Annotated in this window: 48 protein-coding genes and 1 pseudogene (1 of these 49 running past the window's edge); 17 read left to right on the top strand and 32 right to left on the bottom strand. The window is 66.2% G+C overall.

What is annotated here, in order from left to right; genetic code table 11:
- Positions 1–675, bottom strand: the 5' portion of a protein-coding gene (locus N5C88_RS16320) for a LysR family transcriptional regulator (RefSeq protein ID WP_251879154.1). Its footprint begins 222 nt before the window's first position; 675 of the gene's 897 nt are visible here — the first part of the coding sequence; its start codon is at positions 673–675; its stop codon lies off the left edge, out of view.
- A gap of 138 nt (positions 676–813) precedes the next feature.
- On the opposite strand from N5C88_RS16320, the gene N5C88_RS16315 reads away from it, so the two are divergent.
- From N5C88_RS16315 to N5C88_RS16270, 10 genes are all read left to right on the top strand, one after another.
- Positions 814–1431, top strand: coding sequence for a nitroreductase family protein (locus tag N5C88_RS16315; RefSeq protein ID WP_187523952.1), 618 nt, complete (start codon positions 814–816; stop codon positions 1429–1431).
- Positions 1432–1445: 14 nt separating this feature from the next.
- Positions 1446–2330 (top strand): EamA family transporter, encoded by an 885-nt coding sequence (locus tag N5C88_RS16310; RefSeq protein WP_280015788.1) that lies wholly within the window; start codon positions 1446–1448, stop codon positions 2328–2330.
- An 87-nt stretch (positions 2331–2417) separates the two neighbouring features.
- Positions 2418–3113 (top strand): alpha/beta hydrolase, encoded by a 696-nt coding sequence (locus N5C88_RS16305; RefSeq protein ID WP_059371283.1) that lies wholly within the window; start codon positions 2418–2420, stop codon positions 3111–3113.
- A gap of 300 nt (positions 3114–3413) precedes the next feature.
- The gene (locus N5C88_RS16300; protein WP_054452023.1) at positions 3414–4850 is read left to right on the top strand and encodes a cytochrome ubiquinol oxidase subunit I; all 1437 of its coding nucleotides are present in this window, start codon (positions 3414–3416) and stop codon (positions 4848–4850) included.
- Between the two features lie 4 nt (positions 4851–4854).
- Positions 4855–5862, top strand: a complete 1008-nt coding sequence (gene cydB, locus N5C88_RS16295; protein WP_059371281.1) for a cytochrome d ubiquinol oxidase subunit II — start codon at positions 4855–4857, stop codon at positions 5860–5862.
- The gene (locus tag N5C88_RS16290) at positions 5862–6005 is read left to right on the top strand and encodes a DUF2474 domain-containing protein (RefSeq protein WP_280015787.1); all 144 of its coding nucleotides are present in this window, start codon (positions 5862–5864) and stop codon (positions 6003–6005) included. Before cydB ends, N5C88_RS16290 begins: the two co-directional genes overlap by 1 nt.
- A gap of 27 nt (positions 6006–6032) precedes the next feature.
- The gene (locus tag N5C88_RS16285) at positions 6033–7442 is read left to right on the top strand and encodes a PLP-dependent aminotransferase family protein (protein ID WP_251879145.1); all 1410 of its coding nucleotides are present in this window, start codon (positions 6033–6035) and stop codon (positions 7440–7442) included.
- 77 nt (positions 7443–7519) lie between these two features.
- Entirely contained in the window at positions 7520–8032 is a 513-nt protein-coding gene (locus N5C88_RS16280) for a sigma-70 family RNA polymerase sigma factor (RefSeq protein WP_059371279.1), read from the top strand.
- Positions 8029–9006 carry a DUF4880 domain-containing protein gene (locus tag N5C88_RS16275; protein ID WP_280015786.1) on the top strand — a complete coding sequence of 326 codons (978 nt, stop codon included), beginning with the start codon at positions 8029–8031 and terminating at the stop codon, positions 9004–9006. Before N5C88_RS16280 ends, N5C88_RS16275 begins: the two co-directional genes overlap by 4 nt.
- Positions 9007–9110: 104 nt before the next feature.
- A complete protein-coding gene (locus tag N5C88_RS16270; RefSeq protein ID WP_280015785.1) occupies positions 9111–11555 on the top strand; it encodes a TonB-dependent siderophore receptor in 2445 nt (814 codons plus the stop codon).
- Here N5C88_RS16270 and N5C88_RS16265 read toward each other — a convergent pair.
- From N5C88_RS16265 to N5C88_RS16170, 20 genes are all read right to left on the bottom strand, one after another.
- Complete coding sequence (locus tag N5C88_RS16265; protein WP_280015784.1) at positions 11552–12529, bottom strand: tripartite tricarboxylate transporter substrate binding protein; 978 nt, start codon at positions 12527–12529, stop codon at positions 11552–11554. The two genes, N5C88_RS16270 and N5C88_RS16265, sit on opposite strands and share 4 nt — an antisense overlap.
- Positions 12530–12602: 73 nt before the next feature.
- Complete coding sequence (tcuB, locus tag N5C88_RS16260; RefSeq protein ID WP_280015783.1) at positions 12603–13832, bottom strand: tricarballylate utilization 4Fe-4S protein TcuB; 1230 nt, start codon at positions 13830–13832, stop codon at positions 12603–12605.
- Positions 13819–15234: an FAD-dependent tricarballylate dehydrogenase TcuA gene (gene tcuA / locus N5C88_RS16255; RefSeq protein WP_280015782.1), complete on the bottom strand. Its 1416-nt coding sequence runs from the start codon at positions 15232–15234 to the stop codon at positions 13819–13821. The genes tcuB and tcuA overlap by 14 nt, the downstream gene beginning before the upstream one ends.
- 77 nt (positions 15235–15311) lie before the next feature.
- A complete protein-coding gene (locus N5C88_RS16250; protein WP_280015781.1) occupies positions 15312–16238 on the bottom strand; it encodes a LysR family transcriptional regulator in 927 nt (308 codons plus the stop codon).
- Positions 16239–16300: 62 nt separating this feature from the next.
- Positions 16301–17209: a c-type cytochrome gene (locus N5C88_RS16245; protein ID WP_251879136.1), complete on the bottom strand. Its 909-nt coding sequence runs from the start codon at positions 17207–17209 to the stop codon at positions 16301–16303.
- Entirely contained in the window at positions 17202–18548 is a 1347-nt protein-coding gene (locus N5C88_RS16240; RefSeq protein ID WP_280015780.1) for a cytochrome c, read from the bottom strand. The genes N5C88_RS16245 and N5C88_RS16240 overlap by 8 nt, the downstream gene beginning before the upstream one ends.
- A gap of 210 nt (positions 18549–18758) precedes the next feature.
- On the bottom strand, positions 18759–19457 hold the full coding sequence (locus tag N5C88_RS16235) for a glutathione S-transferase N-terminal domain-containing protein (protein WP_118931408.1): 699 nt from the start codon (positions 19455–19457) through the stop codon (positions 18759–18761).
- A gap of 83 nt (positions 19458–19540) precedes the next feature.
- A complete protein-coding gene (locus tag N5C88_RS16230; RefSeq protein WP_280015779.1) occupies positions 19541–20467 on the bottom strand; it encodes a DUF6708 domain-containing protein in 927 nt (308 codons plus the stop codon).
- Positions 20468–20558: 91 nt separating this feature from the next.
- The gene (locus N5C88_RS16225) at positions 20559–21293 is read right to left on the bottom strand and encodes a putative type VI secretion system effector (RefSeq protein ID WP_124260332.1); all 735 of its coding nucleotides are present in this window, start codon (positions 21291–21293) and stop codon (positions 20559–20561) included.
- An 18-nt stretch (positions 21294–21311) separates the two neighbouring features.
- Complete coding sequence (locus tag N5C88_RS16220) at positions 21312–24167, bottom strand: T6SS effector BTH_I2691 family protein (RefSeq protein WP_251879127.1); 2856 nt, start codon at positions 24165–24167, stop codon at positions 21312–21314.
- The gene (locus N5C88_RS16215) at positions 24164–25054 is read right to left on the bottom strand and encodes a DUF4123 domain-containing protein (protein WP_280015778.1); all 891 of its coding nucleotides are present in this window, start codon (positions 25052–25054) and stop codon (positions 24164–24166) included. Before N5C88_RS16215 ends, N5C88_RS16220 begins: the two co-directional genes overlap by 4 nt.
- Positions 25055–25154: 100 nt before the next feature.
- A complete protein-coding gene (locus N5C88_RS16210) occupies positions 25155–27857 on the bottom strand; it encodes a type VI secretion system Vgr family protein (protein ID WP_280015776.1) in 2703 nt (900 codons plus the stop codon).
- 14 nt (positions 27858–27871) lie between these two features.
- Positions 27872–30571, bottom strand: a complete 2700-nt coding sequence (gene tssH, locus N5C88_RS16205) for a type VI secretion system ATPase TssH (RefSeq protein ID WP_280015775.1) — start codon at positions 30569–30571, stop codon at positions 27872–27874.
- Positions 30572–30589: 18 nt separating this feature from the next.
- On the bottom strand, positions 30590–31681 hold the full coding sequence (gene tssG, locus N5C88_RS16200; RefSeq protein WP_165867759.1) for a type VI secretion system baseplate subunit TssG: 1092 nt from the start codon (positions 31679–31681) through the stop codon (positions 30590–30592).
- Entirely contained in the window at positions 31645–33483 is a 1839-nt protein-coding gene (gene tssF, locus N5C88_RS16195) for a type VI secretion system baseplate subunit TssF (RefSeq protein WP_280015773.1), read from the bottom strand. The genes tssG and tssF overlap by 37 nt, the downstream gene beginning before the upstream one ends.
- Before the next feature lie 54 nt (positions 33484–33537).
- The gene (gene tssE, locus N5C88_RS16190) at positions 33538–34023 is read right to left on the bottom strand and encodes a type VI secretion system baseplate subunit TssE (protein WP_054452040.1); all 486 of its coding nucleotides are present in this window, start codon (positions 34021–34023) and stop codon (positions 33538–33540) included.
- 63 nt (positions 34024–34086) lie between these two features.
- Positions 34087–34590, bottom strand: coding sequence for a type VI secretion system tube protein Hcp (locus tag N5C88_RS16185; RefSeq protein ID WP_006395404.1), 504 nt, complete (start codon positions 34588–34590; stop codon positions 34087–34089).
- A gap of 41 nt (positions 34591–34631) precedes the next feature.
- Positions 34632–36125 carry a type VI secretion system contractile sheath large subunit gene (tssC, locus tag N5C88_RS16180; RefSeq protein ID WP_059371264.1) on the bottom strand — a complete coding sequence of 498 codons (1494 nt, stop codon included), beginning with the start codon at positions 36123–36125 and terminating at the stop codon, positions 34632–34634.
- Entirely contained in the window at positions 36118–36642 is a 525-nt protein-coding gene (gene tssB, locus N5C88_RS16175) for a type VI secretion system contractile sheath small subunit (RefSeq protein WP_013396290.1), read from the bottom strand. The genes tssC and tssB overlap by 8 nt, the downstream gene beginning before the upstream one ends.
- A gap of 44 nt (positions 36643–36686) precedes the next feature.
- Positions 36687–37358 carry a hypothetical protein gene (locus N5C88_RS16170; RefSeq protein ID WP_059371263.1) on the bottom strand — a complete coding sequence of 224 codons (672 nt, stop codon included), beginning with the start codon at positions 37356–37358 and terminating at the stop codon, positions 36687–36689.
- Between the two features lie 189 nt (positions 37359–37547).
- Here N5C88_RS16170 and tssJ point away from each other — a divergent pair, with 189 nt between their 5' ends.
- The 5 genes from tssJ (at position 37548) to N5C88_RS16145 (ending at position 46115) form a co-directional block, all read left to right on the top strand.
- The gene (gene tssJ / locus N5C88_RS16165) at positions 37548–38165 is read left to right on the top strand and encodes a type VI secretion system lipoprotein TssJ (RefSeq protein ID WP_280015772.1); all 618 of its coding nucleotides are present in this window, start codon (positions 37548–37550) and stop codon (positions 38163–38165) included.
- 97 nt (positions 38166–38262) lie between these two features.
- Complete coding sequence (gene tssK, locus N5C88_RS16160) at positions 38263–39609, top strand: type VI secretion system baseplate subunit TssK (RefSeq protein WP_059371262.1); 1347 nt, start codon at positions 38263–38265, stop codon at positions 39607–39609.
- Positions 39610–39642: 33 nt separating this feature from the next.
- On the top strand, positions 39643–40398 hold the full coding sequence (icmH, locus tag N5C88_RS16155) for a type IVB secretion system protein IcmH/DotU (RefSeq protein WP_223283522.1): 756 nt from the start codon (positions 39643–39645) through the stop codon (positions 40396–40398).
- Between the two features lie 25 nt (positions 40399–40423).
- Positions 40424–45508 carry a type VI secretion system tip protein TssI/VgrG gene (tssI, locus tag N5C88_RS16150; protein ID WP_280015771.1) on the top strand — a complete coding sequence of 1695 codons (5085 nt, stop codon included), beginning with the start codon at positions 40424–40426 and terminating at the stop codon, positions 45506–45508.
- The gene (locus N5C88_RS16145) at positions 45489–46115 is read left to right on the top strand and encodes a hypothetical protein (RefSeq protein WP_187774080.1); all 627 of its coding nucleotides are present in this window, start codon (positions 45489–45491) and stop codon (positions 46113–46115) included. The genes tssI and N5C88_RS16145 overlap by 20 nt, the downstream gene beginning before the upstream one ends.
- Before the next feature lie 23 nt (positions 46116–46138).
- Here the strand turns inward: N5C88_RS16145 and N5C88_RS16140 are convergent, their stop codons facing one another.
- The 11 genes from N5C88_RS16140 to N5C88_RS16090 form a co-directional block, all read right to left on the bottom strand.
- Positions 46139–46480, bottom strand: a complete 342-nt coding sequence (locus N5C88_RS16140) for a hypothetical protein (RefSeq protein ID WP_280015770.1) — start codon at positions 46478–46480, stop codon at positions 46139–46141.
- A gap of 19 nt (positions 46481–46499) precedes the next feature.
- Positions 46500–46862, bottom strand: coding sequence for a hypothetical protein (locus N5C88_RS16135; RefSeq protein WP_118935048.1), 363 nt, complete (start codon positions 46860–46862; stop codon positions 46500–46502).
- 20 nt (positions 46863–46882) lie between these two features.
- Positions 46883–47236, bottom strand: coding sequence for a hypothetical protein (locus N5C88_RS16130; RefSeq protein WP_124260422.1), 354 nt, complete (start codon positions 47234–47236; stop codon positions 46883–46885).
- Positions 47237–47311: 75 nt separating this feature from the next.
- Positions 47312–47851 (bottom strand): hypothetical protein, encoded by a 540-nt coding sequence (locus N5C88_RS16125; protein WP_280015769.1) that lies wholly within the window; start codon positions 47849–47851, stop codon positions 47312–47314.
- Positions 47852–48080: 229 nt separating this feature from the next.
- Positions 48081–48611 (bottom strand): hypothetical protein, encoded by a 531-nt coding sequence (locus tag N5C88_RS16120; protein ID WP_280015768.1) that lies wholly within the window; start codon positions 48609–48611, stop codon positions 48081–48083.
- A 47-nt stretch (positions 48612–48658) separates the two neighbouring features.
- On the bottom strand, positions 48659–50443 hold the full coding sequence (locus N5C88_RS16115) for a hypothetical protein (RefSeq protein ID WP_280015767.1): 1785 nt from the start codon (positions 50441–50443) through the stop codon (positions 48659–48661).
- Positions 50444–50544: 101 nt separating this feature from the next.
- Complete coding sequence (locus N5C88_RS16110) at positions 50545–51084, bottom strand: hypothetical protein (protein ID WP_280015766.1); 540 nt, start codon at positions 51082–51084, stop codon at positions 50545–50547.
- An 18-nt stretch (positions 51085–51102) separates the two neighbouring features.
- Positions 51103–51597 carry a hypothetical protein gene (locus N5C88_RS16105; RefSeq protein ID WP_059371254.1) on the bottom strand — a complete coding sequence of 165 codons (495 nt, stop codon included), beginning with the start codon at positions 51595–51597 and terminating at the stop codon, positions 51103–51105.
- Positions 51594–52643, bottom strand: a complete 1050-nt coding sequence (locus N5C88_RS16100; RefSeq protein ID WP_280015765.1) for a DUF4123 domain-containing protein — start codon at positions 52641–52643, stop codon at positions 51594–51596. The genes N5C88_RS16105 and N5C88_RS16100 overlap by 4 nt, the downstream gene beginning before the upstream one ends.
- On the bottom strand, positions 52592–55471 hold the full coding sequence (locus N5C88_RS16095; protein WP_280015764.1) for a type VI secretion system Vgr family protein: 2880 nt from the start codon (positions 55469–55471) through the stop codon (positions 52592–52594). The genes N5C88_RS16100 and N5C88_RS16095 overlap by 52 nt, the downstream gene beginning before the upstream one ends.
- Positions 55472–55497: 26 nt before the next feature.
- Positions 55498–56247, bottom strand: a complete 750-nt coding sequence (locus tag N5C88_RS16090) for a hypothetical protein (RefSeq protein WP_280015763.1) — start codon at positions 56245–56247, stop codon at positions 55498–55500.
- 310 nt (positions 56248–56557) lie between these two features.
- Here N5C88_RS16090 and N5C88_RS16085 point away from each other — a divergent pair, with 310 nt between their 5' ends.
- Both N5C88_RS16085 and N5C88_RS16080 read left to right on the top strand, forming a co-directional pair.
- The gene (locus N5C88_RS16085; RefSeq protein WP_280015762.1) at positions 56558–57409 is read left to right on the top strand and encodes a M15 family metallopeptidase; all 852 of its coding nucleotides are present in this window, start codon (positions 56558–56560) and stop codon (positions 57407–57409) included.
- Positions 57410–57437: 28 nt separating this feature from the next.
- Positions 57438–57671, top strand: a pseudogene (locus N5C88_RS16080) (hypothetical protein); the annotation flags it as partial.

Raw genomic sequence — 57671 nt, 5'->3', positions numbered from 1 at the left:
CAGGCTGGAGCTCACCCTGTAGCGCCCCCGCACCGGCACGCGTTCGGTCTCCCCCGCGCGCTTGAAGGTCCATTCGTCCGCGTGGCCAGACAACGTGAACTGCACTCGCTCCATGTTGCGCAGCGCCAGCGGCGAGGCCGGCACGCCATGGCGCTGGAAGTAGGCCGGCGCGCCGCAAAGCACGTGGTCCAGCGTCATCAGCTTGCGCGCCACCAGGCTGGAATCCTCCAGCCGGTCGGTGCCGCGGATCGCCAGGTCGTAGCCTTCCTTGACGATGTCGATGCGCCGGTCCTCCAGGTTGAGGTCCAGCGATACCTGCGGATAACGCTGCAGGAAGCGCGGCATGGCGGCCGACAGCCGGACCAGGCTCAGCGACATGGGCGCGCTGACCCGCAAGGTGCCCGACGGCGCCTGCTGCAAGGGTCCCAGCGATTGCTCGGCTTCGCTCAGGTCGTCCAGGATGCGCGCCACCTGTTCGTAGTAGCGCGCACCGGCTTCGGTCAGGCTCATGCGGCGGGTGGTGCGGTTGAGCAGGCGCGCCGCCAGGTGGGCTTCCAGTTCGGCGATGTTCTTGCTGACGGCGGCGGGCGACAGGCCCATCTGCCGCGACGCCGCGGCGAAGCCGCCCCGCTCCACCACTTGCCGGAAGACCCTGAGCGCGGTCAGATGATCCATAGATTATTCACTATTGGTGAATGATATTGCCATTGAATTGGATATTATCGCCAAACGAGGATTCAATTAGCCTGTGGACATGGAGACGGCGCGCGTGTGACGAGCCGGCAATCTCAGCAAATCCCAAGGATGGCAGCCATGAACCACGCCCTGACCGACGCAATCGCGCAACGCATTTCCGCCAACTTCTTCGACCCCGCCCGCGGCGTGGACGACGACAACATCCATACCCTGATTGCCTGGGCCACGCGCGCCCCCACCGCCTTCAATCTGCAGAACTGGCGCTTCATCGCCGTGCGCAGCCAGGAGGGCAAGCGCCGGCTGCGCGAACTGGCGTGGAACCAGCCCAAGGTGAGCGAATCGGCGGTGACGTTCATCGTGCTGGGCGTGCTGCCCCAGGCCGCCTGGATGGCGGACCGCCTGCAACCGTCGGTGGACGCGGGCTTCATGCCGGCGGCCATGGTGCCGTCCTGGGAAGCCGCGGCCAGCCGCCTCTACGCCGACTCGCCGCAGACCCGGCGCGACGAGGCCGTGCGCAGCGCCACCTTCGGCGCCTCCACCCTGATGCTGGCGGGACAGGCCCAAGGCCTGGCCGCCAGCCCGATGACCGGCTTTGACGCCGCCGGCGTGGCCCGGGCCTTCGGCTTACGCCAGGAGGAGGTGCCGGTCATGCTGGTCGCCATGGGCTACGCGCAGGAAGGCAATTGGCCGCAGAAGCCGCGCCGCCCCGTCCGCGACGTGCTCGAACTTGCCTGAACCCTTGCCGGAGCATGACCATGAACCGCGGTTCCGATCTGCTGCTGACTGCCCTGGCGCCCGCCATCTGGGGCAGCACCTATGTCGTCACCACCCTGATGCTGCCGCAGGACTACCCGCTGACGGTCGCCATGCTGCGCGCGCTGCCGGCCGGCTTCCTGCTGCTGCTGATCGTGCGCCAGCTGCCGCAAGGCATCTGGTGGCTGCGCGCCTTCATCCTGGGCGCGCTGAACTTCTCCGTCTTCTGGGCCCTGCTGTTCGTGGCGGCCTACCGCCTGCCTGGCGGCGTGGCCGCCACGCTGGGCGCGATCCAGCCGCTGGTGGTGATCCTGCTGGCGCGCAGCCTGCTGGGCACGCCCGTGCGCGGCCTGTCGGTGCTGGCGGCGCTGGGCGGCCTGGGCGGGGTGGCGCTGCTGGTGCTGACGCCCAAGGCCGCGCTGGACCCGGTGGGCATTGCGGCCGGGCTGATCAGCGCCGCCTCGATGGCGTTGGGCACGGTGCTCAGCCGCCGCTGGCAGCCGCCGGTGTCCGCGCTCACCTTCACGTCCTGGCAACTGACGGCGGGCGGCATCCTGCTGGCGCCGCTGGCTTTCGCCGCCGAGCCCGCCCTGCCGCCGCTCACCGCACTGAACGTGGCCGGCATCGCCTATCTGGGCTTGATCGGCGCGGCCCTGACCTATGTGCTTTGGTTCCGGGGCGTGGCGCGGCTGGAACCCGCCGTGGTGTCGTCGCTGGGTTTTCTCAGCCCCATTACCGCCGTGCTGCTGGGCTGGGGCATCCTGGGGCAGCAACTGAGCGCCGCGCAGATCGCCGGCATGATGATCGTGGTCGCCAGCGTGTGGCTGAGCCAGCGCGCCCAGCGCCCGGCCGCCATCGCGCCCGCCCCGCGTCCGCTGTAACCGCGCCGGAAACGCTGCAAAAAAATGTGGCGGCGGCGGCTGGGCCGGCGCATGATCGTTGCTCCATCCCGAGGAAGGAGCCGCATCATGAGCAGCAAACCCAGCATCATTCTTGTGCACGGTTTCTGGGGCGGCGCCGCCCACTGGAGCCGCGTCATCCTGGAACTGGCGCGCAAGGGCTATCAAGACCTGCACGCCGTCGACATGCCGCTGGCCTCCCTGGCCGGCGACGCCGAACGCACGCGCAAGATGATCGCGCAGCAGAAAGGCCCCGTGCTGCTGGTGGGCCATTCGTACGGCGGCGCTGTCATCACGGAAGCCGGCAACCAGCCCAACGTGGCCGGCCTGGTGTACATCGCCGCCTTCGCCCCGGACGCGGGAGAAAGCCCCGGCGGCATCACGCAGGAAATGCTGCCCGCGGCCGCGCCCAACCTGGCGCCCGACAGCGACGGCTATCTCTGGCTGCGCGCCGACAAGTTCCATGAGAGCTTCTGCCAGGACCTGTCCGCCGACGAGGGCCTGGTCATGGCCGTCACGCAAAAGGCGCCGCTGGCCAGCGCCTTCGGCGAAACGGTGTCCGTCCCCGCATGGCGCAGCAAGCCGTCCTGGTACCAGATATCCAGCCAGGACCGGATGATCGCCCCCGAAAACCAGACGCGCATGGCCGCGCGCCTGAACACTCGCAAGACCATCACGCTGGACGCCAGCCATGCCTCGCTCGCGTCGCGCGCCGGCGAAGTGGCCGGCCTGATCGACGAAGCGGCGCGCGCCTGCGCGTCCTAGGCGCCGGCCTGGCGGGCTGCGTACTCGGAACGAGCGTATCAGGGGACGCACCCGCCTTTGCTGTGCTGCTTTTTTTGTAACTTCACGGCCTTCGCATGACTTGCAGCACAGTTGTTTTCCCTATGAAAAGCGGGTTTTTTGCCTGCAAGCCACCCAAACTGATCCGCTTTTTTCTTCACTCTCTGAATCTGTACTGATCCAGGCTGCGGCTCTAACTTCACGGTGTAGGTCAAACACCCGTCAGCGCACGCCGTCTTGTGGCGGTTGAGGCGCGCTGGCGAAGAAGTCAGGAATACCGCCATGGATAGCGACGCGCTATTGCTTGCCCGAATACAGTTCGGCTTCACCATCTCGTTTCACATCATCTTCCCCGCCATCACCATCGGCCTGGCCAGCTACCTCGCCGTGCTGGAAGGCCTGTGGCTGCGCACGCGCAATACCGTCTACCGCGACCTCTACCATTTCTGGACCAAGATCTTCGCCGTCAACTTCGGCATGGGCGTGGTGTCCGGCCTGGTGATGGCGTATCAGTTCGGCACCAACTGGAGCTTCTTCTCCGATTTCGCCGGCAGCGTCACCGGGCCCCTGCTGGCCTACGAAGTGCTGACCGCCTTCTTCCTGGAAGCCGGCTTCCTGGGCGTGATGCTGTTCGGCTGGTCGCGCGTGGGGCCGGGCCTGCACTTTTTCTCGACCGTGATGGTGGCGCTGGGCACGCTGGTGTCGGCCACCTGGATCCTGGCGTCCAACAGCTGGATGCAGACGCCCGCCGGCTACGAAATCCTGGACGGCCGCGTGGTGCCCACGGACTGGCTGGCCGTGATCTTCAATCCGTCCTTCCCCTACCGCCTGGCGCACATGGGCATCGCCGCCTTCCTGGCGACCGCGCTGATGGTGGGCGCCTCCGGCGCCTGGCACATGCTGCGCGGCGATCGCAGCCCCGCCGTGAAGAAGATGTTCGCGATGGCGATGGGCATGCTGCTGCTGGTGGCCCCGCTGCAAGCCGTGGTGGGCGACTTCCACGGCCTGAACACGCTCAAGCACCAGCCCGCCAAGATCGCGGCCATCGAAGGCCATTGGGAAAACGAGCCCGGCGCGGGCGTGCCGCTGACGCTGTTCGGCATCCCCGACATGGAGCGCGAGGAAACGCGCTACGCGGTCAATATCCCGCGCCTGGGCAGCCTGATCCTCACGCACAGCTGGGACGGCCAGTTCCCCGGCCTGAAGTCCTATCCGCCCGAAGACCGGCCCAACGCCACGGCCGTGTTCTGGTCGTTCCGCGTAATGGCGGGCCTGGGCATGCTGATGATCGCGCTGGCCCTCTGGGCGGCCTGGTCGCGCTGGCGCGGCCGGCTGTACGAATCGCGCTGGCTGCACCGCTTCGCGTTGTGGATGGGACCGTCCGGGCTGATCGCCATCCTGGCTGGCTGGTACGTGACGGAAATCGGCCGCCAGCCCTGGGTGGTGTATGGCGTCATGCGCACCGCCGACGCCGCCACCCCGCACGGCCTGGGCGAACTGACGCTGACGCTGGCGCTGTTCGTGGTGGTGTACCTGCTGGTGTTCGGCGCCGGCGTCTCGTACATGCTGCGCCTGATCCGCATGGGCCCCAGCCCCGCCCCCGGCCACGCGCCGCTGTCGGGCGGCCCGGGCGAACCGCGCCAACCGTCGCGGCCGCTGTCGGCCGCCTCCACCCTGGCGGGCATCGAGCCCGCGCAACGCAAGCATTCGGGAGTCTGAGGCCATGGGCATCGACCTTGCACTGGTATGGGCCGTCATCATCCTGTTCGGCGTGATGATGTACGTGATCATGGATGGCTTCGATCTGGGCATCGGCATCCTCTTTCCGCTGATCTCCGACCGCGAGGAACGCGACGTCATGGTCAACACCGTGGCGCCCGTGTGGGACGGCAACGAAACCTGGCTGGTGCTGGGCGGCGCAGGCCTGATGGCGGCGTTCCCGCTGGCCTATTCGGTGATCCTGAGCGCGCTGCACCTGCCGCTGGTGTTCATGCTGCTGGGCCTGATCTTCCGCGGCGTGGCCTTCGAATTCCGCTTCAAGGCGGACGAGCATCACCGCCCGCTGTGGGACCGCGCCTTCGTGCTCGGCTCCGTGTGCGCCACGTTCTTCCAGGGCGTGACGCTGGGCGCCTACATCGAAGGCATCCCGGTGGTGGACCGCGCTTACCAGGGTGGCGCCTGGGACTGGATCAGCCCCTTCTCGCTCTTCACCGGCGCGGGACTGGTCGTGGCCTACGCGCTGCTGGGCTGCACCTGGCTCATCATGAAGACCGAGGGCCGCCTGCACCGCCACATGTGCGACATCGCCCGTCCGCTCACGCTGCTGCTGCTGGCCGTGATCGCGGCGCTCAGCGTCTGGACGCCCTTGGCGCAACCGCAGATCGCGCAGCGCTGGTTCAGCCTGCCCAATATGTTCTGGTTCCTGCCGGTGCCGCTGCTGGTCGCCGTGGCCGGCTTCGATCTCATCCGCCGCGTCAAGGGCATGCCCAATGCCGGCCCCTTCGTGCTGTCGCTGGCGCTGCTGTTCCTGGGCTACAGCGGCCTGGGCATCAGCATCTGGCCCGCCATCATCCCGCCTGACGTATCCATCTGGACCGCGTCCGCGCCGCCACAAAGCCTGGGCTTCGCGCTGGTGGGAGCGCTGGCGATCATTCCGATTATTCTCATGTACACCGCCTGGTCGTACTACGTGTTCCGGGGCAAGGTGCGTCTCGGCGAGGAGTTCCACTGATGAACGGCTCCCAACCCTCCCTGCCCACGTGGCGCAGCCGGCTGCTCTGGCTGGCGATGATCTGGGCATGCAGTGTCGCGGCCCTGGGCGTTGCGGCCTACACGCTGCGCCTGGTGATGAGATCCATCGGCATGTCGACCTGAAACGACCCACGCAAACGGACCCGCCCCATGAAGCGCTATGAACGGCTGACAGAAGAAATCACCGCCTCGATCCGATCGGGCCTGCTGCAGGCGGGCGACCGCCTGCCCTCGGTACGGCAGACCAGCGCCAGCCGCGGGGTCAGCCCGTCGACGGTGTTCAAGGCCTATTACCTGCTGGAAGCGCGCGGCCTGATCCGCGCGCGCGACCGCTCCGGCTACTACGTGCTGCGCGCGCCGCACGCCACGCTGCCGGAGCTGGACGGCCTGTCCAGCGCCAGCGCAGGACGCCATCCAGTGGACGTCAGCGACAACGTGCTGCAGGTGCTTAACGCCACCCTGCGCCGCGACATGCTGCCCTTCGGCTCGGCCTTTCCCAACCCCTCGCTACTGCCCTACGGACGCCTGGCGAAGTTCATGGCAGCCACGGTGCAGCGCCTGGATCCCTGGGGCTCGATCGACGACCTCAGTCCGGGCGATGCCGCCCTGCGCCGCGCCATCGCCCTGCGCTACCTGGCCGATGGCATGTCGGTGCCGGTGGACGACATCATCATCACCAACGGCGCGCTGGACGCGCTGAACCTCAGCCTGGCGGCAGTCACCGAGCCCGGCGACGCGGTCATCGTGGAATCTCCCACCTTCTACGCCGCGCTGCAATCGCTGGAACGCAATCACCTGCACGCCATCGAAGTGGCCACGCATCCGCGCGAAGGCATAGACCTGCAAGCGCTGGAGCAGGCCATCCTGCGCCACCGCCCCAAAGCCTGCTGGCTCATGACCACGTTCCAGAACCCGCTGGGCAGCCTCATGCCCGACGACAAGAAGGAAGCCCTGGTGCGGCTGCTGGCCAGCCACGACGTGGCGCTGATCGAAGACGATGTCTACGGCGAGCTGTATTTCGGCGAACAACGCCCGCGGCCGGCCAAGGCCTACGACCGCGACGGCATCGTGATGCATTGCTCTTCGTTCTCCAAGACCCTGGCGCCGGGCTACCGGGTGGGCTGGGTGGCCGCCGGCCGCTACACGCGCCGCATCATGCGCAACAAGCTCACCACCAGCCTGGCGACCGCCGCGCCGACCCAGGCGGCCATTGCCGCCTATCTGGAAAAAGGCGGCTTCGACCGCCACCTGCGGCAATTCCGCCAGGCGCTGGCCCAGCAGCAAGGAGAACTGCTGCAAGCCATCGCCCGCTACTTCCCCAAGGGCACGCGCGCCACGCGGCCGCTGGGCGGCTACTTTGTGTGGGTGGAGCTGCCCGCGCACATCGACACGCTCAAGGTCCATCGCGCCGCGCTGGGACACGGCATCAGCATCGCGCCGGGCCCGCTGTTCTCGGCATCCGGCGGCTTCGGCAATTTTCTGCGTCTGAACGCCGGGCATCCCTGGAATCCGGAGATGGAGCAAGGCATGGCGACGCTGGGCAAGCTGCTGGCGGGCTAGTCCCGTTGTCCTGGGCGGCGATTCACGTTATAAATGAGTGTTATTCTTATTAACATCCATTTACCGCCTCGCCATCCATGGACTCCCTCGCGTACCAGAACGTCCACCGGCTTTACGCGGAACATCATGATTGGCTGCTAGGCTGGTTGAACCGGCGCGTCAACAACCGCGCAGACGCCGCCGACCTCACGCAAGACACGTTCTTCCGCGTCCTCGTCTCGCCCAACGCCGTCGTCCCTTCCGAACCGCGCGCCTACCTGCTGACCCTGGCCCGCCGGCTCACCATCGACCTATGGCGCACGCGCGATGTCGAAGCCCGCTACCTGCAGGCGCTGTCGCAGGAGCCGGAGCCGGTCATGGCATCCCCCGAGACGCTGCTGATGCTGAAGCAGGCGGTCATGGAGATCGATCGCCTGCTGGACGGCCTTCCCGTGCCGGTCAAGCATGCCTTCCTGCTGAACCGGCTGGACGGAATGACGCACCCAGCCATTGCCCAGGCCTTGGGCCTGTCGCTGGCGACGGTGGAGCGCCATGTAAAGCGCGCCTTTCTGCACTGCATCGCCTCGCGCCGCGCAGCCGATCTGGCATGAGCGGTGTCTCCGCGCCCCCCGCCGCCCGCGACGCGCTGATGGAACGCGCCGTTGACTGGATCGTGCTGCTGACATCCGGCAAGGCCACGGACCACGACCGCCAGCGCTTCGAGCGCTGGCTCGCCAGCCATCCGGAAAACGCGCGCGCCTGGGCCGAGGTGGACGGCATCATGCGCCAGCCCCTGGCCCAGTTGCGAGGAGCGGCAGAAGCGGCGCCCGGTCCCGCCCGCGCCGCGCGGGCCGCCCTGCTGCAAAGCAGCGGGTTGGACAGACGCCGCGTGCTGAAGCTGGCGATGCTGTTCTCCGGCGTGTCTGCCGGCGCCTTGATGGCCGACCGCTACATTCCGCTTGCCGGACTGTCCGCCACCTATTCCACCCGCACCGGCGAACGGCAGACCTACGCGCTGGAAGACGGTTCCACGCTGACGCTGAACGCGCGTTCGGCCGTCGATGTCCGCTATGACGACTTGCGACGCACCGTCTTGCTGCGCCAGGGCGGACTCTATGCCGAGGCCCGCTCCGACATACGGCCCTTCGTGGTCCAAACCCGGTACGGCGCCGTGACCGGCGGCCAATCGCATCTGGCTGTGAACCAGTTCGATACCTACGCCGTCGCCAGCGCCCTTGAGAACATGCTTACGCTGCAGCCCGACCATGGCGCCGCCCTGACGCTGCCGCAAGCCGGCACGGCGGCCTTCGACCACAATCGCGCGTGGCAACGGGACGGCGCCGCGCAGGCCAGCTGGCGCAGCGGCATCCTCAGTGTGCGCGACGCCCGCCTGGCAGAAGTGATAGAGCAGTTGCGCGCCTATCAGCCCGGCGTGATCCGCCTGTCGCCGCAAGCCGCCGAGCTGCGCGTATTCGGCGTATTCCCGCTGGACGTCCCGCGCCAGACCCTGCTGGCCCTGAGCGAAACCCTGCCGATACAGGTCCGTCGCTACGGTCCATGGCTGACGCTGGTGGACGCCGCATAACAAAAACAATCGCGTGGCCCGCGCGGCGATGAGGGGATTGAGGTCCGGTATCCGTCATTACCTGTGACGCAACCGAAATCTCCTTTTGCCGGACATCTTGAATCATGAATTTCCCCTTGAGCCGCAGCGCAGCGCTAGTCGCCGTCGCCCTCAGCGCTTGCGCGCTGCCGCAGTCCGCCATTGCGCAGGACGCCGCCCCCGCGCATCAGGCCGCACAGTCCTACGACCTGCCAGCCGCGCCCCTGGCGGACACGCTGAGCCGGATTTCGCTGCATAGCGGCCGCACCATCTCGGCGAACGCCGAACTTGTCGCAGGCAAGCAAGCCGCGCCGGTGCGCGGCTCGCTGAGCGCCGAAGCCGCGGCCCGGCAGGCCTTGGCGGGCACAGGCCTGGAACTCGTCGTCACCCCTGCGGGGGTGCTGAGCGTGCGTCTGCAGCCTCCAGCTGGCGCCGTGACCTCCCTGGAACCGGTCATGGTCACGGCCAGCAGCCTCATCCCGCCCAGCGAAGGCACGGGTTCCTATACCGTACCCGAATCCAACTCCGCCACGCGCATGCGCTTGTCATTGCGCGAAACGCCGCAGTCCGTCACGGTCATCACGCGCCAACAGATGGAAGACCAGGGCATCGTCACCGTTGCCGGCGCGCTGGAGCAAGCGCCAGGCGTCGTCGTCAGCCGCAGCAACTCCGAAGGCTACGCCTTCTATTCCCGCGGCTTCCAGCTGCAGAATTTCCAGTTCGACGGCCTGCCCAGCCTGTCCAGCGACGGCGGTAACGTACGCGACAACTACAGCATCAGCAGTTCGGTCATCTACGACCGCGTCGAGATCCTCAAGGGCGCCACGGGCCTGGTCAATGGCGCCGGCTATCCTTCGGGCGTCATCAACCTGATCCGCAAGCGGCCCACCCGCGAATTCCAGGGCAGCGTCACCGCCGGCGCCGGGTCCTGGGATCAGTACCGGGGCGAACTGGATCTGGGCGGCTCGCTGGCCGAGAACGGCAGGATCCGCGGCCGGATGATCGCCGCGGTGAACGACAGCGCCAGCTTCATCGAGTACACGAAAACCCGCGAGGACGTGCTCTACGGCATAGTCGAAGCCGACATCACGCCGCGCACCACGGCAACGCTGGGTATCGAATATCAAAAAAACAAGAACGACGCCTCATCCAACATCCACCTGCCCGCGTTCTACTCGGACGGCCGGCAGGCGAGCTTCTCGCGTTCGACCAATCCCGCCGACAAGTGGACTTGGCGCAATCACGAGACCACCCGCTACTTCGCCGACGTCACGCATACCTTCGACAACGACTGGCAACTGAAGCTGGCCGCGGGGCATCGGAATTATTCCTCCAGCGAGCTGATCGCCGGGATGGGCAGTTCATTCATCGACGCGAAGACGCACAGCATCAGCCACAGCCTGGGCCAGGCCAGCCTGTTCGATACGGATTCGCGCGAGAACAGCGTGGACGTGCAGGCCTCCGGCACGTACTCGCTGCTGGGCCGCCGCCATGACCTGGTGTTCGGCTACAACGCCGCGCGCACGCACTCAACGTCGCGGCGCGACGACGGCCTGAGCGACACGATCATCAAAGACGCCTTCAACTGGAACAACAACAGCTTCAAGCCCACGGTCTACAAACGTCTGCTCGACCACGATATCGAGGTATCGCAGAAGATCCTCTACGGCGCCACCGTCCTACACCCCACCGACCGATTCGCGCTGATCCTGGGCGGACGGCTGACCGACTACCGCTGGGAACAGAATTCCGTCTTCAGCAGCGGCTTTCGCGGCAACTATGGCACCGATGTGAAGAACAAGTTCATTCCGTATGCCGGCGTCACATTCGATGTGGACGCTTACCACACCGTCTACGCCAGCTACACCGACGTGTTCAAGCCGCAGGCCTTCAACTTCGACGCATCCAATCGCCAGCTGGATCCCATGACGGGCAAGAGCGTGGAAGTGGGAGCCAAGGGCGAATACCTGGACGGCCGCCTGAACGCCAGCGTCGCGTTGTTCCAGCTCAAGCAGGACAACGTCGCCGAACTGGATCCCAGCGGCGCCATGACGCCCACTGGCGGCACCGCCTATATCGCCGTACCCGGCGTAACTACCCGGGGCATCGAACTGGAGGTATCCGGCGAGTTGCTGCCCGGCTGGCAACTGCATGCCGGCTACACCTATAGCCGGTCGCGCGACCGTGCCGGCGAACGCGTCAGCACGACCCAGCCCGAGCAGTTGTTCAAGCTTGCCACCACTTATCGCCTGCCGGGAAGCTGGCACCGCCTGACGGTGGGCGGCAACATGCTCTGGCAGGGAAGCACCTATTTCTCGCAGACCGTCAATGGCGCCAACCGCCGCTTCACGCAGGACAGCTACGGCGTGTTCGGCCTGATGGCGGCCTATGACTTCAACAAGGACCTGCGCGTGACGGTGAACCTGAACAACGTGCTGGACAAGACCTACTACTCCGGCATCGGCAACTACAACTCCGTCTACTACGGCGCGCCGCGCAACGTGCTGGCGCAGCTGCGCTACAAGTTCTAGTTGGCCGTGGCGCCCGAATCCTTGACCGCCTTGGCCCAGGCCGCGATCTCGCTCTGGATGAAGGCGCCGAACGCCGCCGTGTTCAGGCTGGAGGCCTGCGCGCCCTCTTCCATCAGACGTTGCTTGACGGCCGGAGCGGCCAGCGCCCCGCTCAGCGCCTGGTTCAGCGTGGCGACCACCGCGTCCGGCGTGCCGGCCGGCGCAACGATGCCGTGCCAGGACACGGCCTGAAAGCCGGGCAGGCCCGATTCCGCCATGGTGGGAATATCCGGCATGGCGGGCGAACGCTGCGGCGAGGTGACCGCCAGCGCGCGCAGCGTGCCGGCCTTCACGTGCGGCAGCACGCCGGGAATGGTGGTGAACATGAAGTCGATCTGCCCGCCGATCAGGTCTGTGATGGCGGGGCTGCCGCCCTTGTAGGGGATGTGCGTGAACTGGAGCTTGGCGGCGCTCTTGAACATCTCGCCGGCCAGATGGCCGGGGGTGCCCGCGCCGGCCGAGCCCATGTTGATCTTGTCGCCCTGCGACTGGATGTAGGACACCAGCTCCTGCACATTGGCGGCTTGCACCTGCTTGCCCACCACCAGTACGTTGGGCACCGTGGCCAGCAGCGTCACGGGCGTGAAGTCCTTCACCGCGTCATAGGAAATCCGCGAATACAAGGACGGATTGATGCCGTGCGTGCTGGCGGTGGCCAAGAGCAGCGTGTAGCCGTCCGGCGCGGACGTGGCCACCTGCTTGGCGGCGATGGTGCCGTTGGCGCCGCCCTTGTTGTCGATGACGATAGTCTGGCCCAAGGTCTTGGCGGCCTCGGCCGCAACGGTGCGCGCCAGGATGTCCGAAGTGCCGCCCGCGGAGTGCGGCACCACCAACGTGATCGGCTTCGAGGGGAAAGACTGGGCGTGCGCCGCCGGCAAGGCCGGCAGCAGACAGGCGGCCAGCGCGGCGCGCGCCAGCAAGGAAGTGCGGAACATTGAAGTCTCCTGGATGTTGTCGGTCGCGGCGCCGTCGACGGGCGCCGTCATGGCCGCGCGGCTGCGCGGTGCTTCAATCCGAGCCCAGCTGCAGTTTGTTGGGCTGGCGTTTCTCGATGGCCCATTTCAGCAGCGCGGCCGAACGGTAGATGCCGTGAGCGAACTTGCCGTAAGGCAGCGTCAGGAACAGCGCCATCACCACGCCCAGGTGGATGGCCAGCAGCAGCGCCATCGCGCCGCCGTCGCGGCCGGCCAGCAAGGCCAGGCCCGTTGCGCTGGTCAGGAACAGCAGCGCGATGAAGCCGCGGTCCATGGGCTTTTGCGCCGCGTCGCCCTGCTGCGGATGGCGCTTGAGATTCAGCCACAGCAAGCCCGCCGGTCCGATCAGCAGGCCGATGCCGCCCGCCGTGCCCAGCAGCACCGGCGCGCTCCAGAACGGATACGGCGCCTGCAGGCCCAACGCATAGTGGTACAGCGTGGCCACGCTGGTGGCGGCAAAACACAGCATGAAGCCGTAGAAGGTGAAGTGATGGAAGCGCCGGCGCCACAAGGTGAAGGCGTCGTCCGCGTTGTTGCAGCCCTTGCCATGCCCGCCATCCAGATAGCGCAGCCGCAGGGCGTCATGCGCCGCCTCCGCCACCGCAGCGCCTGTGGCCGCTCCCGGGCTGACATTGCGCCAGAAGCGCGTCACGCCCACGCCCAGCGCCAGCATCGCGAAGCCGAACACCACGCCAAACATCAGCGCCAGCGTGTTGTGCGGGAACACCGCGTAGAAGTTGCCGGCCATGGGCTCATGGAACAGGCCGCCCGCCATCAGCACGGCCAGCGTCAGAAACAGCGCCAGGCCCGCAGCGGCAGCCAGCGACACGGTCAGGCCATTGCGCTTATACAGGGCGCCCAGCGCCGCGGGCCAGGCGTAATCGGTGTACGTCTGCATCCGGACGCGGGCCATGGCCTGCGGCACGTTCACCGCGAACTCATGCGGCGGCGCGTACTGGCAGGCGTGCAGACAGGCGCCGCAGTTGTGGCACAGGTTGGCCAGGTAGTTCAGGTCGGCCTTGCCGAATTCCAGGCGGCGGGTCATGGCGGGAAACACCGCGCAGAATCCTTCGCAATAGCGGCAGGCGTTGCAGATCTGCATGACGCGGGCGACTTCGGTTTCATCGCCCGTCAGCAGATCCGTCTGGAGTTCGGCCTGTTTGGCATGCCAGCGCACCGGCTGCTCTGCCATGACGGATGCTGCCTCGCCATGCGGCGTGGAAAAGGACTGGGCCTCGCGGGCCAGGGCTTCAAGCTGCTTCATGTCGTGCTTCCGCGTTGTGCCGGGCGCGCGCGGCTGCCGCGGCCCGGGTGCCGGCGATGCGGCCGAAGGCCGTGCCGATGGACATGCCCACCCCGGCCGTATAGCCTTTGCCCAGCACGTTGCCGGCCATCATTTCGCCCGCGACGAACAGGTTGTCGCTAGGCACGTCGTTGAACCGGACCGCGGCGGTGTCGTCCACCTTCAGGCCCAGGTAGGTAAAGGTGATGCCGGGCCGCAAGGCATAGCCATAGAACGGCGCAGTGTCGATGGGCCTCGCCCAGTGTGTCTTGGCGGGTTCCAGATTCTCGGTATGGCAGTCATCCAGCGCGGTGTGGTCGAACTTGCCGACGCAGCAGGCCGCGTTGTAGTCGCTCAGGGTCTGCTCGAAGACCGCCGGATCCAGGCCCAGCTTCACGGCCAGTTCCGGCAAGGTGTCGGCCTGCACGCCAGGGAACACCGGCGGCATGAAGCGGCCGACGGCCTTGGCGTCGATGATGGAATAGGCGATCTGGCCCGGCTGCATGGCCGTCAGGCGGCCCCAGATGGCATAGCGCTTGGGCCAGAAGTCCTCGCCCTCGTCGTAGAAGCGCCGCGCCTCGCGGTTGACCACCACGCCCAGGGACACGCAATCGATGCGCGTGCAGATGCCGCCGTCGTACAGCGGCGCGCGCGCGTCGATGGCCACGCAATGCGACTGCGACGGATCGCCGATGCTGTCCGCGCCGGCGTCCAGCATGAACTTCAGCAGCACACCCATGTTGTAGCGCGTGCCGCGGATCAGGAAATTGTCGGCCGGCCATTCGCCGCGCTCGTTCTGGCCCCAGGCCTCGCGCAGCCACTCGCGGTTGGACTCGAAGCCGCCGGCCGCCAGCACACAGGCGCGCGCCTCGATGCGCTCATCGCCGATGCGCGCCGCCACGAAACGCCCGCCATCCAGCTCCAGCGAGTCGACCGGCGCGTCGTAGCGGATCCGCACGCCCAGCGCCTCGGCGCTGCGGTAGTAGGCGTTGACCAGGGCCTTGCCGCCGCCCATGAAGAACGCGTTGGTGCGCGCCACGTGCAGCGCGCCCGACAGCGGCGGCTGGAAGTTCACGCCATGGCGGCGCATCCAGTCGCGACAGGTGGAGGACTCGCGGATGACCAGCCGCGCCAGATGCTCGTTGGTCAGCCCGCCCGTCACCTTGAGCAGGTCCTGCCAGTATTCTTCCTCGGGATAGGCCTCGACCAGCACGTCCTGCGGCGCATCGTGCATGCAGCGCAGATTGCGCGTGTGCTGCGAATTGCCGCCGCGCCATTCGCGCGGCGCCGCTTCCAGCAGCAGCACGCTGGCGCCGGCCTCGCGCGCCATCAGGGCCGCGCACAGCGCCGCGTTACCCCCTCCCACCACCAAGACGTCGACCATGCCATCGTTCCTCTTCCAAGGAACGAACTGTAGCGAGCGCGAGCGCCCGCCGATATCAGCCAGCCGTCAACAGGTCTTCATGAATCGTGAAGGGCCACCACCGGCCATTTGCCCTCGCGCGCCAGCCTGCGCGACACATCGGCCAGCACCAGGCGCGCGGCCAGCGCCGCGGGCGACAGCTCGTCCTCGGACAGGCTGGCCAAAAGATTGGGGCGGTACAGGTGCGCGTCGTCGATGCGCGCCATGTGCAGTTGGCCCGGCGCGATCCGCGCCATGGCGGAACTGGGCTGGATGGTGGCCACGTGCCCCAGCTGCACCACGTCCATCAGCACCGGCAGACCGTCCACTTCCACCGCCACCAGCGGCGTGCGGCCCGACTGCTGATACGCGTTGTTGACCAGCGCCCGCAGCCCGTGGCGTCCGCTGGGCAGCACCAGCGGCAAATGCGCGATGGCCTCGATCCGCGTGCTCTCGCCCGCAGGCAAACCCGCCATGTCCGGCCGCGCCAGCAGGAACAGCGGCTCGTCCAGCAAGGGCGTCACGCGCAAGCGGCGCGCGGATTCGGCCCGGAACACGATGGCCAGGTCCAGCATGCGGCCATTGAGCATGTCGCTCAGATGGCCCGACAGCGCCTCGACCAGATGCAGGCGGATGTCGGGATAGCGCTCGTTCATGGCCTGCACGAAGGGCGCGCCGAGGATGGCGGCGGTGGTGGAAGGCAGGCCCACGCTGACGTGGCCCGCCAGCCTGGCCTGCTGCGCCGCGTGCACGGCATCGTCGGCGTGGCGCAGCGCCAGTTGCGCCTGGCGGAAGAACGCCAGGCCCGCATCGGTGGGCTCCACGCCGCTGGCGCTGCGCCGCAGCAGCCGCGTCGACAGCTCGCCCTCCAGCCGGCTGATCTGCTGGCTGAGCGCCGACGTCACCATGCCGATGGACTGGGCGGCGCGGCCGATGCTGCCCGCCTCCACGACGCGGACGAAGTAACGCAGTTGGCGCAGTTCCATGGGCGGCCCCGGCTTTCCGTAAGGGATGACAGGGCCGATTGTAGAGGCTGGGCCGCAACGCTTCAGTAGCGCGCGTCCTTCGGCTTCTTGCCCTGCGGCCAGTCCTTGTCCTTGCCGGCGAAGTCGGGGCGCGGCATGTGCGTGAAGTACTCGGCCACGTCCACCGCATCCTGGTCGGACAGCACGCCGCCCTCGCCCCAGCTGCCATGCGTATTCACGCCCATCGGCATGCTGTTGCGGATGAAGGCAGCCGCCTTGTAGGTGCGCGCCAGGCCCGCGCCGATGTTGAAGGACTCTTCGCCCCACAGGGGCGGGAACGCAATGTCGCCGGAACGGTCGCGCTTGCCTTCGCCGTTGGCGCCGTGGCAGGACGCGCATTGGGCCGCGTACAGGCTCTTGCCGCGCACCGGGTCGGGCACCAGCTTGGTATCTATCGGCCAGGCGTTCTCGATCTGCACCTTTGCGCCGTGCGGCACATCCTGGGCCAGCCACTTCATGTAGGCGATCATGGCCTTCATCTCGGCCGAGTCCTTTTCCAGCGGCTTGCCGTTCATCGAACGCATGAAGCAGCCGTTGATGCGGTCCTCCAGCGTCACCACCCGGTTGGCGCGCGGATTGAACTGCGGGAACGAATTGACCGTGTTGATGTAAGGCGCGCCCAGGGGCTTCTTGCCGCCCTGCACATGGCAGCTGTTGCAGTTCAGGCTGGCGCCCGTGTTCTGCGGCAACAGCCGACGCGTCTCGGTCAGCAGGCGCTTGCCGTAGTTGATCTGCTCGGCGTTGGGCTGCGCGGCGATCTGGGTGTCCGGTGGAATGGTGTAATCCGGCAGCCGCTTGCCATCCTTGTCCAGCACCGGGAAGGTGCTGCGCGCACCTTGCGCGGCGACTTCGGGTTCGGCCGTGGCGACCGTCCAGCCGCCCACGGCGACCGCTGCCGCCAACAGGGCGGCGATCCTGATGTGCTTACTCATGCTTGCCTCCGCCGATGTTCGGCTTCTTGCTGGCCAGGAATTCGCGGATATGCGCGACATCCTTCTCGCCGATCGCGGGCGCCTGGTTGGTCCAACCGGTGCGGATGAAATTGATCACGTCCGTGATATCGCGGTCGCTCAGATGCTTGAAGCCCGGCATCGCGAACGTCATGGCGTCCATGTCGTTGGACGGCATTCTGCCGCCCTCCAGCGTGATCTGGATGATGGATTGCGGGTTCTGCGCGAACACCGCCGAATTGCCGGCCAGCGCCGGGAAGATGCGCGGCATGCCCTGCCCGTCGGCGCGATGGCACACGACGCATTGCTCCATGTAGATGACCGCGCCGCGCGAATCGTAGCGGCCGTCGCGCAGGGACGCAGTGGTGCCGTCGGCCTTGGGCGGGAAGGCGGTGAGCTTGCCGCCGGCCGCGGGCAATTGCTTCAGGTAGGCCGCGATGCTGGCGAGGTCGCCATCGGTGAAATGGCGGGTGCTGTGCTCGACCACGTCGGCCATCGCGCCGAATGCCGCCACCTTGTCGGTGCGGCCGGTCTTCAGGAACAGCTCGATGTCCTGCGCGCTCCAGGATTGCAGGCCCTGGGCCTCGCCGCGCAGGCTCTTGGCGCGCCAGCCGTCGATCACGGCGCCCGACAGGAAGGCGTCGCCGTCCGCCAGGGACAGCGCCTGCTCCTGGTAGGCCAGGCCGCGCGGCGTGTGGCAGGCGCCGCAATGGCCGGGGCCTTCGACCAGATAGGCGCCGCGCACCAGCCTTTCATCGGCGCCGGCCGGGGCCGCGAACTCGCGCTTGCCCGCGAACAGCAGTTGCCACCAGGCCATGGGCCAACGCATGTTCAGCGGCCACGGAATCGTGGAATCCGCGCTGGGTTGGTTGACCGGTTCGACCTGCGACATGAAGTAGGCGTAGAGCGCCTGGACGTCCGCGTCCGGCATGATGGCGTACGAGGGATACGGCATGGCCGGATACAGGGGCGTGCCGTCCTTGCGGATGCCGTGCTGCACCGCGTTCTTGAAATCCGCGTAGCTATAGCCGCCGATGCCCGTCTGCTTGTCGGGCGTGATGTTCGACGAATAGATGGTGCCCACCGGCGTCTGCATCGCCAGGCCGCCCGCGAAGGGCTTGCCATTGGGCACGCTGTGACAGGCCACGCAATCGCCCGTGCGCGCAATGTAGGCGCCGGCTTCGGCCAGCCGCCTGTCGTTGATGTCGACGGACGCCGCCACGTCGGCCTTGCGATTTGCCGTCAGCAGCTGCGCGCCGCCGATGGCCAGGCCCGCAGCCGCCAGCAGACCCACCGCGACCTTGATCCCGATCCTCTTCATTACTGCCCTCCGTTGCACGCTGGGCAGCATGCACGTCGGGGTGTTCGTACGGCCTGTCCAGCTTATGGAGGAAGCTTACGCCTTTCAGTAATAAGTTAATGACCGAAAAGCATATAACTTGCGGGCTTGTTTGATTTGCCGCAAGCCCGCCGGCTGCGGGCTTGCCGAGGTCCGCAGCCGCCCTGACGGCGGCCGCGCGGCCTGCATCGCCTACGCCGGTATCGTCAGGCCCCGGGCCACCGCCGGACGGGCCACGAAGGCTTCCAGCACCCGGGCGACATTCTTGAAGCGCGAGAACTCCACCAGGTCGCCCGCGCCGTAGAAACCCACCAGGTTGCGCACCCAGGGCAGGATAGCGATGTCGGCGATGGTGTACTCGTCGCCCATCACCCAGTCGCGGCCTTCCAGGCGCTGGTCCAGCACGTTCAAGAGGCGCTTGGACTCCTCCGCGTAGCGGTCGCGCGGACGCTTGTCTTCGTAGTCCTTGCCCGCAAACTTGTGGAAGAAGCCCAGCTGGCCGAACATCGGGCCGATGCCGCCCATCTGGAACATGACCCATTGCAGCGTCTCGTAGCGCCCCGCCGTGTCCGCCGGCAGGAACTTGCCCGCCTTGCTGGCCAGGTAGATCAGGATGGCGCCGGACTCGAACAGGCCCAGCGGCTTACCTTCGGGGCCGTTGGGATCGAGGATGGCCGGGATCTTGTTGTTCGGGCTGAGCGACAGGAATTCGGGCGAAAACTGGTCTTTGGCGTCGAAGCTGACCCGGTGGACCTCGTAGGGCAGCCCGGTTTCCTCCAGCAGGATCGACACCTTCACGCCGTTGGGCGTGGGCAGCGAATACAACTGGATGCGGTCGGGGTGCCGGGCGGGCCACTTCTTGGTGATGGGAAAGGCGCTGAGGTCGGTCATGCGGGGGGCTCCAGGGGGAGGGGCGGAAAGGTCGGGGTAATCCTAGCGCAAATCCGGGCGGCCGCGCCGCCCGATGAAATCCCCTAGCGCGAGTACGCGGGATTCATCGAGGCATCTTGCACATACTCGTCCTCCGGCTCTGGCTGCAGCGTGGCCTCGATTTCCGGCGGAAACGTCGGCACCTTGCTGGTGTGCATCACCGCCCAGCGCATGATGGCGTGTAGAAAATTGAACGGCATCATCAGCAGGGACAGGATGCCAGGACCTTGCGCATCCTCGGCAAAGGCGCGCTGCCTGGATAGGGCGAAGGTCTCCGGCTTGCCGTCGGCCGGCACGCAATGCAAGACCGCGTCCTGCACGACTTGCGGCCCGTCCTCCATGTAGCGGCGCAGAAACTCCCAATGGGAATAGGCATCTTCGGCCCGGTACGTGACCGAGCTGAACGCGAATGTCTCCCTGACCGTCACGCCATCCGCGTCCAGGATCAGGCCGCGGACATCCCAGGTCCGGTGCTGAAACCCGTCGACCCCTCCTCCAAGCGTGAAGTAGAGCTTGTTCCACTTCGCCGTCAGCACCGTTCCGTCCAGCCGGAACACGTGTACCAGCTTGTGCTTGCGGTCCAAGGCGATGGGATAGTAGGTCCACCGGAACATCTCCTTGCCCGCGACCCATGCGCCCGCCGCCGCCAACGCAGCGCCCATCGCCATGCTGATGAAAACCGCCGTCCAAAGCCCGTTCTCATTGGGCAGCCCGTCCACCAGGGCCCAAGCCAACTCCCGGATCATGCCCACGCCGAAGGCCACGCCGACAAGCCCCATCAGCGCCAGCATGCCCCGGTAGGCGTACCAGCGGTCCACCAAGACCAAAGCATTGGAATTCATCTTCACCACGCAGCCCTCGGCCGCCAGCGGTACGTCCAGCCGTTTCTTCTGCTGCAAGCGGTGTTCGCGGTCGAAGTCCCCAAGCGGCCGGTCGTTGGGGAATTTGCGTATCAACCCCGTGTAATCCATTCAACGCTCCAGAACTCGCCGGCTCTGTTGCGGCGCGACCGGTATCAGCCCGTGGATAGGCCTGCGCAATTTCTTCAGGGCATTTCCCTCGTCAGTATCTGAAATAGCGCAGGCCGTAGTCCTTGCCATCGCCCTGCCGCCGCTTTGTTTTGGATATTGCGCGCAGATTGATCCCAGTGGGATTGCTCCAACCGAATCCCTTGAAGATCATTTCCGCGACATGCGCGAAGCCTTCCGTCTTGCGCCCCGCCCGCCAGGCCAGGAAGCCGAACACGACGAGCAAGGCCGGCAACAGGTACATGGCATAAATGCCATAGGCCTCAAGCTGCCCCGCGATGCTGAACTTGCCTTTGAACAAGGCAAACACCGCATCCAGGCACATCATGAATCCAAAAATCACCGCGACGATGATGCCCCAGAACCGGAACGTGGACAGATAGTGAGATCTGCGCCCTTCAAAGCAGTGGGGATACACCGCCACCAAGGAATCCGATTCGCGCCTGACGCCATAGGCGCTCCAGGCGCCCTCGCCACGTTCGGCGACCAGCTCCACGTCGTCCCCTTCTTGAAAGGGGAAGCGCCAGAACCAACCCTGAACGGGTTCGCCGTTCAGTGAAAACTCCACGAAGTCGGCGCTCTCCGAACTATCGATCGAGGCAATCGCGATACCCGCCCCTCCCATGCCTGCCAGCGCGGCGGATACCGCGGACGCTCCGACGTCACCGCCAATCTGGCTCAGGACAAAGTCCCGATTACGACGGGACTTCTTCAGCTCCGTGATCTTTCCGGAGATCTTTCGGACATTTCCATTGAGCTCATTGGTCATTCCATTCCTCACATCAAATCACGTCACATCAGCAAGAGCAGCGACGAAGCCTTCCTCCTGCTTCTTCGGTTCGTCCTGAGGTTTGCCGAAAGTACGACGGCCAAACGCGCTGGTTTCACACCACTCTTCCAGTGCATTCGGCGTGAAGTACCAGACCAGCAGCTGAATACCCACCAACACTATCGCGATCTCCCAGCCCACCAGGATACCAAGCACACGAGCGAATGAAGCTATCGCCATCCGCGACGCAACCACATCCACAGCCACCACCATCACATTCATACCTGCGCGCCGTCCCACGATCTTCAGCAACGAGGCAGAAGTCGATATTGCCGTGATCACCGCGGCCCCGCCTGCGACAAAGCCTATGGCCGACTTGATGCCGACCAGCACCATCAGCGTGTACTGCTTCTTTTCCCTGCGCTCCATGGCTTCGTTGAAATCTATGGATGCACCGATAAAACTCGCGCCGGCGCCCAACATCCCCCCGACCAATTTCCATTTCTGGAATCCGTATGCTTTTTTCCCCGCCAATTGATACGGCACGATAGCGATATCAATCACGGCGGCGCTCAAGGTGGCCGTAGACGCGACCAGCTTTGCATAGGTCGTAGCCGTCTTGTCGGTCGCCGAAATGAGCTTCTTGAAGTTCCAAATTTCAATCAATCCCACCACCACCGTAATGCGCATGGTGGTAGCCCCGTTGCGCCCAGTAGCCGGCCGCATCTTGCCCCACATGTCCCGCAGCACTTTGTGGCTGGGTTCCTTGGCGATGGCCTCGTTGGCTTCCAGGAAAGTGCGCGCAGTCCGCAATCGCTGTAGCGCGACCTGACGCGCCACGCCTTCGGACCGGGCCTGTTCTCTCACCAGCGCCAAGGCGTCGGCGTCGCTGATGCCCGTGGACAACAAAAAGAGATTCTGGACGATCTTCTCACCGACGAAATCGCTTACGCGGTTCAGCTGCAACCAGCGGAAAGCCGTATCGCCCACCGTCATCATCAGCTTGTCGATGCCGGCATTTTTCAAAGCGCGCGGCAATGGCCCCAGCTTTTCCACCTTGCTTTCACCAACCAGGGACACCGCCCTCTTGTAATACCCCGAGAAGGTTTTCAGGTTGCTGAGCACTCGTTCGACGACACCGAGACCCGTAGGCAATGGCGTTTCCTTGCCCTTCACGGCTTCATCGAGGGCGCTCGTCACCGCAGGCTTGAGCTGCTTCTGGTTTGCGGCGATTGCGCGCCAGAACAGGGACTTCCTGTCCCCTGCGTCACGCCGTTCTTCCACCAAGGTTTTGAGATACTGGGCACCCGCCGCGCTGGATCCGATGCCTTCGATCAGGTCGCCGACCACTTCAATGAACTCGTGGCCGTCATCCTCGACTTCCTCGCTATAGTCCTCCAGCGTATCGAACAGAAGGCCCCATTCCAGCCATTTGATGAGTTCCACTGTCCTGGTATTTGCCAGCGTAGTCGCCATCTCCTGGAACTTCTCGTAGTTGCTCTTGAAGCGATTCAGCTTGTCCCAATCGACATTGTCGGTGTAGCGATCCCAGGCATGCGCGACCTGATCCTTGCGGTAATTCTCCAGATTCCGAGCGCGCGTCTCGTCCGCCTGCACGATCTCCGCGTCATAGGCGTTGAAATCCGCCTCTGCCTGCGCTCTATTGGCCGCCGGTACGTACTGGTCCAGCAGCACGCGACGGCGGCTGTGGTACTCGGCGTCCGTTATCACGCCATTGGACCGCTCGTTCTCCAGCCCGGCGAATGCCTGCTTTCCCTTCATGTCCGGCACGTGCTGATTGATGACCTGGTTGCGGCGCATCACCTCGTAGTGCCGGTTGCCGCCCCGCTGCCCCAGTTGCACGGCCTCGGCCGTGCGCCTTGCGGCGTCGTCGGCCTTGTTCTCCAGCGCCGCCTTGGCGCCTTCGATGTTGCTGGCCGCGGTAATCTGCAGCGCACGTTCCTCGCCATACCGCGCCATCGCACCCAGCGCGTCATTGCAGTATCCGTTGAGCTCGTCGGCGATGCCGATGGCGTCCCACAGCGCCAAGCTCATCGGCCAATAGCTGACGCCCATCGTGGGATCGCCGCATTTATCCAGCATCTGCGCCAACAGCAGCTCAAGCGTCTTATCCACAAGGCCGCCGAGCGGCCGGTTGCGCGGATACCAGGGCGTCTTCGTGAATTGCTCTTTCAGCGTTGTTTCGTCGAAAGACCCGTCGACATTGCTCAACTTGCGCTGGCGATCGAGGCCGGTGTACGGAAGCCAGGGCGGCTCGCCCGTCAATCCGCTGAACTGGTGGTCGCCGTATTCCAGGATCTTCTTGAAGTTCGACTCGACGGCCAGTATGGATTGGTGATTCTTGGCCTCGCAGCGGCCCTGCGCCCAGACGGCAGGTTCGATCGCCTGCATCCGCGATGCGCGGTGCTCCTGCTTTTCATAGCGAGCGCGGGTCTGCGGGCTCCATTTGTGTTCGCTATAGGCCAGCCAGACCTTGCCGCACTGTTCCGGCTTCTCTATGACGATGTAATGCATGCGCAGCCCATTGTGCCCCTGGTTCGCGCATTTCATCGCGGGCTGCAACCGGGCGCTGTCCGCGTCGTCGCAACGCCAGAGCATGCCGTCGGCCGTCACGGAATAGACTTCCCAGTAGTTGGCGCCCTGCGGGCCTTTCTCGTAGAACAGGTAGAGAAAGCCCATGCGCAGCGTGCGGGTCACGTACTTGTACTGTTCGCTATCCAGCGGCACGTCCTTCACGCGTTCGCCGCTTACGCCGTCCAGCGCATGCGCCGGAAACCCCGCGGGCACCACGGCGTAACGCGTCGGCAGTATCGGCAGGCCGCCTGCCTTGCACACATTGCAAGCCGTACTCATTCTTCTTCCCTAACTTGGTGATGCGCCGGGCGCGACTGCCGGCAATCGCGGGCAATCGCCGTCCAGTCCGCCTCGGTCAAATCCATGACGAGCCTGGCAAAGCCGACATCCGGCTCGCGGGCATCCAGTAGCGCGGCCAGCCTGGGATGCTGATCGAATGTGGGGTGTATCGTCAGCGCGCGGATGGCCATGGCCTCCCAGTCGCGCGGATCCAGCAATCCCCTGGCCGCCCCGCGCCGCACGCATGCCGCCGCCTGCGCCAATGTTTCGTCTGAAATGGCCGCAGCCTGTCCAGCCACCACGCGCCACGCGCGGTTGATGGCGGCAGAGGTCTCAATGCGGCTCCATTGGTCTGAGTCGAACTGAAGCGGACCGATATCCCGAAGGCCGGGCACCGGCTCAGCGCCATTGCCATAGCTTGCCAGGCGCGCCCACCGGTCGACCGTCACCCACAGGTGCATCGGCCCCAGCAATGCCTGGCGCTGCCCTGGAGTCGCCAGGTTCCATACCAGATCCAGCACAGCGGGATCCTGCAAGCGCAACAGGGAGCGGCCTCCATCCGGCCGCGATTGCAGCATGGCCCGGCCCAGGTGGTGCGCCAAGGCCGCAGCATCCGTTGCGCCAAACATCCAGCCGCCGATGCGGCGCCCCAGGCCCAGCCGCAGGGATTCCGGCGTCCAATCCCGGATCGCCATGCCTGCCGCCACCCGGCTGATATCGGCGTCGCAGGCGCGCGCCAGATCCAGCGAGACGAGCCGAGGCCAAGCCTTGGAATCGACATTCCGATGCGCAAGCCGGACCGAAGTGGTCCGCGCATCGAGTTCATCGGCCAGGCCCAGCCATTCGGAATCTTCCTCAGGCGGCCGCAACAGCGGATCAAGCAGCAAGCAGCAGCGCGACTCCCCATGGGACGCCGCCAGCCGTTGCAGCGCCTCTCCCAGTTGAATGTCCGATGTGAATGGCCCCATATCTGTCCGCCCCTGGCCGCTACAGTTCAACCGCCGCCGCGCCCGAAGCCGCCGCGCTCTGCATTCTCAGCTGGCATCCTTCGAAGTCGCCCTCCGGCAGCCCCAGCTGCAAGGGCGCGCTTTGCGGCCCCGCCCAGTTATGCACACCCGCCTTCAACTCAACCTTCCCCGGCGCGTGCAGCTGGATCCCGCCGCCTTCCACCCGCAAATAGGCGCCGCCCGCGGTCGCCAAGACGCGTTTGGCGGCCTGCACCTTCACGGCAGCTTGCGCCGAGGCAAAGGTCACCGCCTTTTCAGCGGACAGCGTCATCTTGGCGTCCTGGCTATGCAAGCGCAGCTTGCCGCCCGCCGCATGCAGCAGCAGTCCCTGGCCTTGCACCGGGCTGTCGCCAGACGCCTTGCGGCCCAGCGTGAACAACACCGCGCCGCCGACTACCCCTACCGCCAAGTTGGCGCTGCTGATCCAGTTGACGTCCGGCGCCACCTGCGACAGCGTCGCGCCGGCCGCCAGGAATGCGTCGGCGGGTGTGTATTGGCCGATGCCGCTGGGCGCGCTCACCTGGAGCTGCGGTTCGCTATAGGCGGCAACTGGCTTGCCCTCGGGCGCGTCCTGCTTGGCGTCGATCACCTCCAGGACGTGCTTCAGGGCGTCCTGCGCCGGCAGCGTTTGCGGATCGCCTTCCAACACGGCCTTCTGGCGCGTTGCCGCCTGCGCCAGTTCCTCCGCTGAACGCGTCGCCCGCTCAATCTGCTTGGCCGCTTCCGAGCTGTCCAGCAGCGCGCCCTCGGCGTTCCCGCGCAGGTCGGCGCTGATCAATAGCCCGGAACCGCCGCGCACCGCCACGGCCTCGCGAGTCGACAGTTCCGCACCGTGACCCAGGTCCTGCAGTCTTTCGTTGTCGCGCTGCTGCTTGATATGGCCCAGGTTCAGGCGGCTTTCGGCCTGCGTGGTCGACGCCGTCAGGCGCGACTGTCCGGGCGTGTCGTCATGCACCAGCTGGTTGTAGCCGCCGGTGCCCTGGCCGCTGCTGGCCAGCGCCTGCGTCTTGAAGCCGGACATCACCACATTGTGCGCATGGCCGTCGGCGCCGCCCGCGAACCAGGCGGGCGCGTTGCCGGTGGCGTTGGCGGCGCCGCCCTGCACCTGGTTGTGCGCGGCGTCCTCGGCGCCTGCGCCGTTGTAGAGCGCGCCCACCACCACGGGGCGGTCGATGTCGCCGTGCAGGAACTCGACCAGCACTTCCTGGCCGACGCGCGGCACGAAATTCCCGCCCCAGTCGCCGCCCGCCACGGACTCCGCCACCCGCACCCACGTGCCAAGTTCGTCCTTGGCAGGCGCGTTCTCGTCACCCGAAGGATGTTCCAGGCGGCTGCTGGAGGCCTTGCCGCGCTGCCAATGGAACTGGACCTTGACGCGGTGGTCGCGGTCGGTATGCACCGGCGCCTCGGCGCCCACCACCAGCGCGGTCTGCGCGCCGTACACGGTGGGCCGCGGATGCAGGCGCTCGCCGTGCCCGTCGCGCGTGGCCTTGCGGAATTCCGTGTCGATGCCGATGCAGGTAAAGGTATTGCGGTAGAAGTCGGCGTCGGCTGCCTGCGGACCGGTCTCGCCCAGCGCGTCGCGCACGGCGCGGCCCAGGTCCTCGTCGAAGTTGTTGCGGGCCTCGTGCCGCACGGTGATCGCCACATAGGCGGCCCCGCCCTGCTGGTAGTGCCCGGTCAGCTCGAAGCGCTGGCCCGGCGCCAGCGTGCGCACGGTGCCCGCGCCTTCGCAGCTGTCCTGACCCGCGCGCAGCGCGGCCAGCGCGATGTGCGCCAGGCGCTCGCCCTGCGCGCTATCCTCGTAGGCGTACTGGCCGGGATAGTCGTTGACGACCAGATCCATCGCGCCCTTCGCGGCGCCGCCGTCGACCTGCGCCGCCACCGGCCTGGCCTGGGCGCTGCGGTAGTCCCAGCTGGCCATGCGCACCGCATTGGTCTGCCAGCGCGCGCGCCGGCTCCATTGCTGGATGCTGTCCTCGGTCTCCGTGACGTCGGCGCGCGCAAAGCGCACGCTGGCCTGCGGGCCGGGTTGGAAGGCGCCGTTGTGGTCGGCAATGATCAACATATGGCTGCCGTCGCCTTCGCCGGCCTCGTGCTCAACCCAGTAGAACAGGCCCTCTTCAGCGAGCAGGCGCTCGACGAAGGCGTGATCGGTTTCGCGGTACTGCACGGTGAGGCTGCGCTTGGGGTAGGCGGCGCGGTCCTTCACGACCCAACGCCATTGCGGCGCCAGCCCCCCCTGGTCCTTGTAGTCGCCGAAGATGCTGTCGACGATTTCAATGACCGTCTTGTCCTGATAGGCGAAGCTGTCGCGGCGCGCGCGCAGAAAGGCGAGCCAGGGCTCCAGCGTCAGCCCATAGCGCGCCAGGCCGCCGTTGGCGCCCTGGAACTCGGCCGCCATGATGTAGCCATTCCAGACACGGGGCTGTTCGCGGCCCAGCGCGGTCTGCAGACGCAGCGTCGCCGGCTTGCCCAGCAGTTCAGACAAGGGGATGCCGGCATCGTCCGACAGCGCCGTCAGTTCCAGCCGGAACGCGCCCTCCGACAGGGTTTCCGTGGCGGACAGCGTTTCCGCGACGAGCCGGTTCGCGCCCAGCGGCGTGCGCAGGTCCAGCAAACGGTTGGCCTGGTCTACCGACGCGATCGACATTCGGGAAAGGCCGGCATTATCCATGGGCATGTCGGGCTCCGGCGTCAGGCAAGGCGATAACGGAAATCGCCGTTCTTGCCGGCGGTCACGCGGATGCGGGCGATGGCCTCGCCCTGCGCCATGCGGCCCAGCACCTGTTCAGCGATCTGCGGCAACAGCGTGCCGTTCAGGATGTGGTCGACGTTGCGCGCGCCGGTATCCACCTCGGTGCAGCGCGCCAGCACGGCCTCCACCAGCGCCTCGTCCCATTCGAACACGGCGCGGTGGTTGGCCTGGACGCGCTGCGCGATGCGGCCGAGCTTCAGTGCGATGATGCGGGCCAGCGCGTCGTCATCCACCGGGTAGTAGGCGATGGTCTTCATGCGGCCCAGGAAGGCGGGCTTGAAGGCCTTGTACAGCTGCGGCGCCAACAGTTCCTGCAAGGCCTCGGGGTCGGGCCGCTCCTCGGCGCTCTTGTTCAGGCAGGCCTGCATGATGGCCGACGATCCGACGTTGGAGGTCAGGATGATGAGCGTGTTGCGGAAATCGATCTCGCGGCCTTCCGCGTCGTCCATCACACCCTTGTCGAACACCTGGAAGAACAGCTCCAGCACGTCGGGATGGGCTTTTTCGATCTCGTCCAGGAGCACCACGCTGTAGGGCTGGCGGCGCACCGCCTCGGTCAGCACGCCACCCTCGCCGTAGCCCACGTAGCCCGGCGGCGAGCCCTTCAGGCCCGATACGCTGTGGGCCTCCTGGTACTCGCTCATGTTGATGGTGACCAGCTTGCGTTCGCCGCCATACAGCACGTCGGCCACGGCCAGCGCGGTTTCGGTCTTGCCCACGCCCGACGGACCAATGAAGAGGAACACGCCCTTGGGCTTGTTTGGGTCTTCCAGGCCGGCGCGCGCGGTGCGCACGCGTTGCGCAATGGCGTGCAAGGCATGGTCCTGGCCGATGACGCGTTCGGCCAGCAAGGGCTGCAGTTCCAGCACCGTACGGATTTCGTCATTGACCATGCGGCCCAGTGGGATGCCGGTCCAGGCCGACACGATCTCGGCGATGACCTGCGCATCCACGAAGGCCGGCACCAGCGGCGCTTCGCCCTGCAAGGCGCGTAGTTGCTGTTGCAGTTCGGCCAATTGCGCCTGTCCCGGCGTGGCGGCTGGCTCGGCCGCCTTGCCCGAGCGGCGCTTGCCGGCGGGCTCCGGCGCGGCTTCCACGCCCGCCGCCTCCAATTCCTCGCGCAGCGCGTGGATCTGCCTGACCAGCTCGCTTTCCTGCGCCAGCCGCGATTCCGCTTCCGTCAATGCGGCACGCGTGGCGTCCATTTCCTGATCCAGCTCGCGCAGGCGCGCGGATTGCGCCGCGCCCGCCGCGGCTTCGCGGCGCAAGGCGGCGCGCTCGGTCTCAAGGCGCGCGAGGCGATGACGCGCGTCGTCGATCAGCGCCGGCGTAGCGCTGCGGCCCAGGGCCACGCGCGCGCAGGCCGTGTCCAGCACGCTGACGGCCTTGTCCGGCAGTTGGCGGCCGCTGATGTAGCGGTGCGACAAGCGCGCCGCGGCCACGATGGCCTCGTCCAGCACGCGCACGCCGAAATGCTGTTCCATCAGCGGCGCCATGCCGCGCAGCATGCTCGCGGCCAGCTCCTCGCTGGGTTCTTCCACCTTCACGACCTGGAAGCGGCGGGCCAGCGCGGCGTCCTTCTCGAAGTACTTCTTGTACTCGCTCCAGGTGGTGGCGGCGATGGTGCGCAGCTCGCCGCGGGCCAATGCCGGCTTGAGCAGGTTGGCCGCATCGTTCTGCCCGGCCTGCCCGCCCGCGCCTATCATGGTGTGGGCTTCGTCGATGAACAGGATGATGGGCGTGGAGCTCTGCTTGACCTCGTCGATCACGTTCTTCAGGCGGTTCTCGAATTCGCCCTTGACGCTGGCGCCGGCCTGCAAGAGGCCCATATCCAGCGTGCGCAACGCCACGCCCGCCAGCGCCGGCGGCACGTCGCCCGCCACGATGCGCAGCGCCAGCCCCTCGACCACCGCGGTCTTGCCCACGCCAGCCTCGCCGGTCAGGATGGGATTGTTCTGGCGGCGGCGCGTCAGGATGTCGATCATCTGGCGGATCTCGGCATCGCGGCCGATCACCGGATCGATCTTGCCTTCGCGCGCGCGCTCGGTCAGGTTGGCGGTGTATTGGTCCAGCGCCGGCGTCTTGGAGAGGCCGGCAGCGGGAGCCGCGCCATCCTGCCCTGCGTCGCCCGCCGGACTGTCGCCCAACGCCACCGACTGGCCCGCCTCTTCCGAGCCGGCCGTCAACGCGGTGAAATCATGCTTCAGTTCATCCAGCCTGAACGATTCGAACAAACGCGACCCGCGGCGCGCCAACTGGGCCAGGTCGGGCTCGGTCAGCAAGGCCAGCAGCAGATGGCCGGAGCGGATGCGCGTGGTCTGCGTGTCCAGCGAAGCGATCAGCCAGGCATGTTCGAACAACCGCGGCAGATGCGGCGAGAACACCGGCGTGCGCGTGTTGCCATTCTTGAAGCCGCGGATCTCGGCATTCAGGTCCGCTTCCAGCACCGAAGCCTCGATACCGCTGCGCCGCGCCACGATGCTGAAATCGCTGGCGGGCTTTTCCAGCAGCGCCAGGAACAGGTGCTCCAGGTCCACCTCATAGTGCCCCTGGGCCATGCACAGGCTGGCGGCGCGCTCGGCCGCCTGGCGGCAGGTCTGGTTGAGCTTTCCAATCAGGGTCTTCAAGGGTGTGGCCATATTCCAGGTCGTCTAGTCTCAATGGATGGTGTGCAATTCGTAGCTGGCGTCATCGCGGTCCGACGCCACCGGCTCGGTGCAAAGAAAGGAGTTCCAGCCCAGGCGCGCGCCGCCGCCTTCGCCCAGCACGCTGCCGCCCACGTCTTCCTTGGCCATCACCAGCCGCACTTCGTACTCGAAGCTCATGCCGCCGAACATGGTCAGGAGTTTCTCCAGCGCCTGGGCGCGCGCGCCGCCGGGCAGGAAATCGGTGAAAGCGTCCTTGGACAAGGGGCCGATCCACAGCCGGATGCGCATGTCGCGCTGCCAGATGCGGTCGCCGGCCATGGCCGACACGCCCAGCACCGCGCCGGGCATGCCCAGCTGCGTGCGGTTCTGCGGCGGCACGTGATACCAACGCCCGACGAACTGCTCCACCCGCAGCGGCACCTGGAAGTAATCCGCCAGCACGCGCTGCAGGTAGGCCGCCGATACCGGCCGCTGGCGCGCGGCCGCGGCATAGTGCGCCAGCGATTCGTCGAACACCCGGCCCTGCCCTGACTGCAGGCGGTCGCGCAGCGCCGGATGGCCGATGCCGCCCAGCGCCAGCAGCAGCGGCAGATAGTGATGGTCTTGTTCGGTCTCGTGCCGCACAGGCATGCGGTACTTCTTCCAGGCCGCGTAGAACAGCGCCGCCGCCCGGTTTGAGAAGATGTCGAAGAAGGCGCGGGCGCCACGGTCGCGCCGCGAGCTCTCGCGCGTGCTAAGGATCTCGGTGTAGTGCAGCGGCATGGCGCCCTGCGCGCCCAACAGGCCGAAGAAGGCCGGCTCGATCTCCACCCGTCCCAGGTTGCCCGCGGCCAGCGCCGCCAGCCGCGCTTCGGTGTCTTCCAGCGCCTGGCCCTGTTTGTCATAGGCCGTCAGCGCGGCGATCTCGCTGGCGGGGAAGCCCAGCGAAGACGAGTTCAGGAAGCGCAGGTGCGCAGGCACCGCATTGCGCGCGCGGCTGCCTTCCTGCCGCGCGAACCACGATTCCAGCACCCGCACGGCCTGGAAGAATTTGAAGCGCTGCGGCTCGGCCAGCAGCGATTCGATTACGCTAGGATCGCGTCGCCGTTGCATGGAGCGCACCGTAGGATTTCTTCCGCGCCGCGGCGCGACAGCACGACCAGCTGCACGAAGCTGTTGGCATGCACGTATAGGCCAAAAAAGCGGTTGATCACCGCCACGAAGGCATGCAGGCTGGTGCCGACGAAGTTGTCTTCGTTGATGGTCAGCCGGATCTCGATGCCGCGCACGAAGGTTGCGAATGGTTCGCCGGGCATCCAGTGCGTGGCAGGCTTGTAGTCCAGGCCGACCAGCCCTTCTATCTGGCGCGCCGCCACCGCGGAATGCGACAGGTCATACAGCCGCAGCGTCTCTTTCAACGCCGGCAGGCCGCTGTGGACCAGCGACAGGTGGTTCAGCGCCAGATGCGAAATAAGGCGCCAATGCGCCGCCCGCCCCTGCTGGAAGCGATGGGTGTGCGTCGGCCGGCGCAGCATGCGGATCTCGCGCGCGATCGAGCCGCCTTCCAGGAACAGGTCTCCGCCCGGCTGCCCCACCGCCAGATGCGAAGGCAGATCGCGATTGGTGCAGGTCAGTTCCAGGCTCAAGGTCTCGGTCTGCGGCAGCGAGGGATCGAAATCGATGTCGACGATGGACAGTTCCATCTCGTAGCCCGGACTGCGCTCGGCCACCATCGCATTGCGCCGCGCCGTCCAGTAATGACCAGCCCCTTCCGGCGTCTCGCCATGGTGCAGCGAATAGAACGGCCGGAACTCCACCACCGAATCGCCCTGCGCGTTCTGCCGCACCTGGCGCACGCGGTCGATCGAATAGATCTCGTAGCCATAGGCGCGGCGCGCGTCGGCCACCACCGCATAGGACGCCTGCGCATGGGTGACGCGGATGGGATCGGCGCGCTGCGCGAACAGGTTGACCACGGGGGTGCAGCCCAACCGGAAATTGTCTCCGGAGGCCGATTCCAGCAGACGCGCCGTGTTCGAATCCGCGCGCACGCCCTTCAAGGCCAGATGCAAGGTGATTTCACGCACCGGACCCGCCGCGCGCCTGAGCGCCGCGAGATCGATGTCCACGAAATTGAATTTCTCGGAGAACGCGAAGTACTCGGCCAACAGCCGGTAGGCAGGGTGCGAGCTGGCCGGGAAGTCGATCAGGGCTTCGTCCTCGGACAGCCCCACCTCTGCCAGCGGCACGTCCTGCATGCGATTCCAGCGGCCCGGCTGCGTTTCCAGGTAGGCCGCCGCGGTGCGCAGGAACAGGCAATCCCGCAGCGCAGCCACGAACGAGGGCTCGCCGTGCAGGTAGACGCGCAAGCGGTCCACCGCCAGGGTGGAGAAATTCTGGGTTTCAGCCAGGCAGGCCAATGTCAGCGACAGCCGGCCCGTCACGCCCGCAGGCAGGCTGGCCGCGGATGGCGCGTTGGCCGTGGCCGCAAATACGGCCTGGCGGATGCTCACCGGCGCCAAAGTCACGTCGTACGCCGTACGGAAACGGCAGGCCACGCCGCGCACGGGATGCGATTTCAGTTCCGTGCCGCGCGCCATGCGCACCGGCGCGGTCAGCTGCGAGGCCATGCCGCCCATGTCGAACTGCGCCACCGAGCACGACGGAAACGGGCGCAAGTAATGCGGGTACATGACCTCGAACAACGCTTCCGTGAATTCCGGATAGTCGTCGTCCAGTTTCTTGTTGATGCGCGCGCCCAGCAGCGCGAACGATTCGATCATCCGCTCGACATGCGGATCCTCGCAGGTTTCGCCAGACAGCCCGAGCCGCGCGGCGATCTTGGGATAGCGCTGCGCAAAATCGCGCGACGAACCGCGCAGAAAGCCCAGTTCGCGTTCGTAGTAAGGCAGCAGTTCTTCCATCTTTCCCTTCTTCGCCGGCGGCGTGCCGCCGGCGCCCGCGTGCATGGTTTGTTATCAGGCGGCCGCCGCGGCCTTGGCCCGGCCCTTGCTCACCGAGTACTGCAAGGTGGACGGCTGCAGCGTCGCGTCGAACGTGACCGGCTCATGCGCAGGCCCCACGTCCAGCATCGCGGTAATCGCGAAATACAGCACCGAGGTCGCGCGGCTGTCCACCTGCAGCAACACCCGCACGTGCGTCAGGCGCGGTTCATGGCGGGCGATCGCCTGCTCCAGCGACCGGCAGATGAACTCGCGGTCGTAGTGACTGGCCAGGCTCAGGCCGGAAAAATCCGACAAACCGTAGGTCAGGATGGACCGCTGGCAGTTCGGAAAACGCTTGAGCGAGTCTTCGGTGAAGACCATGCGCGTGTTGAGCAGGGCCTCGATGTCGCGCGCGACCGTTTCCTTGATTTCTTCCACCGACAGGCGTCGCAACGCATGCGGTGTCTGCCCGTCGCCGTCGAACAACTTGTCGAACAGGCTGGGTTCGAATCCCTTCATCGCGGCCTCATTGAGCAAAGGCGCCGGACCAGCCGGGAGCCTTTGCCGTTCATGCGGTCAGGTTCAGACCGAGTACGTCTTGTCGTTCTTGGTGAGGCTCCACGCGCCCTGGGCATTCCCGCCCTGGTTGCCGCCCACCTTCTGCTGCGTGTACTTCCACTGCACGGCGGCGTACTTGAGCGAGAACGACTCGTGCGGCAGGCCTTCGCTGACGACTTCCGGCGCCACGCGCGAGATGATCACGTACTTGAGCTTGATTTCCAGGTACTTGACGCGGTTGCCTTCGCCGTCGGCGCGCAGGAAATCGATGGTCACTTCGTCGAACGTCGTGCCGCCGGATGCGTGCTGGTACAGCAGCGGGCTGACCACGTCCAGGTCCTTGGTGAAGACCATCTCGCCATGTTCGGTGCGTTCGGCGGTGTGGCCACCGGAGGTGGAGGCGGTAGCCGAACGCGGCTGGATGATTTCATGGCGCCACGATCCGACTTCGATCCAGTCCGGATGGTCCTTGTCCTGCGACTCGCCCTTGAGCGCGGGGTTGCCGAATTTGACGTAGATGTCCTTCATTAATAGCCTCTCTGGTTAAAAATCGTCGAATCCGACGGTGGTCACGATTTCTGGGCTTGGGCCGGGAGTTCCGCAACCAGGCGCAACGAAATCGAAAGCTCATCGAGCTGAAAATGAGGCCGCAAAAACGCCACGGCCCGGAACACGCCGGGACGTCCCGGCACCTCGGCAACCTGCACCGATGCTTCCCTCAAGGGGAACTGCGCCTTCTGCTCCTGGCTCGCGTTGTCGTCCAGCAGCACGTACTGCGAGACCCAGCGGTTCAGGAAGCTCTCGACAGATTGCGCGGAGGCAAAGCTGCCGATCTTGTCTCGCATCATGGCTTTCAGGTAGTGCGCCACGCGCGATACCGAAAAGATGTACTGCAGCTGCGCCGACAGCACCGCGTTGGCGTTGGCGCTGTCGGTGTTGTACTTCTTGGCCTTTTGCACCGATTGCGCGCCGAAGAACGCGGCGTAGTCCGAGTTCTTGCAATGCACCAGCGGGATCAGGCCGAGGTCGCTCAGTTCCTTTTCGCGCCGGTCGGTGATGGCGATTTCCGTCGGGCACTTCAGGGCGATTTCGCCGTCGTCGGTCTTGAAGGTGTGGGTCGGCAGGTTTTCGACCAGGCCGCCACCTTCCACACCGCGGATCGCCGCGCACCAGCCGAAGTCGGCAAAGGCCGCAGTCAGGCGCGCGCCAAAGGCCCAGGCGGCGTTGCACCACAGGTACTTGGCATGGTCGGTGCCGTCCACTTCCTCGACGAAGTTGAAGCCTTCCACCGAGGTGCCTTCCTTCGGGTCATAGGGCAGGCGGCCCAGGAAGCGCGGCATGGTCAGGCCCACGTAACGCGAATCTTCCGAATCGCGGAAGCTGCGCCACTTGGTGTATTCCACGGTATCGAACACCTTGGCCAGGTCGCGCGGACGGCCCAGGTCGGCAAAGCTGTCCAGGCCCAGCAATTCGGGCGAGGCCGACGCGATGAAAGGCGCGTGCGAGGCCGCGGCCACGTGCGACATCTGCTCGATGAAGTACATGTCCTCGGGTTGGCGCGTGATCTCGAAGTTGCCCAGCAGCGCGCCGAACGGCGAACCGCCAAACGTGCCGAACTCTTCTTCGTAGACCTTCTTGAACATCAGGCTCTGGTCGAAGTCGATGGCGGTCTGGAAGTCGCGCACCAGATCGCGCTTGGTGACATTGAGCACCTTGATCTTCAGCATCGGGCCGGTGTTGCTCTCCTGGCACAGGTAATGCAGGCCGCGCCAGGTGCTTTCCAGCTTCTGGAACTCGGCGCCATGCATCACTTCGCTCAGCTGGGCCGAGATCAGGCGGTCCAGCTCGGCCACGCGGGCGTCTAGCATCGCGGACAGGTTGTCCGAGACCACGACGGTGCCCTTCATGACTTCGCGGGCCAGCTCGCCGATGAGGTCCTTGGCGCGGTCGTGTTCCGCCGTGGACTTGGCCACGCGGCTCTGTTCGACGATCTGGTCCAGCAGGCCCGAGTCGGCCTCGGCGGCGGGCGCGGATACGTTCTGCGCGGCGGCGGAATTACTCATTGCTGCCTCCCTTGCCGTTCTTGCCGGCTTCGCTGGTCAGTTGCTGCAGTTTTTCCGTGCTGCTGAGCACTTCGCCCAACAGGTCTTCCAGCTTGTCGTTGCCCGCCAGCTTGTTGCGCAGGTCGGCCAGCTTGGTGCGGATGTCCAGGAGTTCCTTGAGCGGCTCGATCTGCTGCACCACGGCTTCGGGACGGAAATCCTCGACCGAGCGGAACTTGAGATCCACGCCGAAGGTGCCGCCTTCGTCGGTCAGGCGGTTCTTCACGCGGTAGGCTGCGCGCGGCTCCAGGCCGCGCATCACGTCGTCGAAGTTGTCGACGTCGATGTTGACGAACTTGCGGTCCTTCAGGCGCGGCAGCTCGGCTTCGGACTGCGCGCTGAAGTCGCCGACCACGCCCACGACAAACGGCAGTTCCTTCTGCTCGATCGCGTCGCCCTTCTCGACGTCATAGGTCAGCTGCACGCGCGGCGGACGTACTTTCTGGAGTCTTTTCTGAACGCTTTCTTTCTTAGCCATGGGGGCTCCAAGCGAAGTGCATTGTGAAGAGGCCGTGGGCCCGATCAGGGTTTGAGGAGGTTGCCGAACGGATCCGGCGCGCGGCCGGCCGGCGCGGCGCCGGAAGCCGCGGGGGCCGTGGCCGGCGTGGCGGCAGGAGCCGTCGCAGCGTTCGCCGCGGGGTTTGCAGCGGGCGTTGCGGGCGTCGCAGCCTGCGTCGCTGCCGTGTTGGCGGCGGGCTTGGCTTGCTGCGCGGCCGCGCCCTGCGCGTCGTTGCGCCGCGGCTGGCGCGGGCGCGGCGGCTTGTAGCCCTCGGGGAACAGCACGTCCTGGCCCAGGGTTTCACGCATGGCGGCGGCCAGCGCCACCGCATCGGTACGGGCGTTGCCGGCGAGCAGCGCATTGGCGCGCAGGTCGGCCAGCGACTGCATGGCCACGCGCAGGCCGCCCACCGCGCGCACGGTCTTGGCGGTGAAGTCTTCGGGGTCGCGGTTCAGCGCTTCGTCGGCCGCCACGATGGCCTCGCCATACTTCTGCTCGTCGAAGCGGATCTTCGCGATGTAAGACCACGGTTCACCGCGTGCGGGATTGAGCAAAGCGATTTCCTGGAACTCGGCGACCGCCTGATCATTGCCCTTGGCAGCCAAGGTCTGCGTGGCGTGCGTCATCGACTGCTTGTATTCGGCGTCGGTCTGCGGCTTGGGGGACGTGGCGCAGCCCGCGAGGAAGGCCATCATTGCGCCGATGAGGAGAACCCGGGATATGTGCATATTTTTGGTATGTAGGAGGGTGTAACCAAGGCCGCGTATTTCAACAACCTTTTGTTAGCGCAGCACTACAGTGCATTACTTCATGTAACTCCACGCCAAACTTCGCTCATCGTGCCGTGATCTGTATGTTGTCGCAGGCTTCCGGTATAAAGAGCCATGTCAAAACATCTCTATTTTTCTCGGTGCATGGCAGCGGTGGCCATCATCGCGGCAAGCCCCGTAATCAGCGGTTGCGCAGCGGTTTCAGCGATTGGAGCGGTGGCTGGAATGACTGGCGGCGTGATGGATATGACGGGCCTGAAGAAGGACCCGAATGCGCCTGTGGATGTGAAACTGGCGATACACGCAGGAGAAAATTTGAATGCGAGTAGCGGCCAGCCCATGGCTGTGGTTACGAAAATATACTATTTGAAGAATGCCGAGGCATTTCAGCGCGCACCGCTCACGCAATTGGTTGATACTGACGCCGAAAAGGCGGCGTTGGGTGACAGCATCATCGCTGCACGCGAAGTCACACTGACGCCGGGACAGCGCTACGAGCACCTGGAAAAAGTGCCGAAAACCGCTGCCTACATCGCTGTCGCGGGCTTGTTCTACGCGCCCGCGCCGCAGCGCTGGAAATACGTTTTCGAAGTAAAGACCGCCGAGGACAGCGGCATCGTCATGGGCGCCCATGCCTGCGCGATGACCGTGGTCACCGGACAAATAGTGTTGCCGCCGGGCGTGCCCGGCTTCGACCCGGCCCGCCTCGGCTCGGTGCAATGCCCGAACTGAACGCGAGCCAACTGCGTCTAGCCGACCGCGTCTCGCCGACCACGTCTCGCCGCAGTCATGCACGCCCTATCCATATAAGAAGCAAGAGCCAGCAAACGTGAGCCATTCAGCGAAGATACTGTGGGGAGAGGGGCTGTTTCTGCGGCCCCAGCATTTCCAACGCCAAGACGCCTACCACGAGGCCCGCCTCGCGGAAATGAGCCGCGCGCTGCATCCCTACGCATGGGGCCTGCGCGCGGCGCGCTTCGACGCCGCGGCGCTTGCCAACGGCATGCTGCGCGCCACCGAGCTATCCGCGATCTTCCCCGACGGCGAGATCTACAGCGCCCCCCATAACGACGACCTGCCGCCCGCGGTCGCGCTGGACGGACTGGACGGCGCCAGCACGGCGGTGTTCTACCTGGCGCTGCATCCGATGAAGGACATCGGCGGCAACTATCGCGACACGCGCCAGGAACAGGGTTTCGATGCGCGCTATGCGCACCAGGACAGCCCCGCGCCCGATCTCTATACCAACGCCAGCACGGCCGAGCTTGCCTTCCTGCGCAAGAACGTGCGCCTGCTGTCGGAGCACGAGCCGCGCGACGCGCTGCTGACCATTCCTGTAGCGCGCGTGCGCCGCACCGCCAGCGCCGGCTACGAACTGGACACCAGTTTCGTTGCCCCCAGCGTCACGGTGCAGGCGTGCAGCGCGCTGTTCGAGCAGCTGCGCCGGCTGCTGGACGCCCTGCAGGCCAAGGTCAACGCGCTCTATGGATTCCATCGCGAACCGAACAAGAACATCATCGAGTTCCGTTCGGGCGACGTGGCCTCGTTCTGGCTGCTGCACACCTGCAACGAAGCCTATTCGGCGCTCTCGCACCTGTTCCACAACCCGCAGCTGCATCCCGAGCGCCTGTTCCAGGAAATGCTGCGGCTGGCCGGCGCGCTCATGACGTTCTCCAAGGTGCATACGCTGGCGGACCTGCCGGCCTATCAGCACGACGCGCCGGGCGCGGCCTTCGCGCAGTTGGACGAGATCCTGCGCGACCTGCTCGACACCGTCATCTCCACCCGGTACTTCTCCATCGTGCTGGAAGAGCTGCGCCCCTCGTTCCACGTCGGCCGGCTGGATTCCGGCAAGCTCGACGAAACCACCGCGCTCTACCTGTCGGTGTCCGCCGCCACGCCAGCCAGCGAACTGGCCGAGACCGTGCCGCTGCGCTTCAAGGTCGGCGCGCCCGACGACGTGGAAAAGCTGGTGCTCTCTGCCATGCCTGGCGTGCAGCTCGTCTACACGCCGCAGGTTCCGCCCGCCGTGCCCGTCAAGCCGGGCGCCTGCTACTTCACCCTGCAGACCCGCGGCTCGCTGTACGACCGCATGCTGCAGGCGCGCAGCATAGCCATCTATGCCCCCTCGGGCATACCCGACTTGAAACTGGACCTCATCGCCGTCACCCGCTAGAGCCTGCCCATGACCGCCGCCGCGCCCACCCTGATGCCCGGAGCCTCGCTCCCTCCCCGAGCCGCCGATTTCTATGGCTCGCGCCCCGCGAAGTCCCTGCTGGACCTGCTGTACGACGGCTTCCTGATGCTGTTCCTGCTGAAAAGCGGCCAAGAGCCCGTCGACGCCGCCTCGTTCTCGGCGCGCGTGCAGCAGTTCCTGGCGGACTTCGAGCGCAGCGCGAAGAAAATGGACATCCCGGCCGAGGACGTCTACGCCACCAAATACGCGTTCTGCGCCGCGGTGGACGAGACCGTGCTGAACTCCGGCTTTTCCATCCGCGATGCCTGGATGCTGCAGCCGCTGCAACTGACCCTGTTCGGCGAGCAGCTCGCCGGCGAGAACTTCTTTGCGCGCCTGGAAGACCTGCGCGCGCAGGGCGCGCCGCGCCTGCAATCGCTGGAAGTGTTCTATATGTGCCTGCTGCTGGGTTTCCAGGGCAAGTACATGATCGAGGGCCAGGAAAAGCTGGGCTATCTCACGGCGCGGCTGGGCGATGAAATCACGCTGCTGCGCGGCAAGCGCGCGGGCTTCGCGCCGCACTGGCCCCTGCCCGACAAGATCGCCCACACGCTCAAGCGCGACGTGCCGCTGTGGAGCATCGGCGCGTTGTTCGCGCTGCTGGGGCTGCTGGCCTATCTGGGCATGAGTCACTTCCTTAACCGCGACATGCAGACCGCCATGGCTCCGTACCATGACATCGTCAAGATCGGCCCGCGCGCCGCGCACCTGACCATCTCGCTACCCTGACGGCCTCAGGCCGCCCCTCAGCACCATGACCGACCGTTCCCAAGCGCCCGCCGGGTTCAGCAGCCTGGATGTAGCCGCCCTCTCCCAGAACGCCCGCATGCTGCAGGTGCGCACGCCCCTGGATGCGGCGCTCGCGGTAGAGCGCATGAATCTGCGCGAAGGCGTCTCCGAACTGTTTGCCCTGACGCTGGACTGCCTGGCGTCCTCCGCCGAACTGGATGTGCAAGCCCTGCTGGGCCGCGAGATCAGCGTCAGCCTGCTGCTGGCCGACGGCAACAGGCGCCAATGGCATGCGGTGGTGGAAGGCGTGGACGCGCTGGGCGCGGACGGCGGCCTGGCGCGCTACCGGCTGCACGCCGCGCCCTGGCTGGCGGCCCTGGGCCTGCGCCGCGACAGCTTTCTGTACCAGGACAAGTCGGTCACCGACATCCTGAGCGAGATCTTCGCCGACTATCCGCAGGCGGCCTACTCGTTCGACATCGCCGAACCGCCCGCTCCGCGCGCGCTGCGCACGCAGTACCGCGAAACCGACCTGGCCTTCGTGCTACGCCTGCTGGCCGAAGCCGGCTTGAGCTTCCGCTTCGACCACCAGCAGGGCGAACAACAAGACGAGGCCTCGGGCGGCGCGCGGCACCGGCTGGTCGTGTTCGACACGCGCGCGGCGCGGCCGGCCTGCCCCGATGCCGCGCTGCGCTTTCACCGCAGCGACGCCACCGAAACCGAGGACAGCATCACGCGCTTCGGCGCGTCCCGCGCGGTACGGCCCAACGCCGTGACGCGCCTGGCCTGGGACGATCGCAAGCTGCTCGCGCACGCAGCGCATGCGCAGTCCGACGTCGCAGCCGGCGCGGTGCCCCGCCTTGAAGACTACGACTACGACGGCCACGGCCGCCATGCCGACGGCGACAGCGCGGAACTGGCGGCTGCGCGCAGCCTGCAGGCGCACGAAGCCCGCATGGTGCGCTTTGACGGCGGCGGCACGGCCCGCCAGATGATGCCCGGCCATGACTTCACGCTGACGCAGCACAGCCGCTACGCCGCGGGCTCTGGCCAGGCCGTCGACGAGATGGGCGGCAACCGCTACACGCTGCTGCACGTCGAACACGAAGCCGCCAACAACCTGGGCAGCCAGGCTGCCCAGGCGCTGGGCGATTCCGATCTGGAACACGGCTCATACCGCAATACCTTCGGCGCCCTGCCCGCGGCCGCGCCGCTTGCGCCCGGCTGGCGCGCCAAGCCCACTGCGCCCGAAGGCCTGGCGGCCGTGGTGGTGGCCGCGCAGGACGCGCCCATTTCCTCGGGCCGCGATCTACGCATCAAGGTGCAATTCCCCTGGCAGCGCGGCGCGCGTCCGCTGCCGGGCGGCCTGGCGCACAGCAGCCATGGCGACGACACCGGCAATGCCCCGGGCGACGACAGTTCCGGCACCTGGCTGCGCGTCGCAGGCGCGCAGGCCGGCCCCAACTGGGGCGCGCACCATCTGCCGCGCAAAGGCACCGAGGTCCTGGTCGAGTTCCTGGACGGCGACATCGACCAGCCCGTGGCCTCGGCGCAGCTGTACAACGACGCCGACCTGCCGCCCTGGTCCGCCGGAGAGGACGCCGACGCCAATCATCCCGGCAGGCTCAGCGGCTGGCACAGCAAGGGCCTGGACGGCGAGGGCCACAGCCAATGGCTGTTCGACGACACGCCCCGGCAGATGCGCACGCGCCTGTCGAGCTCCATCGGCGCCACGCAGCTGGGCCTGGGCTATCTGGTCGAACAGGGCGCGGATGAATCCAATCGCGGCGCATGGCGCGGCACCGGCTTCGAGCTGCGCTCGGACGCCTGGACCGTGGTGCGCTCCGGGCAAGGCATGCTGCTGTCCGCCAACGCGCGCGCGGATGCGCGCTCCACTCAGGCCGACGCGCAAGAGGCGCTGGCGCTGCTGCGCGGCGCGCAGAATGCGGCGCAGCGCCTGGATACCGCCGGCACGCAGCGCCAGGCGCGCGCGCTCGCGGCCACCAGCCAATACGATGCGCTGACCCGCGCCATCGACCCCAAGGGCGACGGCCGCTATCCGGGCAGCGTAGGCGGCCAGCAGGCGATCAAGGCCAGCGGCGGCGAGCGCACCGGCACGGACGCGGTGGAGCGCATCGACGGCGCCCGCATGCTGATCGACGCGCCGTCCTCACTGAACTTCGCCACGCCCGCCTCGGCCATCCTGCACGCCAGCGAAAACCTGCACGTCACGGCGCAAGCCGACGGCCACGTGGCCGCGCGCCAGACCTTTGCCACGGCCTCCGGCCGCTCCACCAGCCTGTTCGTGCAGGACGGCGGCATCCGCGCCGTCGCGGCCGAATCGCCAGTGTCGATCCACGCGCATACCGACATGCTGGAGATGCTGGCCGGCCAGGACATCACCGTCACCTCCACCACCGACAGCATCGAGATCCTGGCAAACCAGAGCATCACCCTGCAGGCCGCTGGCGCCAGCATCGTCATGAATGGCGGCGACATCGTGTTCAAGGGGCCGGGGATGTTCTCGGTCAAGGGCGCATCCCACAACCTGATCGGGCCTGCCAGCGACGCGGCCGCGCTGCCGGCGCTGCCGTCCTCGCAAGTGGGCGATCCCATGCTGGTCACCGCCGAACTGGTGCACCGGCCCAAGGCCAAGCTACAGGCGCAAGCCGGCTCCGGCCAGGCGTTGAATGCGGCTGGCGCGACGGGCGCCGTGGCCGCGGCTCCCGCGACTGCAACCCCCACGGCAACCGCGGCCGCTGGATCGCAAGGCTCCCTGCTGGGCAGCGCGGGCGCGGCGCTTGCCAGCGGCGCGACTGCCGTATCCAAGAGTCTGTCCGCGGCGGCCGATGGCGCGTCCGGCATGCTGGACCAGGCCAAGAGCATGGCCGGCGAAGCGCTCAAGCCCGTCCAGGAATTGGGCGCGATGGCCGGCAAGACCATGCAGGCAGCGGGCAAGGCGGGCTCGGAGCTGATGTCGGGCGCCATGTCCAAGGCCGGTGGCATGGCGAAGACGGCCATGCAGAATGTCGCTCCGTCGCTGACTGGCAGCGCCACGCCTTCACTGGCGAACGGCGCCACGCAATCCTTGGCCAGCATGGCAACGCCGTCGCTGATGGATGGCGGCCTCTCCACCATGAACATGGCACAGGGCGCTGGCGACGCGCTGGCCGGCGCGGTATCCATGCCCCAGGCGCTGACTGACGCGGCGGGCGCCGTGTCCAAGGCCGGCGGCACGGCCTCGCAAGCGTCAGACGTGGCCTCGCAGGCATCCAGCCTGACCGCCGACGGCAGCGGCGGCGTGGGGTCCGCCATCGGCCCGGTCATGACCCAGGCGATGGGCGCCATGGGCGGCCGCCCCGCCGCGCTGAGCTCGGCGGTGAATTCGCTGCTGACCATGCCGGACGTCAACCAGGGCAATCTGCCCGCGGTGGCGGGCGCGATACTCAGCACGCCGGGCCTGACCGACTCCGCGATTCCGTCCGTGGTCGGCGCCATCCTGCAATCGCCCACGATATCCAACGTCACGCTGCCCAAGGTGGCGGAGGCGATCATGAATATTCCCGCGGTGGCCAACTCGCCCTATCCCGCGATGGCCAAGCGAGTCATGGAAATGGCCGGCGTCGGCCTGCCCGGCCCTGTGGCGAGGCCCGCGGGCGCGCCTGGCGGCCAGGACGCGGGCGGCTCCGCGGCGGCTGGGACGCCAGATGCCGGCGCGCCCACGCCGTCCGCCTACCGGGCCAGAAGCGGCGCCAAGCTCCAGTACGTCAACCTGAAGGAAGAGGACGAGGTCTGGAACGATGGCCAGGCGCTGGACAGCCTGGACCGCCAGACCAACAAGCCCAGGATCCGCGTGCGCTTCAACAAGGCCGGCCAGCATCGCTTCAGCGTCAAGGTCAGCCCGCGTCCGGGCAATGCGGTGTACTCCGCGCGCGAGCAAAGCCGCCAACCGCTGTACCGCGAGCCCAACCAGCGCTCCTACAGCTACGTGACCGACGCCGACGGCACCAAGGTGGTCGACAACATCACCCTGCCGGCCGCGGGCCTGAACACCTATATGTTCGAGGTGGTGAACGACAAGAACCAGATCATCTCCACGGAGCAAGTCGAGACCGCAAGGCGGCTGTATCTCCAGGAGATCATGCTGCCCGGCCGCGAGACGCTGGCGCGCCGCCACGGCTTCCAGCCGACCGCGACGGAATACGCGCGGCATGGCGTGGACGTGGTGCAATTGCCGCCGGTCAGCACGCGCGGCGACGCCAACATGGACGTGTTCACGGACGACGGCTATGAACGCCTGCGCCGGCTGGCTGCGTCCGTCTACCCCGGGTCGCAGGGCCCGGACCACGAGCCCTATACGCTCGTCGTCTGCCACATCGACCGGCTGGCCACGATGCTGCCCGTCCAGCCCATTTACGTGCAAGCCTCGGCCGGTCCCGGCGCGGCCGACAAGCAGGTGCAGTTCGTCAACGCCGACGGCACCCTCAGCTTCCTGTGGTATCACATCGAGCCTGGCGTGGACTGGTACGTCGAATGCCTGTTCGAGTACACCGACCCTGCGGCCGGCATCAGGCAGGTCCCCATCCCCAAGGATCGCATGACCCCGGTGCCTTACGACCCAGCGAATCCCAAGGCCTGCGACAGCCTGAACATCCGCATGGCGGGCCTGGTGCCCGTGCCGACCTCGGGCAAGATCATCCTGAAGGTCCGGTTGCTGGAAAGCTCCGCAGGCGGCGTGGCGTTCCCTGGCACCAACCTGCTTGGCGTGGCGGCGATGAGCCCCTGGGAGCCCAACACGCTGGATTATCTGCAGCAGACGCTGGTGCACGAGATCGGCCACCTGATCGGCATGACGCCCAGCGGCCCCGAGTGGGCGCGGGCCCATCCGGACGAAGCCGACATGGACTCGTCCAAACTCGACAAGGGGCCGTATTTCTATTCCCAGTTCGGCAACCACTGCCACTTCGGCCTGCCCGTCAGCCAGGCCGATCCCAGCCACGTGGGTTCCTGCGTCATGTTCGGCGGCGATTGCGTCAGCATCCGCTTCTGCGCCAGCTGCGCCCAGGCCGTACGCAAGACGGACATGTCCAATGGCTGGCCCTCGTTCTGACGCGCGGCGCCGCCTGGCGCCGGCGCTGGCCCTGCTGCTCGCGGCCGCGCTCGCCATGGCCGCGCCTGGCGCCGCCAGCGCCGCGCGCCCCACCCCTCATCCCCAGAAGACCACGATGAACACCGACTGGATCGACCCGCCTTCGTTCGCCACCGCCCCCATCGGCACGGTGCGCGACCACGCCTGCATTCCGCCCAACCATGGCAGCGACGACCAGCTCAACATCGCCGCGCCGGCGCGCGTGCGCCCGCAGGCTTCCGGCGCGCTGGTCATTCCGGTCTGCGCGCAAGGCATCATCCCCGTATCGCAGAACCAGAAGCTGCCGCGCTTCGTCGCCGTCAATACGCAGACCAAGGCGGTCTATGAAGGCGTGGCCTACGAATACAAGCCGCGCAAGCGCCCCGGCATGGAAGTGGACGAGATCCCCGGCTCGCGTCCGCCCAAGGGCATTCCCATCAGCCCGGGCATCAGCGTCGGCACGCAGTTCAGCACCGACCTTGCAGCGCAGGTGCAGCTGCCCAAGGATCCGGCGGTCTACGAGGTGTATATCGAATCGAACGGCGTGCGCTCGAATACGGTGAAGATCGAAGTGCAGGCGGCCCAGTAAGCGCCCTGCTTGCAGCGGCCGCCTCAGCCGCCAAGCCGGCGCTTCCAGATCGCGCCGCCCCATATCCAGCCCGCCAGGGCCAGCGCCAGCATCGCGATCATGAATTCAACCCGGTGCTCCTGCGGCACTGGATTAAGGTGGGACAAGGTCGGGAAGGGTTCCACGGACAGCAGTTCGGTAGCCGCAAGCGAACTGAAAAACATCGCCAGGAGCAGCCCCGTAAAGCGCGGACGCGCGCCGCGCGTCTCCTTGTCGCCCGTAATGAACCACAGCAGACGGATCAGCTGTACCGCCGTCGCGGCGAACGGCAGGCAGATGGCCAATGTCAGGGCGCCCAACGCAAGAAGACCGTAGATCGACATCATGCGTCCACCCTGGCGGCCGCTAAGAGGCGCGGGCCCCGATCATGCGCAGCACCCGGTCCCGGATCGACCGCCCATAGGCCCAGCACCAGACGGCCAGCGCCAGCATCGCAACGGTGAAGTAAGCCCTGGCCTCGATCGGCACCGGATTCATAGCCGAGATCGTCAGAAAAGGTTCATAGCCCACGAAATCGCTGGCGGCCAGGGTGCTGAAGATCAGCGCCAGCACCGGCCCCGTGAAATGCGGCCGCTCGCCGCGCGTGGTCTTGTCGGCCCAGAAGGACCAATGGATGAAACGGCTCAGCTGGATCGTCACCGCAAACAGCGGGATGACGACGGCGAGCATCAGGACGATAAGGGCGACGAGGACTTGAGGCGGAAGCATCGGGGGATTTTAGCGGCACATCAGGCATTGTCCTTTACCCCCTTGCACAACCGGTACCGGACCCACAGGCCGATCACGGACAAAATCAGCGCCGGTCCCAGATAGTAGGGAAGAAAGAACAGGAAATACCCATACCCGCGGTCATAGTTCCGGGCGACGTAGTAGGCGAGCAGAGCAGCCACGGCCGCAAACGCCCAGACGGCTACCATGGCCACGGCAAACCACTTGCGCGACGCCGCGGATCCCAAGGCTCCGAAACGGTTTGGCCGCACATGGGCTGCGATCCCGAGGAGATAGAGTAGGGGCAGCGCAAAACCCAGGGCTTTTGCGGCGTACAGGAACATGTCGGTGGACCACATGACGAATTCACGCAAAACCGTCTCCTACGGATCGAACTTTCCGATGACCCGCTTCATCAAGGTTTATCTCTATCCGGGCATCTGGCGTGATCATCGATTCGACACCCAATCGTTCCCAGGGAGTTCAGGGTCTACGTTGCCAGACGCAAGTCCAAGTGGCGTCGTGGCATAACGCGCCGCGACTTTTCCGTCCGGATAGAAACGCAACTCCAGAACCACCTGTCCAGAGGGGCGCCTAGGTTGCGGCAACGTCACCTGAAACGGATACACACCCTCAGGCGTGGCATCCGGACCCGACGCATAGCGCCACAGCACATTCAAAGGCGCATCTGGCGACTCCGGCTTATATCCAAATGTCTGGGCTTCGGTACCCGCGGCGGCATTCGCGTCGACGATCATACGAAGACCTGTTGTCGTGGAATAAGCCACGTCATAGCGAGTAAAGTTGTACGGATAGACCGTCACAGCGCCTTCAAACGCGCCCCGCTGAACATTCGCCGTGTAACGCCGCTCCACACAGGCGTAAGCCGCCGCTGCCACGGCTATCACCGCCGCGACGCCCAGTGCGACCCATCGGCCGAGTTTCGAACGCCCCGTCTTCACTACGCCCCGATCAGAGATTCCCCGCATTCCTCTATCTCTCGTTGATCAATGAGGTTGCTTTGGCCGCCTTCTTAGGCGTTTCCGTAAACGTGGGCTGTCGCGTATCGTTGCCGTCATCGATGTAGCGGGAGCGGAAAAGCTGCGCATTGTTGGGCAGGCGTTGAGTCGCCCAACCATCATCAGGCGGTTCCACCCGATCACACACACAGCCTGCAAAAATCCGCATGGCCTATTTCCTTCCTGCTGTCGCGACTCGTCATTGGCCTGTCACCCAATCATTCCCCGGAAGAGCGGGATCCACATTACTGAATTCCGATACCAGCGGGCGCGTGACATAGCGCGCGGCGGCCTTGCCATCAGGATAGATACGCAATTCCAGCACCACCGCGCCCGGTGGCCGCCGAGGCTGCGGCAGCGTCACAACAAAGGGGTAATCTCCCTCTGCTGTTTCCTGAGGGCCGGAGTCATAGCGCCACGATATCTGCATCGGAGCATCAGGCGTGGCCGGCTTGTAGCCGAATGACTGCAGATTGTTTCCCGTGGCGGAATTCGCTCGTGCGAACCAGCGAAGGCCGGGCATCAACGAATACGCCACGTCGTACTGCGTAAAGTTGTACGAGTAAACGGCCACCGATCCTTCCAACGCACTTCGTTGAATATCTTTTAGCTGGCTTCGCTCTATGTAGACATAAGCCCCTGCGGCCACGGCTATCGCGGCCGCGACGCCCAGTGCGACCCACCGCCCGAGCTTCGAACGCCTCGCCTTCATGCCGCTTCGTTCAGACATTCCTGATGCCCCACTTGCTTCACCAAAACCAGCATTAGCGCCAATGACTAGAACGGCAATCCCAACAGCAACGGATTCGGTGTCGCCATGTTGGAGAAGGTTGCGTCGGCCGCCTTCTTCAGCTTTTCCGTAAACGTGGGCTGCCGCGTATCGTCGCCGTCGTCTATGTAGCGGGAGCGGAACAGCCGTGCATTGTTGGGCAGGCGTTGAATCGCCCAACCATCATCAGGCGGATCCACTGGATCATGCATATAGCCCGAGAAAATACGCGTAATCGCTGGCCCCACAGGCAGACGCTCGTTGTCCGGCAATGACGACACCTCCATGCAGGCACGTTGATAGTCGTCGGGAGGCGAGATACGGGATCCCCCGTAGAACGTCACCTTGCCGGGGTGCTTGTGCATGATCTCCAGGCGCGCAAAGTCGATCGCGGCCTGCATCGCCGTGATGTACAAATACCCCGGAGCAGCGCCGGTTCGCGCGTCATTGAGCAACACCCGCAGCCAGGCCACGTAAACCATGCGGTGAAGGTAGAGTTGCCGCGCAAGCGTCTTGTCGCCTTCCATGCCATCGATCGCGTCCTGGGCATGCCGTAGCCCCAGCAGCTGTTGGGAAGGCCGCGCCAGCTGTTGCTGATAGCTGCGCAGATCATTACGTACCCTGGAGGTCGCGGCAATATCGAAATCAGCGCCGAAAGCCCTTGCATTCGTCTTGGTTTTTTCCAGTCCTTCGAAGGGCACGCCCGAAAGCCGGGCTATCCGCCACATTTCCTGTAGCGTTACGCGGCCGATACCGGGATCGCGCTGCTGAAATCCGGGCGGGTAGCACCCCGACAAGTCGGCGCCCAAACCTGGATATATACGTTCTTGGCGGGCGGGAGGCGACATAGGCGTGTCCATCAATGGCAGCAACGTCGCACCGCCCAGCGTATGTACACGCCATCTCAGCTCGTGTGCAGAGATAAAATGCGCCGCCTTCGCGAGCGCTCGCGGCAGCTCCTGGTCGTCGGCGGCAGTGTTGCGCAAGAAGCCGAATGGAGTTTTTGAAGCCAGGAAGCCGACGACAGAATTGTCGCGATACCCTACTGCATCGTAGAACCCGGCAAAGACCATCTTGAGCGGGACCTTGCGGTTATCCGCCAGCGTCCATTCCAGCTTGTCGCTATTGGCATCGCCATCGCATTCCTTGCACAGCTCATTGAGAAAAGCCCGAGCCAGCGCCGCCCCCCAATCGCAGCCAAAAACCGAGACCTGGATTTCCTCAAGCCTTATCTGAGACGAATCGATGATCGCCTTGAACCGCGTCACACCTTCGGAGATACGAGGCTGCACTCCCGAATTTATTGCCTCGAACATGAATCTCGAATCGCGTACCGGATCAAGTTGATCCAGGATCGCTCGTGTAATGTTCCCGGCCGCATCCTTGACTATCTTGACTCCAGTCCTGCCCGGATTTCGCACGGCCTCCCCGACATCCCGCCGCACCTTTCCCGGCAGCCCTTTCAACGTGTCGCCGATCGCGTCTCCCACGCGCTTGCCCTTCAGGATCTCCATGCCGACATCCTTGGCGGCATCTGTGGGAACCCCCTTTGCCGGATCCAGGGTCACGCTTTTCAGCATATCGCCGGAAATCGATCCAGCCTGGTCTTTCGCGAACTCATAGGCATTCACATTCATTTCCGTGCCGAGCCCAGAAATGTATACCCGCTGACGCAAAAGTGCTCCGAGAGCCCCCTGACCAAAGCCCCTGAACAATCGGCCTACGTTGGACGGAAGCGGAGAAGGCTCTTCGATACTCAGGCCGACCCCATCAAAAAACACGGCAATATGCATCTTGCCATGGCATCTGACTCCGTTGAGGGGCTCACATTGGAGGGCTCGCGCAGCCTCTCGCTCCTCATCCAACGATATTTCCTTCCAGCTGTCGTGACCTGTCATTGGTTTGTCACCCAGTCATTCCCAGGAAGAGTGGGATCCACATTGCTGAACTCCGATACCAGCGGGCGCGTCACATAGCGCGCGGCAGCCTTGCCATCTGGATAGATGCGCAATTCCAGCACCACGGCGCCCGCTGGGCGCCGAGGCTGCGGAAGCGTCACGATAAAGGGGTAATCTCCCTCTGCTGTTTTCTGAGGACCAGAGTCATAGCGCCACGATATCTGCATCGGAGCATCGGGCGCGGCAGGCTTGTAGCCGAATAACTGCATATGGTCCCCCCTGGCGGAATTCGCTTCTGCAAACCAGCCACGGCCGGGCATCAACGAATACGCCACGTCGTACTGCGTAAAGTTGTACGGGTAGACGGCAACCGATCCTTCCAACGCGCTTCGTTGAACACTTTGCGTCTGGCTTCGCTCCACGTAGACATAAGCCCCCGCGGCCACGGCGATCACCGCCAGCACGCCCAGCGCGACCCACCGTCCCAGTTTCGAACGCCCCGCCTTTCCTTGACCCCGCTCAGACATCCCCGACATCCCTCTATCCCTAGTTGATCATTGACTGACCCAGTCGCCGCTATTCCACACCGATTCCGGCGCATCCATGGGCTCTGGCATTTCTGTTTCCGTCGCAAAGCGGGCCTGTACCCGGTCCGGCGCGGTAAAGCGCAGCAACAACACCGCGGCATTTCCCGGACGTGGCACCTTCAATTCGGCGCTGTGCGGATACTGCTTCTCGCCGCCGTTGATGGCCCCCCACACGACCTGCACAGGTTTGCGGCGGCTGTCCGGGCCATAAAAGCAGGCGCCCGAAAGAGGCCCGCCAGGAGCTCCCGACGCTCTCGCGACCCGATCTCCCGGGAACGCGCCGGACGAGTCCTCCAGGCGATAGCCGATATCGACCTCCGTGTCGTTGCGGGCTTCGCAGATCAGCAATGGCGGCAAGAGTGCGACGTAGGCCCAGCGATAGAATGGCGGACCTGCGATGGCGCCAATGGCAACCAGGGCCAGTATCAGCACCGTCCAGGGCCACAGACGTTTGGACTTCATGCAACTCTCCTATGTGCAAACTCTGTTGGCAGCGGCTCAATGGCATAGCCTGCCGGAGCTTCAAACTCCGTCGCGCCATTCTGCATCGCCAACTCCGCCCTGACGGCGGCGCGCTCCTCGGAGGCAAGGCGCTCCAACGCACTATCCAGTGCTTCTCCATTCCGTAAACGCGCCTGGACCACCGAGCTGCGGTGCGCCATCGGATGCAGATCCAGCGCATCCAGCGCGTAGCAGAACTGGCGCTCGAAGGTCGTCAGCCCATGCGCCGCCGCCACCCGCGAAAGATGGCAAGCCAAGGCGTACGGCGTGGGGCGCGTCCAGGGGGCCAGCATGGCCGGCACCCGCTGCATCAGCGCGTCGAGCAGAGGGCCGGGTTCGCACAAGCGCATCAGGGCTTCCGTCTGCGGCTGCGTCAGGATCCAGGGTGGAGCGCCTGGCTTCTCTACTGGCCCGTCCGACGTCGGCGTCAGGGAGCAGACCCGATTCCACGGGTCAACCCAGGACCAGCTTTCGCCCGGGTCCAACATGCCGCGCAGCACGTCTACTCCCATCAGCGTCAACATGGGCTCCGCATGGCGGGGATCGTAGTAGCGCAGCAGGAAGTCCAGGCCATCGTCGGTCCGCGCATCCAGCCAAACCGCCAGATGCCGGGCCATCTCTTCCAGAGGCCGTTCGGTCCATATCCACGATACGGCATGATGCGCCTGTCCAACCCGCCACAGCCACTCCGCCTGCGGGAGATCGGGCTGCGCCAGCATCGGGCCGATCGACGCCGCCACGGCCTCGTGCCGCCGCGCGTAGAGCGAGGCATCGCCAGGCTCCCTGAAATGCCGCAACAATTCGGCGGGCGCGGGATCCCGGCAGCCATCCAGCATGCCGGGCTCGACCAGGGCAAAAAGATTGAGGTCCGATACCTGGACGCGAGCGCTGGCCTGGACCCTGGCGTGCAGGCCGTCGAGATCGGAATGCAGGACCAGCGGACGAACCTGATTGCTCATGTGCGAAACACCGCTGGCAATGCCTGCTTCATGGCGTTCTTCAGGCATTCGACGCAAACCTGCCCCGGCATGGAGGGAAACTGATAGGGCATCTGGTCCGGTCCGGCAAACTGCTTGTTCCCCGTCTTCACATCGATCCGCCCAGGCGCGGTGACCGTGATGTTGCCGCCTTCCAGCACGATGCTGGCGCCGGCCGCGGTGGCGATGCGGATGCGTTTGGGCGCGGCATACTCGACGTTGGTCTGCGCGCTGCCGATGGTGATGTCCTTCTGCGCCTGCACGCGCAGGATGTCGTGCTGGGCCTGGACTTGCACGTCGCCGGTGGCGGAGATCAGGTCCAGGCCGGAGTCCGCGCCGCCCTGCTGCAAGCCGGCGACGATGCCCAGACCCTGCCCGGTGTGCACGCGCAGCGCGCCCATCACGGCCAGGTTCTGGTCCTTGCCGGCCGACCAGTGCACGGTCTCGCCGGCGGTGTATTGCATGTGTTGCCCGGCGACCTGCGCCAGCCCCGCGCGCGCCGCCATGAACACGACCGGATCGGTCAGGTGCGGCACCTTGCCCTCGGCCGCTTGGGTGTGCTTGGCCGAAGCATCGCCGCGCGCGCCGTCCAGGCTTTCGCCTGCGACGGTGCCGGACACGGCGCGATGCATGGCGGCCAAGGGCGCCTTGCCGTCATCCAGCACGCTCGCTTCCGCTCCCTTGGAGCCCAGCGCGCTCGCCAGGCGCAAGCCCTGGTGCGCGCCGACCACGCCATCCAGCGAACGCGCCATCTGGTCGGCCTGGCTGGCCAGCGCCTGCAAGCCCGCGGCCTCGCCTGCGGGGCCGGCGCTGGCGCCGGTGCCGGCGTAGGTGCTGAGCAGCACGCCCGCGCCGCCGCGCACGGCGCCGTAGGCGTCGGTGCGCAGTTCGGCGCCCAGGCCGCGCAGTCCGCCGCGGTAGTTGCCGGCCTGATGGATCAGGTGACCCAGGTTCAGTTCGCTGGCGTCCTGGCTGCTCTTGATCTGCAAGCGCAGTTGTCCGTCGCTGTCGTCGAACACGATCTGGTTGTAGCCCGAGCCGCCGAACTCCTTGCTCTTGAAGCCGCTCAGCGCGGCGGCGTTGCGGTGATTCTCGTCGCCGCCCGCGGCGCCATGCCAGGCGGGCGCGTTGCCTGCCGCCAGGTTGGCCTGGGCGCTGGGCGCGGCATCGCGCGCGGCGGCGTAGACCTGGGTGTCGGCTTTGCCGCCGTCACGTCCGCCCGGCGTGGCGGGCGTACCGCCCTCGCCGCGGCCGTTGTACAGCGCGCCCACGACGATGGGCTGGTCCACGTCGTCGTCCAGGAAGCGCACCAGCACCTCCTGGCCAATGCGCGGCACGAAGCTCATGCCCATGCCTGCGCCCGATTGGCGCTGCGCTACGCGGGCCCAGCGGCTCTTGGCCACGCCCTCGGCATCGTCTGCCTGCCAATGGAACCGGATGCGCACGTCGCCGCGCTTGTTGCGCAGGATCTCGTCCTCGCCCTGCGCCTGCACCGCGCCATCGGCACCCGTGACGATGGCCGTGTGCACGCCATGGACCGAAGGCGCGCCGCTCAGGCGCGCACCGCGCGTCTGCGGCAGCGCCGGCCGCCACGGACGGTCGCAACGCACTGCCTGGAAGCGGTTGGCGTAGCCGACCTCGCGCGCTTTCGCCAACACGGCGGCGCCGGGCCGCGACGGATCGGTATTCGGACGCGCCGCGCCTGGCGCATCGGGAGCCTCGGTATCCAAGGCCAGATGCGCGTCCAGTCCGCCCAAGCGCTGCGACAGAGAGGCGCGGGTTTCAGGCGGCAGATTGTTGATGCCTACATGCTCGACCCGGTCCAGCGCGAAGGCGGGCTCGAAGCCCTCTTCGCCTGCGGGTCCCAGTGGAGACATGTTCTGCAGTGTGAAGCGCGTGCCGGAACGGAAGGTGCGCACGCCGCCCTGGCCGACAAAGGTCTCCGCGCCGGCCTGCACCGCTTCCATCGCCAGCGTAGCCTGGCGCCGTGCCTCGGCCTCATCGGCAAAGCTGCCGTGGCCCGCCACTTCGTACCATTCCAGGCCGGTGTCGTCAGTGCCGTCGGACGGACGCGCCAGCGCCTCGGCCGCCACCGCGCGTTTGCCGCCGCCATGCCAGCCCAGGACGGTGACGCGGTCCGGACCGCGCCGCCACTGGCGCGACATGGCCTGCACGGTGTCGCGCGACTCGGTCGCGCCGGCGCGGTGAAAGCGCACGCCGCCGCCTGCGGACTCGGCATCTTCGGCCAGGCCGCGGCTGTCGGCGAAGATCAGCGCAACGTGCCGCGCAGGGACCTCCGGGTCTTCGACCACTATCCAGCCCAGGCCCGCTTCGGCCAGCAGGCGGCTGATGAAGTCATAGTCGGTCTCGCGGTATTGCGTGGTGTAGGGGCGCGGCGCCGCGCCAGCCTGCGCGTCGGCTGCGTCGGGAGCCACGCGATGCACATAGCCTTCGTAGCCGCCCAGCACATGGCCGACGATGTCCAGCACCGAACGCGCTTCGAATACACGGCTGTTGCGCTGCTGCGTGGCCAGCCACAGCCAGGGCGCGACCGTCAGGCGGTAGCGCGCCAAGCCCGCGTCGCCCGACAGCAGCTCGGCTTCGCGGACCAGGCCGCTGCGGCCCGCGCGGCTGCCGTCGGCGCGCGTGGTCCACAAGGTCACGGGGCGTCCGATCATGTCGCGCAGGTCCAGGCCGGCGCTGTCGGACAGCGCGACCACGCGCGTCTGCCCGATACCCGACAAGACTTCGCGCGCGATCCATCCCTCGACCTGCAGCGAGGCGAGCGCGCCCTCGCCTTCCAGGCTGTAGAGGCGGGCGTCGGAACTGAACAGGCCGGGCGTAGCAGTCGGATCCATTGCGGAAAAAAACCTTCTCTGAAGACTCAGGGTTCGACCTGGGCTTGCGGGTTGGGGCATTCGGGCGCGGTACCCCAATAGCCCGAGCACACCCGCAAGCGGCATTGCTCGCTTTCCAGGAAGCCCAGCTTGCGGCATTGCTCCAGGCGCGCCGCCAGGGGCGAGCCCGGCAGTTCGCGGACGAAGACGCCGTCGTTCTTGTAGACCTTGGTGCCGGGCGGCGACGCCGGCGGCAGGCCATAGGACATCAGCGCGGCCAGCAATGCGGCGTCGGAATCGTTGCGCGGCGTCTTGGCGCGCTGCGGCGCGGCCTGGGGCGACGCTTTGGGCGAGGCTTGCGAGGTGTTCGCGCGAGGTACTGTGGGCCCGGCTGCCTTGGGCGCGGCGGCCTGCGCCTGCAACGCAGCGCGAGGCTGCGGCGGCGTAGCGGTGACGGCCAGCGCAGACAAGGGGTTCTCGGGCGCGCGGTCCTCATCGGCATTGGGAAGTCCCAATTGCGCCAGGGGGTGGTCTTCGATGACCGCCGCGGAAGAAGGCGGCGTATCGGGATCGGCCGCGGCCACGCGCGCACCCGCTGTCGGAGCGGCTGGCGCGGCGACGGGCTGCGCCGGCGACGCGGCCGGGGGAGTCGATTCAGCAACCACGGGCAGCGGCGGCGTATCGAACACGCTATAGAACACCGCCCCCGCGGCGCCCGTCAGCAACAGCAGCAGCAAGGCCAGCGGCAAGCGGGAACGGCGCTTGGGCGCCAGGTGTTTGACCTCGGCGTCCGGCACTCGGCCCTCGAGCGCGGCGAGGATGCGCGATGCCGCGCGTTCATCCGGTGACGGTGCGCGTCCTGCGAGCAAGCTGGGAACAGAGGTCGGTGATCGCGATCTTTTTTCGTCTTCTGCCATGCGAAGTCCCGTGTCTGCAGAGGTCGTCTAAACCCCTGTAACCAAGGGGTTCGAGAATACCTGATGACTTCTTTCGCATCACCGTTTCTTGTTACGAGTTCTAAGCCACAGACGCGTTTTGCAACGTCCAAGCGCTTGCCTGAATCCCGAATAGAACAAAAGATTACGCCTTCGTAACTGAGGGACCTCCTTGCTTCTCCTGCTGCCTCTCTACTTTCTGCTCGCCATCGGCGTTTCCGCGTTGCTTGTATTCCCGTCCTTGCGGGAGGCCACGGCACGGGGAGCGCGCGCGCTTGCGCAGGGGATACGCCAGGGCATGGCGCGCGGCGCGGGGCATGCCGGAGGGGCGGTCGGCGACTCCGCGCAGGCGCTGCGCACGGGCTTTGGAAAGGCCGGCGGCGCGTTTTCGGCGTACCGCTGGCACATCGCCGCGGGCCTGCTGGTTGTGTTGCTTCCGTCACTTTTTGCTTTCGTCATGCAACACAATCACACATTTGTTTACGAGGATCGGACAGCGGGTCCGGACCCTCGCATCCAGGCTTTGCTGACCGGCGAAAGACTGGTCCCGCCGCCTCCGCTGCCGCCCGAAGCGTTCACCACGCGCGAAGTGGAATTGGTGCGCCCCAACCTGGGCGGCGCCAGCCGCGACTGGAACCTGCTGGACGCCGATTACCGCCAGCGCCTGCTGGCCGCGTACCGCGTGATGCGCGAAGAACACGGCTATGAGATGGTGCTGATCGAAGGCTATCGCAGCCCGGACCGCCAGGCTGAGCTTGCCAAGATGGGCTCGCACGTGACCAATGCCGGCGCCTACCAGAGCTATCACCAGTTTGGCCTGGCTGCGGACAGCGCCTTCCTGCGCGACGGCAAGGTGGTCGTATCGGAGAAGGATCCCTGGGCCATGCGCGGCTACGAACTGTTCGGCGAAACCGCCGAGCGCGTCGGCCTGACCTGGGGCGGCCGCTGGAAGATGATGGACTTCGGCCACACCGAGCTGCGCCGTCCCGGCGTCATGCGGCGCAATGGCGGAGCCGCGCAATGATCAACTCCGCAAACGTCGGATCGCATCGATGACCCGCATACTCAAAACCGGGCTGCTGCTGGCCCTCGTCTTCGGCGTGGTCTGGCTCGCCGTCATCATCTGGTGGCAGGAGTCGCGCACGCTGCCCACGGGCGTGGACATCGGCCTCTATTTGTTCGCGCTGCCGCTGGCGCTGATCGCCGCCGCCTGGAGCGGCGCGCGCATCGTGCGTGCGCGCCGCGAAGCGCGCGCCGCGCCGGCGCAACCCGCGCAAGACGACGCC

It is taken from the genome of Achromobacter sp. GD03932 (genome assembly GCF_029839485.1).
In the GTDB taxonomy this organism is placed as follows: domain Bacteria; phylum Pseudomonadota; class Gammaproteobacteria; order Burkholderiales; family Burkholderiaceae_B; genus Achromobacter; species Achromobacter bronchisepticus_A.
This window is presented reverse-complemented; position numbering and strand designations above follow the sequence as displayed.

Bases quoted from the DNA above. Each gene is read 5' to 3' on its own strand.
- N5C88_RS16315 (WP_187523952.1), top strand. From the start codon at position 814: ATGAACCACGCCCTGACCGACGCAATCGCGCAACGCATTTCCGCCAAC.
- N5C88_RS16310 (WP_280015788.1), top strand. From the start codon at position 1,446: ATGACCATGAACCGCGGTTCCGATCTGCTGCTGACTGCCCTGGCGCCC.
- N5C88_RS16305 (WP_059371283.1), top strand. From the start codon at position 2,418: ATGAGCAGCAAACCCAGCATCATTCTTGTGCACGGTTTCTGGGGCGGC.
- N5C88_RS16300 (WP_054452023.1), top strand. From the start codon at position 3,414: ATGGATAGCGACGCGCTATTGCTTGCCCGAATACAGTTCGGCTTCACC.
- cydB (WP_059371281.1), top strand. From the start codon at position 4,855: ATGGGCATCGACCTTGCACTGGTATGGGCCGTCATCATCCTGTTCGGC.
- N5C88_RS16290 (WP_280015787.1), top strand. From the start codon at position 5,862: ATGAACGGCTCCCAACCCTCCCTGCCCACGTGGCGCAGCCGGCTGCTC.
- N5C88_RS16285 (WP_251879145.1), top strand. From the start codon at position 6,033: ATGAAGCGCTATGAACGGCTGACAGAAGAAATCACCGCCTCGATCCGA.
- N5C88_RS16280 (WP_059371279.1), top strand. From the start codon at position 7,520: ATGGACTCCCTCGCGTACCAGAACGTCCACCGGCTTTACGCGGAACAT.
- N5C88_RS16275 (WP_280015786.1), top strand. From the start codon at position 8,029: ATGAGCGGTGTCTCCGCGCCCCCCGCCGCCCGCGACGCGCTGATGGAA.
- N5C88_RS16270 (WP_280015785.1), top strand. From the start codon at position 9,111: ATGAATTTCCCCTTGAGCCGCAGCGCAGCGCTAGTCGCCGTCGCCCTC.
- N5C88_RS16265 (WP_280015784.1), bottom strand. From the start codon at position 12,529: ATGTTCCGCACTTCCTTGCTGGCGCGCGCCGCGCTGGCCGCCTGTCTG.
- tcuB (WP_280015783.1), bottom strand. From the start codon at position 13,832: ATGAAGCAGCTTGAAGCCCTGGCCCGCGAGGCCCAGTCCTTTTCCACG.
- tcuA (WP_280015782.1), bottom strand. From the start codon at position 15,234: ATGGTCGACGTCTTGGTGGTGGGAGGGGGTAACGCGGCGCTGTGCGCG.
- N5C88_RS16250 (WP_280015781.1), bottom strand. From the start codon at position 16,238: ATGGAACTGCGCCAACTGCGTTACTTCGTCCGCGTCGTGGAGGCGGGC.
- N5C88_RS16245 (WP_251879136.1), bottom strand. From the start codon at position 17,209: ATGAGTAAGCACATCAGGATCGCCGCCCTGTTGGCGGCAGCGGTCGCC.
- N5C88_RS16240 (WP_280015780.1), bottom strand. From the start codon at position 18,548: ATGAAGAGGATCGGGATCAAGGTCGCGGTGGGTCTGCTGGCGGCTGCG.
- N5C88_RS16235 (WP_118931408.1), bottom strand. From the start codon at position 19,457: ATGACCGACCTCAGCGCCTTTCCCATCACCAAGAAGTGGCCCGCCCGG.
- N5C88_RS16230 (WP_280015779.1), bottom strand. From the start codon at position 20,467: ATGGATTACACGGGGTTGATACGCAAATTCCCCAACGACCGGCCGCTT.
- N5C88_RS16225 (WP_124260332.1), bottom strand. From the start codon at position 21,293: ATGACCAATGAGCTCAATGGAAATGTCCGAAAGATCTCCGGAAAGATC.
- N5C88_RS16220 (WP_251879127.1), bottom strand. From the start codon at position 24,167: ATGAGTACGGCTTGCAATGTGTGCAAGGCAGGCGGCCTGCCGATACTG.
- N5C88_RS16210 (WP_280015776.1), bottom strand. From the start codon at position 27,857: ATGCCCATGGATAATGCCGGCCTTTCCCGAATGTCGATCGCGTCGGTA.
- tssH (WP_280015775.1), bottom strand. From the start codon at position 30,571: ATGGCCACACCCTTGAAGACCCTGATTGGAAAGCTCAACCAGACCTGC.
- tssF (WP_280015773.1), bottom strand. From the start codon at position 33,483: ATGGAAGAACTGCTGCCTTACTACGAACGCGAACTGGGCTTTCTGCGC.
- tssE (WP_054452040.1), bottom strand. From the start codon at position 34,023: ATGAAGGGATTCGAACCCAGCCTGTTCGACAAGTTGTTCGACGGCGAC.
- N5C88_RS16185 (WP_006395404.1), bottom strand. From the start codon at position 34,590: ATGAAGGACATCTACGTCAAATTCGGCAACCCCGCGCTCAAGGGCGAG.
- tssC (WP_059371264.1), bottom strand. From the start codon at position 36,125: ATGAGTAATTCCGCCGCCGCGCAGAACGTATCCGCGCCCGCCGCCGAG.
- tssB (WP_013396290.1), bottom strand. From the start codon at position 36,642: ATGGCTAAGAAAGAAAGCGTTCAGAAAAGACTCCAGAAAGTACGTCCG.
- N5C88_RS16170 (WP_059371263.1), bottom strand. From the start codon at position 37,358: ATGATGGCCTTCCTCGCGGGCTGCGCCACGTCCCCCAAGCCGCAGACC.
- tssJ (WP_280015772.1), top strand. From the start codon at position 37,548: ATGTCAAAACATCTCTATTTTTCTCGGTGCATGGCAGCGGTGGCCATC.
- icmH (WP_223283522.1), top strand. From the start codon at position 39,643: ATGCCCGGAGCCTCGCTCCCTCCCCGAGCCGCCGATTTCTATGGCTCG.
- tssI (WP_280015771.1), top strand. From the start codon at position 40,424: ATGACCGACCGTTCCCAAGCGCCCGCCGGGTTCAGCAGCCTGGATGTA.
- N5C88_RS16145 (WP_187774080.1), top strand. From the start codon at position 45,489: ATGGCTGGCCCTCGTTCTGACGCGCGGCGCCGCCTGGCGCCGGCGCTG.
- N5C88_RS16140 (WP_280015770.1), bottom strand. From the start codon at position 46,480: ATGATGTCGATCTACGGTCTTCTTGCGTTGGGCGCCCTGACATTGGCC.
- N5C88_RS16135 (WP_118935048.1), bottom strand. From the start codon at position 46,862: ATGCTTCCGCCTCAAGTCCTCGTCGCCCTTATCGTCCTGATGCTCGCC.
- N5C88_RS16125 (WP_280015769.1), bottom strand. From the start codon at position 47,851: ATGCGGGGAATCTCTGATCGGGGCGTAGTGAAGACGGGGCGTTCGAAA.
- N5C88_RS16120 (WP_280015768.1), bottom strand. From the start codon at position 48,611: ATGTCTGAACGAAGCGGCATGAAGGCGAGGCGTTCGAAGCTCGGGCGG.
- N5C88_RS16115 (WP_280015767.1), bottom strand. From the start codon at position 50,443: ATGCATATTGCCGTGTTTTTTGATGGGGTCGGCCTGAGTATCGAAGAG.
- N5C88_RS16110 (WP_280015766.1), bottom strand. From the start codon at position 51,084: ATGTCGGGGATGTCTGAGCGGGGTCAAGGAAAGGCGGGGCGTTCGAAA.
- N5C88_RS16105 (WP_059371254.1), bottom strand. From the start codon at position 51,597: ATGAAGTCCAAACGTCTGTGGCCCTGGACGGTGCTGATACTGGCCCTG.
- N5C88_RS16100 (WP_280015765.1), bottom strand. From the start codon at position 52,643: ATGCCTGAAGAACGCCATGAAGCAGGCATTGCCAGCGGTGTTTCGCAC.
- N5C88_RS16095 (WP_280015764.1), bottom strand. From the start codon at position 55,471: ATGGATCCGACTGCTACGCCCGGCCTGTTCAGTTCCGACGCCCGCCTC.